Source organism: Colwellia sp. 6_MG-2023 (assembly GCF_030547765.1).
In the GTDB taxonomy this organism is placed as follows: domain Bacteria; phylum Pseudomonadota; class Gammaproteobacteria; order Enterobacterales; family Alteromonadaceae; genus Colwellia.
Map to the genome: position 1 here is coordinate 57,672 of NZ_JAUOPP010000015.1, position 54,706 is coordinate 112,377.

At 37.4% G+C, this 54,706-nt stretch carries 63 protein-coding genes (1 of these 63 running past the window's edge); 23 read left to right on the top strand and 40 right to left on the bottom strand.

Annotated features, from left to right (window positions below; translation table 11 throughout):
• From Q4503_RS10970 to Q4503_RS11125, 32 genes are all read right to left on the bottom strand, one after another.
• A protein-coding gene (locus Q4503_RS10970; RefSeq protein WP_303602277.1) for a phage tail protein crosses the window boundary here: on the bottom strand, positions 1 to 878 show its 5' portion. The gene continues 2,458 nt to the left of window position 1, outside the view; 878 of the gene's 3,336 nt are visible here — the first part of the coding sequence; the start codon lies at positions 876 to 878; its stop codon lies beyond the left edge, outside the window.
• Positions 878 to 1,486 carry a DUF2163 domain-containing protein gene (locus tag Q4503_RS10975; protein WP_303602278.1) on the bottom strand — a complete coding sequence of 203 codons (609 nt, stop codon included), beginning with the start codon at positions 1,484 to 1,486 and terminating at the stop codon, positions 878 to 880. The genes Q4503_RS10970 and Q4503_RS10975 overlap by 1 nt, the downstream gene beginning before the upstream one ends.
• On the bottom strand, positions 1,486 to 2,058 hold the full coding sequence (locus Q4503_RS10980) for a hypothetical protein (RefSeq protein ID WP_303602279.1): 573 nt from the start codon (positions 2,056 to 2,058) through the stop codon (positions 1,486 to 1,488). Before Q4503_RS10980 ends, Q4503_RS10975 begins: the two co-directional genes overlap by 1 nt.
• 18 nt (positions 2,059 to 2,076) lie before the next feature.
• Positions 2,077 to 4,791 carry a tape measure protein gene (locus Q4503_RS10985; RefSeq protein WP_303602280.1) on the bottom strand — a complete coding sequence of 905 codons (2,715 nt, stop codon included), beginning with the start codon at positions 4,789 to 4,791 and terminating at the stop codon, positions 2,077 to 2,079.
• 1 nt (position 4,792) lies between these two features.
• Positions 4,793 to 5,086 carry a DUF1799 domain-containing protein gene (locus Q4503_RS10990; RefSeq protein WP_303602281.1) on the bottom strand — a complete coding sequence of 98 codons (294 nt, stop codon included), beginning with the start codon at positions 5,084 to 5,086 and terminating at the stop codon, positions 4,793 to 4,795.
• A 35-nt stretch (positions 5,087 to 5,121) separates the two neighbouring features.
• A complete protein-coding gene (locus Q4503_RS10995; RefSeq protein ID WP_303602282.1) occupies positions 5,122 to 5,445 on the bottom strand; it encodes a hypothetical protein in 324 nt (107 codons plus the stop codon).
• Positions 5,446 to 5,551: 106 nt separating this feature from the next.
• Positions 5,552 to 6,475, bottom strand: a complete 924-nt coding sequence (locus Q4503_RS11000) for a hypothetical protein (protein WP_303602283.1) — start codon at positions 6,473 to 6,475, stop codon at positions 5,552 to 5,554.
• Between the two features lie 3 nt (positions 6,476 to 6,478).
• A complete protein-coding gene (locus tag Q4503_RS11005; RefSeq protein WP_303602284.1) occupies positions 6,479 to 6,661 on the bottom strand; it encodes a hypothetical protein in 183 nt (60 codons plus the stop codon).
• Positions 6,654 to 7,094, bottom strand: coding sequence for a hypothetical protein (locus tag Q4503_RS11010; protein WP_303602285.1), 441 nt, complete (start codon positions 7,092 to 7,094; stop codon positions 6,654 to 6,656). The genes Q4503_RS11005 and Q4503_RS11010 overlap by 8 nt, the downstream gene beginning before the upstream one ends.
• Before the next feature lie 11 nt (positions 7,095 to 7,105).
• Positions 7,106 to 7,525 (bottom strand): gp436 family protein, encoded by a 420-nt coding sequence (locus Q4503_RS11015; RefSeq protein ID WP_303602286.1) that lies wholly within the window; start codon positions 7,523 to 7,525, stop codon positions 7,106 to 7,108.
• A 2-nt stretch (positions 7,526 to 7,527) separates the two neighbouring features.
• Complete coding sequence (locus Q4503_RS11020) at positions 7,528 to 8,010, bottom strand: HI1506-related protein (protein ID WP_303602287.1); 483 nt, start codon at positions 8,008 to 8,010, stop codon at positions 7,528 to 7,530.
• Between the two features lie 120 nt (positions 8,011 to 8,130).
• Positions 8,131 to 9,042 carry a Mu-like prophage major head subunit gpT family protein gene (locus Q4503_RS11025; RefSeq protein ID WP_303602288.1) on the bottom strand — a complete coding sequence of 304 codons (912 nt, stop codon included), beginning with the start codon at positions 9,040 to 9,042 and terminating at the stop codon, positions 8,131 to 8,133.
• Positions 9,042 to 10,244 (bottom strand): phage protease, encoded by a 1,203-nt coding sequence (locus Q4503_RS11030; protein WP_303602289.1) that lies wholly within the window; start codon positions 10,242 to 10,244, stop codon positions 9,042 to 9,044. The genes Q4503_RS11025 and Q4503_RS11030 overlap by 1 nt, the downstream gene beginning before the upstream one ends.
• Before the next feature lie 231 nt (positions 10,245 to 10,475).
• Positions 10,476 to 10,907, bottom strand: a complete 432-nt coding sequence (locus Q4503_RS11035) for a phage virion morphogenesis protein (protein ID WP_303602290.1) — start codon at positions 10,905 to 10,907, stop codon at positions 10,476 to 10,478.
• Positions 10,907 to 11,140 (bottom strand): hypothetical protein, encoded by a 234-nt coding sequence (locus tag Q4503_RS11040; RefSeq protein ID WP_303602291.1) that lies wholly within the window; start codon positions 11,138 to 11,140, stop codon positions 10,907 to 10,909. The genes Q4503_RS11035 and Q4503_RS11040 overlap by 1 nt, the downstream gene beginning before the upstream one ends.
• Positions 11,140 to 12,540 carry a phage minor head protein gene (locus Q4503_RS11045; RefSeq protein WP_303602292.1) on the bottom strand — a complete coding sequence of 467 codons (1,401 nt, stop codon included), beginning with the start codon at positions 12,538 to 12,540 and terminating at the stop codon, positions 11,140 to 11,142. The genes Q4503_RS11040 and Q4503_RS11045 overlap by 1 nt, the downstream gene beginning before the upstream one ends.
• Entirely contained in the window at positions 12,540 to 14,171 is a 1,632-nt protein-coding gene (locus Q4503_RS11050; RefSeq protein ID WP_303602293.1) for a DUF935 domain-containing protein, read from the bottom strand. The genes Q4503_RS11045 and Q4503_RS11050 overlap by 1 nt, the downstream gene beginning before the upstream one ends.
• A gap of 2 nt (positions 14,172 to 14,173) precedes the next feature.
• Positions 14,174 to 15,775 (bottom strand): hypothetical protein, encoded by a 1,602-nt coding sequence (locus Q4503_RS11055; protein WP_303602294.1) that lies wholly within the window; start codon positions 15,773 to 15,775, stop codon positions 14,174 to 14,176.
• Positions 15,775 to 16,350 carry a DUF3486 family protein gene (locus Q4503_RS11060; protein ID WP_303602295.1) on the bottom strand — a complete coding sequence of 192 codons (576 nt, stop codon included), beginning with the start codon at positions 16,348 to 16,350 and terminating at the stop codon, positions 15,775 to 15,777. The genes Q4503_RS11055 and Q4503_RS11060 overlap by 1 nt, the downstream gene beginning before the upstream one ends.
• Before the next feature lie 8 nt (positions 16,351 to 16,358).
• On the bottom strand, positions 16,359 to 16,646 hold the full coding sequence (locus tag Q4503_RS11065) for an ArsR family transcriptional regulator (RefSeq protein WP_303602296.1): 288 nt from the start codon (positions 16,644 to 16,646) through the stop codon (positions 16,359 to 16,361).
• Positions 16,646 to 17,008 carry a DUF2730 family protein gene (locus Q4503_RS11070; protein ID WP_303602297.1) on the bottom strand — a complete coding sequence of 121 codons (363 nt, stop codon included), beginning with the start codon at positions 17,006 to 17,008 and terminating at the stop codon, positions 16,646 to 16,648. Before Q4503_RS11070 ends, Q4503_RS11065 begins: the two co-directional genes overlap by 1 nt.
• Before the next feature lie 4 nt (positions 17,009 to 17,012).
• Entirely contained in the window at positions 17,013 to 17,240 is a 228-nt protein-coding gene (locus Q4503_RS11075; RefSeq protein ID WP_303602298.1) for a hypothetical protein, read from the bottom strand.
• Between the two features lie 2 nt (positions 17,241 to 17,242).
• The gene (locus tag Q4503_RS11080) at positions 17,243 to 17,470 is read right to left on the bottom strand and encodes a hypothetical protein (RefSeq protein ID WP_303602299.1); all 228 of its coding nucleotides are present in this window, start codon (positions 17,468 to 17,470) and stop codon (positions 17,243 to 17,245) included.
• Positions 17,467 to 17,871, bottom strand: a complete 405-nt coding sequence (locus tag Q4503_RS11085) for a DUF1353 domain-containing protein (RefSeq protein WP_303602300.1) — start codon at positions 17,869 to 17,871, stop codon at positions 17,467 to 17,469. The genes Q4503_RS11080 and Q4503_RS11085 overlap by 4 nt, the downstream gene beginning before the upstream one ends.
• A complete protein-coding gene (locus Q4503_RS11090) occupies positions 17,868 to 18,113 on the bottom strand; it encodes a hypothetical protein (RefSeq protein WP_303602301.1) in 246 nt (81 codons plus the stop codon). The genes Q4503_RS11085 and Q4503_RS11090 overlap by 4 nt, the downstream gene beginning before the upstream one ends.
• Positions 18,113 to 18,730, bottom strand: a complete 618-nt coding sequence (locus tag Q4503_RS11095; RefSeq protein ID WP_303602302.1) for a glycoside hydrolase family 108 protein — start codon at positions 18,728 to 18,730, stop codon at positions 18,113 to 18,115. Before Q4503_RS11095 ends, Q4503_RS11090 begins: the two co-directional genes overlap by 1 nt.
• A 54-nt stretch (positions 18,731 to 18,784) precedes the next feature.
• Positions 18,785 to 19,975: a hypothetical protein gene (locus Q4503_RS11100; RefSeq protein ID WP_303602303.1), complete on the bottom strand. Its 1,191-nt coding sequence runs from the start codon at positions 19,973 to 19,975 to the stop codon at positions 18,785 to 18,787.
• A gap of 5 nt (positions 19,976 to 19,980) precedes the next feature.
• The gene (locus Q4503_RS11105; protein ID WP_303602304.1) at positions 19,981 to 21,027 is read right to left on the bottom strand and encodes a nucleoid-associated protein; all 1,047 of its coding nucleotides are present in this window, start codon (positions 21,025 to 21,027) and stop codon (positions 19,981 to 19,983) included.
• A 97-nt stretch (positions 21,028 to 21,124) separates the two neighbouring features.
• Complete coding sequence (locus Q4503_RS11110; RefSeq protein WP_303602305.1) at positions 21,125 to 21,766, bottom strand: hypothetical protein; 642 nt, start codon at positions 21,764 to 21,766, stop codon at positions 21,125 to 21,127.
• 48 nt (positions 21,767 to 21,814) lie between these two features.
• A complete protein-coding gene (locus Q4503_RS11115; RefSeq protein ID WP_303602306.1) occupies positions 21,815 to 22,579 on the bottom strand; it encodes a hypothetical protein in 765 nt (254 codons plus the stop codon).
• Entirely contained in the window at positions 22,580 to 22,771 is a 192-nt protein-coding gene (locus Q4503_RS11120; protein WP_303602307.1) for a hypothetical protein, read from the bottom strand.
• A gap of 24 nt (positions 22,772 to 22,795) precedes the next feature.
• Positions 22,796 to 23,200 (bottom strand): helix-turn-helix domain-containing protein, encoded by a 405-nt coding sequence (locus tag Q4503_RS11125; RefSeq protein WP_303602308.1) that lies wholly within the window; start codon positions 23,198 to 23,200, stop codon positions 22,796 to 22,798.
• Positions 23,201 to 23,324: 124 nt separating this feature from the next.
• Here Q4503_RS11125 and Q4503_RS11130 point away from each other — a divergent pair, with 124 nt between their 5' ends.
• From Q4503_RS11130 to Q4503_RS11190, 13 genes are all read left to right on the top strand, one after another.
• A complete protein-coding gene (locus Q4503_RS11130) occupies positions 23,325 to 23,588 on the top strand; it encodes a helix-turn-helix domain-containing protein (protein WP_303602309.1) in 264 nt (87 codons plus the stop codon).
• Positions 23,589 to 23,647: 59 nt separating this feature from the next.
• Positions 23,648 to 23,989, top strand: a complete 342-nt coding sequence (locus tag Q4503_RS11135; protein WP_303602310.1) for a PTS transporter subunit EIIB — start codon at positions 23,648 to 23,650, stop codon at positions 23,987 to 23,989.
• Positions 23,982 to 24,458, top strand: a complete 477-nt coding sequence (locus Q4503_RS11140) for a hypothetical protein (RefSeq protein WP_303602311.1) — start codon at positions 23,982 to 23,984, stop codon at positions 24,456 to 24,458. The genes Q4503_RS11135 and Q4503_RS11140 overlap by 8 nt, the downstream gene beginning before the upstream one ends.
• A gap of 156 nt (positions 24,459 to 24,614) precedes the next feature.
• Positions 24,615 to 24,935 carry a hypothetical protein gene (locus Q4503_RS11145; protein ID WP_303602312.1) on the top strand — a complete coding sequence of 107 codons (321 nt, stop codon included), beginning with the start codon at positions 24,615 to 24,617 and terminating at the stop codon, positions 24,933 to 24,935.
• An 8-nt stretch (positions 24,936 to 24,943) separates the two neighbouring features.
• Positions 24,944 to 25,879 carry a hypothetical protein gene (locus Q4503_RS11150; protein WP_303602313.1) on the top strand — a complete coding sequence of 312 codons (936 nt, stop codon included), beginning with the start codon at positions 24,944 to 24,946 and terminating at the stop codon, positions 25,877 to 25,879.
• A gap of 23 nt (positions 25,880 to 25,902) precedes the next feature.
• Complete coding sequence (locus Q4503_RS11155) at positions 25,903 to 27,681, top strand: hypothetical protein (protein ID WP_303602314.1); 1,779 nt, start codon at positions 25,903 to 25,905, stop codon at positions 27,679 to 27,681.
• A gap of 13 nt (positions 27,682 to 27,694) precedes the next feature.
• Positions 27,695 to 29,131, top strand: a complete 1,437-nt coding sequence (locus Q4503_RS11160; protein ID WP_303602315.1) for an ExeA family protein — start codon at positions 27,695 to 27,697, stop codon at positions 29,129 to 29,131.
• A 24-nt stretch (positions 29,132 to 29,155) separates the two neighbouring features.
• A complete protein-coding gene (locus Q4503_RS11165; protein ID WP_303602316.1) occupies positions 29,156 to 29,776 on the top strand; it encodes a DUF3164 family protein in 621 nt (206 codons plus the stop codon).
• A 219-nt stretch (positions 29,777 to 29,995) separates the two neighbouring features.
• Entirely contained in the window at positions 29,996 to 30,196 is a 201-nt protein-coding gene (locus Q4503_RS11170; RefSeq protein WP_303602317.1) for a hypothetical protein, read from the top strand.
• Positions 30,196 to 30,651: a gp16 family protein gene (locus tag Q4503_RS11175; protein ID WP_303602318.1), complete on the top strand. Its 456-nt coding sequence runs from the start codon at positions 30,196 to 30,198 to the stop codon at positions 30,649 to 30,651. The genes Q4503_RS11170 and Q4503_RS11175 overlap by 1 nt, the downstream gene beginning before the upstream one ends.
• Positions 30,648 to 31,127, top strand: coding sequence for a hypothetical protein (locus Q4503_RS11180; RefSeq protein ID WP_303602319.1), 480 nt, complete (start codon positions 30,648 to 30,650; stop codon positions 31,125 to 31,127). The genes Q4503_RS11175 and Q4503_RS11180 overlap by 4 nt, the downstream gene beginning before the upstream one ends.
• A 37-nt stretch (positions 31,128 to 31,164) precedes the next feature.
• Positions 31,165 to 31,473, top strand: coding sequence for a Mor transcription activator family protein (locus tag Q4503_RS11185; protein WP_303602320.1), 309 nt, complete (start codon positions 31,165 to 31,167; stop codon positions 31,471 to 31,473).
• Positions 31,474 to 31,639: 166 nt separating this feature from the next.
• Positions 31,640 to 32,332 carry a hypothetical protein gene (locus Q4503_RS11190; protein ID WP_303602321.1) on the top strand — a complete coding sequence of 231 codons (693 nt, stop codon included), beginning with the start codon at positions 31,640 to 31,642 and terminating at the stop codon, positions 32,330 to 32,332.
• An 811-nt stretch (positions 32,333 to 33,143) separates the two neighbouring features.
• Here Q4503_RS11190 and Q4503_RS11195 read toward each other — a convergent pair.
• Together Q4503_RS11195 and Q4503_RS11200 are read right to left on the bottom strand one after the other, a co-directional pair.
• Positions 33,144 to 34,106, bottom strand: coding sequence for a zinc transporter ZntB (locus Q4503_RS11195; RefSeq protein ID WP_215971944.1), 963 nt, complete (start codon positions 34,104 to 34,106; stop codon positions 33,144 to 33,146).
• Positions 34,107 to 34,158: 52 nt separating this feature from the next.
• Positions 34,159 to 35,505 (bottom strand): magnesium transporter, encoded by a 1,347-nt coding sequence (locus Q4503_RS11200; protein ID WP_215971945.1) that lies wholly within the window; start codon positions 35,503 to 35,505, stop codon positions 34,159 to 34,161.
• Between the two features lie 127 nt (positions 35,506 to 35,632).
• On the opposite strand from Q4503_RS11200, the gene Q4503_RS11205 reads away from it, so the two are divergent.
• Positions 35,633 to 36,127 carry a DUF1353 domain-containing protein gene (locus tag Q4503_RS11205; protein WP_215971946.1) on the top strand — a complete coding sequence of 165 codons (495 nt, stop codon included), beginning with the start codon at positions 35,633 to 35,635 and terminating at the stop codon, positions 36,125 to 36,127.
• Between the two features lie 128 nt (positions 36,128 to 36,255).
• Here Q4503_RS11205 and Q4503_RS11210 read toward each other — a convergent pair whose 3' ends face one another.
• The 3 genes from Q4503_RS11210 to Q4503_RS11220 form a co-directional block, all read right to left on the bottom strand.
• Complete coding sequence (locus Q4503_RS11210) at positions 36,256 to 36,555, bottom strand: hypothetical protein (RefSeq protein WP_215971947.1); 300 nt, start codon at positions 36,553 to 36,555, stop codon at positions 36,256 to 36,258.
• Between the two features lie 166 nt (positions 36,556 to 36,721).
• Positions 36,722 to 39,463: a TonB-dependent receptor gene (locus Q4503_RS11215; RefSeq protein WP_303602322.1), complete on the bottom strand. Its 2,742-nt coding sequence runs from the start codon at positions 39,461 to 39,463 to the stop codon at positions 36,722 to 36,724.
• A gap of 324 nt (positions 39,464 to 39,787) precedes the next feature.
• The gene (locus Q4503_RS11220; RefSeq protein WP_303602323.1) at positions 39,788 to 40,129 is read right to left on the bottom strand and encodes a hypothetical protein; all 342 of its coding nucleotides are present in this window, start codon (positions 40,127 to 40,129) and stop codon (positions 39,788 to 39,790) included.
• Between the two features lie 405 nt (positions 40,130 to 40,534).
• Between Q4503_RS11220 and Q4503_RS11225 the strand changes: the two genes are divergently transcribed.
• Genes Q4503_RS11225 through Q4503_RS11235 form a run of 3 tightly spaced genes read left to right on the top strand, consistent with a single transcriptional unit; the run spans position 40,535 to position 44,082 of the window.
• The gene (locus Q4503_RS11225) at positions 40,535 to 42,064 is read left to right on the top strand and encodes a cell wall metabolism sensor histidine kinase WalK (protein WP_303602324.1); all 1,530 of its coding nucleotides are present in this window, start codon (positions 40,535 to 40,537) and stop codon (positions 42,062 to 42,064) included.
• Positions 42,061 to 42,696, top strand: a complete 636-nt coding sequence (locus Q4503_RS11230; protein WP_215971951.1) for a hypothetical protein — start codon at positions 42,061 to 42,063, stop codon at positions 42,694 to 42,696. Before Q4503_RS11225 ends, Q4503_RS11230 begins: the two co-directional genes overlap by 4 nt.
• 3 nt (positions 42,697 to 42,699) lie before the next feature.
• Entirely contained in the window at positions 42,700 to 44,082 is a 1,383-nt protein-coding gene (locus tag Q4503_RS11235) for a sigma 54-interacting transcriptional regulator (protein WP_289847518.1), read from the top strand.
• Positions 44,083 to 44,094: 12 nt separating this feature from the next.
• Here the strand turns inward: Q4503_RS11235 and Q4503_RS11240 are convergent, their stop codons facing one another.
• Positions 44,095 to 44,745 carry a hypothetical protein gene (locus Q4503_RS11240; RefSeq protein WP_303602325.1) on the bottom strand — a complete coding sequence of 217 codons (651 nt, stop codon included), beginning with the start codon at positions 44,743 to 44,745 and terminating at the stop codon, positions 44,095 to 44,097.
• 305 nt (positions 44,746 to 45,050) lie between these two features.
• On the opposite strand from Q4503_RS11240, the gene Q4503_RS11245 reads away from it, so the two are divergent.
• Positions 45,051 to 45,740 (top strand): 2OG-Fe(II) oxygenase, encoded by a 690-nt coding sequence (locus tag Q4503_RS11245; RefSeq protein ID WP_215971953.1) that lies wholly within the window; start codon positions 45,051 to 45,053, stop codon positions 45,738 to 45,740.
• Positions 45,741 to 45,850: 110 nt separating this feature from the next.
• Here the strand turns inward: Q4503_RS11245 and Q4503_RS11250 are convergent, their stop codons facing one another.
• Complete coding sequence (locus Q4503_RS11250; RefSeq protein ID WP_215971954.1) at positions 45,851 to 46,390, bottom strand: isochorismatase family protein; 540 nt, start codon at positions 46,388 to 46,390, stop codon at positions 45,851 to 45,853.
• 125 nt (positions 46,391 to 46,515) lie between these two features.
• Here Q4503_RS11250 and Q4503_RS11255 point away from each other — a divergent pair, with 125 nt between their 5' ends.
• Positions 46,516 to 46,788: a YfcL family protein gene (locus tag Q4503_RS11255; RefSeq protein WP_303602326.1), complete on the top strand. Its 273-nt coding sequence runs from the start codon at positions 46,516 to 46,518 to the stop codon at positions 46,786 to 46,788.
• A 49-nt stretch (positions 46,789 to 46,837) separates the two neighbouring features.
• Here Q4503_RS11255 and mnmC read toward each other — a convergent pair whose 3' ends face one another.
• Entirely contained in the window at positions 46,838 to 48,883 is a 2,046-nt protein-coding gene (mnmC, locus tag Q4503_RS11260) for a bifunctional tRNA (5-methylaminomethyl-2-thiouridine)(34)-methyltransferase MnmD/FAD-dependent 5-carboxymethylaminomethyl-2-thiouridine(34) oxidoreductase MnmC (RefSeq protein WP_215971956.1), read from the bottom strand.
• 277 nt (positions 48,884 to 49,160) lie between these two features.
• Between mnmC and fabB the strand changes: the two genes are divergently transcribed.
• The 4 genes from fabB to Q4503_RS11280 all read left to right on the top strand — a co-directional run.
• A complete protein-coding gene (gene fabB / locus Q4503_RS11265) occupies positions 49,161 to 50,372 on the top strand; it encodes a beta-ketoacyl-ACP synthase I (RefSeq protein WP_215971957.1) in 1,212 nt (403 codons plus the stop codon).
• Positions 50,373 to 50,512: 140 nt separating this feature from the next.
• Positions 50,513 to 51,661, top strand: coding sequence for a 4-phosphoerythronate dehydrogenase (locus Q4503_RS11270; RefSeq protein ID WP_303602327.1), 1,149 nt, complete (start codon positions 50,513 to 50,515; stop codon positions 51,659 to 51,661).
• A gap of 44 nt (positions 51,662 to 51,705) precedes the next feature.
• Positions 51,706 to 52,725 (top strand): aspartate-semialdehyde dehydrogenase, encoded by a 1,020-nt coding sequence (locus Q4503_RS11275; protein WP_215971959.1) that lies wholly within the window; start codon positions 51,706 to 51,708, stop codon positions 52,723 to 52,725.
• A gap of 314 nt (positions 52,726 to 53,039) precedes the next feature.
• Positions 53,040 to 54,706: FimV/HubP family polar landmark protein (locus Q4503_RS11280; protein ID WP_303602328.1), on the top strand; the 1,667-nt coding region annotated here is incomplete at its 3' end.

A 54,706-nucleotide genomic window follows, 5' to 3' on the forward strand; every position in this document is an offset into this window, starting at 1 on the left:
TCTTCTGTGATTTTTTCAGAAGTAACAGCATCATCTTGCTCAATTATTAAGGTTGTAATGCCGTTGATTTCGGGTAAAAGTCCTCGGCAACCTTTTAATAATATATCAACATTGTCTTTAACGGTATTGGTTGTATCAATACGAATATTGCACGTAAATAAGTTTTGATATTCACCTGAGCCTATTTCTGTTTCTACTTGCGTTTCACAAATATCAGCTGCGATTTTGAATGAGTTAATATCAATATCATCTAACAACATGCCTTTGCCATAACGAATATTTGTTAGATAGTCTAAAAGACATAATACGGGATTATCAGACCAACCCCATTCATCAGTTCTTGGGTCCCAAACAGCTCGGCCTTTGACATGCGCTAAACAATTAGGCTTACCGTTAAATAGTTTTCCATTGTCCCATTCTGCACGAATATAAGTTACCGCTTTTTCGGTGAATTTATGACGCGTAATATTAAAGCCAGTTTTTTCAAGTAATGGTGAAGAAGATATACGTAAACCATTGACGTAGTTATAACACCACAGCCATTTGTTTGCTGAATTTTTACTGTCATTCCAAGCCGTAGATGTAGCAGTAATATCATCTACATATACATCAATAATTTCTGAAACAGACTCACCCCAGGTAATAATCATGTGTAGTAAATCATTTTCTACATCATCATTATCAGCATCATTTGTCGCTAAATGCTGAGTAGTACCAGCAACACGCCCCATTTCCCCATAAATAACCGCTTCCATTGTGTCGGTATCGGGTTTTGTAATACTTGCACCGCCACCATCTTGCTTTGGAATATCTGGTACCAACCATGAAGCAACGTGTGAGATTACAGCTATTGTTGCAGTATAAAGCCAAAAAGCCATTAATGTATCTCCGTATCAGCTTCAAAATCGTTACTGGTTTTTACAGCAGTAGTAGCGCCAGTAATACGGTTTTTGCCCCAAGGCTCATCATCTGAAATTAACGGGCCTAATTCATAACCGTAATCGTCAGGATAAAAGCGCTGCTGAGATTCAACATTGCATTTTGTGCCGGCTTCTTTTTCATGATCAGCCCAATTAGTTGAGCCTGAAATTGTTAGCGTTGATTGTTTATCATTGTGTGTTTGTTCCTGGTTATCCATTCGGCCCGTTTTAATATGCAGAGTGCCAATAATGTTGTAATTATCGTCAAGATAAGCGCGTTCAATCACTATTTTGCTATTCATCCATGGAGAGCCACCAATAATGGAAAGAAGCGTTTGATCAGACAAACCAAATTCAAGTTGTATTTTGTTAACCTGTGGCTTTGCAGACTGTTTTGCATCGCCCATACCAAGCCATGCTTTGGCTTGATATGTATCACCGTTATACACAACATCGGTGTCATTATCTGTGTACCGAACTACCGTATTTAAATACAAAGTTACGATGTGGCAAAATTGATGATTATTTTTAATTGCCGTCAGTAATTCAGGGCTTAAATTCAACATTAAATGTCCTCCACCAAATCTAGTTTAACTGAGCTGTACTTACCTTTTTTGGCATCAATTAATAAGTCATTCTCATCATTTTGTAGCGACACTTTAAACAGTACATCTTCACCATATTTGATAGGACTACCTGAGCCGACTGCAGCCTTTAATTTGGGATAAATACTCACATGCGTACTCGTCACATTTGTCACTAGGTAAGCTTTGTCGTGACTTGAGAATTGAATAAAGTCTCCGGGCATATAATTAGATGAAGACAATGTAAAACTGTCTGCACCAACCAAAATATTAGGCGCAACTTTAGCGCTAAGTCCGGTTGCTATTTGCGGGAAAAGGTTAGGAACAAAAAACGAGCCATATTGCCCACCTTGTGTACACACAAAAGCGTACAATTCCATCGCCTCGTCATATCGTAAAGGTGGTGTAACAAAATCAAATTCCCACCACTGTGGGTCGCCAATTTTTCTAACAAAACGTTTACCGCTATGCGCTCGGTCTATTAATGTTTTAGTAATGTTTTTTGGAATAGCGCTTTGTACAAAACAAAATTTTTCAGCTAATGTACCTGGCATAATTTTTCCTTTAGCAGTTTAAGCAGGTGATCTAACAGCATCACTAACATCAGAAATAATCATATTTCTATTTGCTCGATACCATTGGTTAAAGCCGCCTGTATCAGTGGCAGTTACATTGAATTGAACTGTAACGTCTGATTGCGATGTCGTTTGGGTATTACCAAGATAATTTTTTAAATCCGCATTCGTTCTAGAATCAACAACACGTTCGCCTTTATCTAAAAGCCATGTACCTTCTTTTGGAATGCTATCAATACCTTCATGTGCCATACCTATCATGCCCGATGAAAGCCCTCCTATTGTGGCAGCCATAGGCTCGGTTACTGCAAGTGCTGCGGCCATAGCTCCAGGTGCAGCAACAGGGCCAACTATGGGTATAGCAGCAGTACTAGAAAATGCATTTAGTCCAGACATTAATGCCATCGCCTGTGACTGAGCTATCATGACACCACCTGCAGATGCAGCCGTCGCTTTAGCGGTTACTTTATCAATAGCTGCTAGCGTTAATTTTTTTACGCCAATTTCCACTAAACCCGCAAGCACCGACTGAATAGCACCGCGAGTCATCGCTTTCATCGAGTCACTGAAGTTTTCACCTTCAATAATTGCTGAAGCGGTAGTTTCTCCAATCCCTTGTGCAAAACGATCAAATGTATTGCCCCACATAACATCAAACTGCTCACTAGTGCTGCCTATATGTTCTTGCATTTGTTCCCAAAACGGCAGTTGTTGCTCAGCATTGGCAACGGCTTGATCAGCAAGTTGTGCTTTTATTAATAATTGCTCTTTTAGCTGCTCATTAATACCCACTAAACTGCCATGCTCCAGTTCATAATTAAGCTGTTGAACATTAGTTGCTTCATCTGTTATTGAAATTTTTCGTTGTAATGTTTCGGCATAGCTACTCGCCGCATCACTTAATCTTTCTGCCTGTTGAACTGCTTGTTTGTCGGCATCGATGCTTGCTTTTTTCTTATCAATTTCTGTGGCTAAGTTGATAATTGTTGCTTTTTGTCCTGGTAATAAATCTTTGTATTTACCTTGCTGAGTTTCATACTCAGCTTTAGCCAATTCGGTTGTCTGGCCAAGTAAAGCAAGCTGCCTGTTTAACGCGTCTTCTTGACCCTTAAATACATCTAACACCTTACCGCTTTGGGTAACGGGTGCTTCTGGCTTTTTCTTTTCTGGCGATTTATCATTTACGATGGTCTGTAATGCTTCAATCGTTTTGGTTAAACGCTCAACTTCTTTATTTGCTTCAGTAACGTCACCGGCAGTAACATTTTTAAAGAAAGGATTTTTAAAACGAGTTTGTGTTTCATCTGCCATTTGTTGCGCTAATTCAAGCTGCCCTTTATAGCGTTGTAATGCACCCGTAGCGGTTTCAAATGTATAGTTAGCAAATGGATTTAATTTATTATTCTCTTCATTTAAGCGTTTAGCTTCATCAGCTGCATCACCAGTGCTAGTTGCAAATGAATACATTGCAAAACCAGCAATAGTTAACAGGCCAGGAAGTCCACCAACAATACCACTCATTAAACCTAGCGTTTTATTGGCTACACTTAATTTTGCAGTTGCCGCTGTTAATGTTGTTCTAGTGGCAATTAGGCGTTTATCTGCAATTTCATTTTGAACACTACCCACTGCTGAAGCCTTGTAAGCTAGCGCTAAATTGTATTCACTCTGCGCTTGCGTTTTAGCAGCAATAGCGCTTGCACGTGAAGCGATCAATTCTTTAGCCGTAGCGGCCGTTTTTGTTATGATTGCGTTAGTCGCATGACCCGCTGCAATCACAAGAGCGCCTTGTAATACAGCAATAACCGCTTCAGTGTGCTCTTTAAGGAACGATAAGCCTTGTGCTAAACCGTCAAGTGTTGGTAATAAAGCGCTTTCAATTGGTTGCTCTAATTCAACCGCTAATAACTGATACTCACGCTTAATATCACGATATTTTGCATTAATATTGTCAGCTGTTTCTGCTGAGGCTCCCGCATAACCTTGTAACGCTTCAACTAGGTGTTTGCCGAACACCTCTGAAGTATAGGTTCCTGTGCCGATAAGTGTTTTTAAACCTGAGCTAGTTTCATGGCCAGCAGCTTTTGCTATCTTTGCCATTAAATCAGGTAATGGCTCGGTCACTTGTTTAAAGTCTTCCATGTTAACAGTGCCAGCACCAAGGGCTTGACTTAAACCATAATAAACACGCTCTAAATCTGCATTACTTGCGCCATTTCGCGATGCCGCATCAGACAAACCTTCCAGCATGTCTCGTGCTTGGCCATCCGTAATTATTTTTTCTTGGGTGAGTGTTGATAATCGGCTATAGCCATCTGCTAAGCCGTTTAATTCTTTATGATGTTCTGCTGATAAATCGATTAACCAACGCTCTTTATTTGCATATTCGGCAGCATCCACAGAAAGCCCTTGCAATCGGGTTCTAATATCTTGAAATGCGGCTAATTCTGTAACTAAACCTTTGCCTAGTTGAATAGCACCAAAACCTGCAGCTAAACCAGCAATCGCATTTTTAACGCCAGAAGCAACTTTATTGGTTGTAAATAGTTTAGTGTTAGTCTCGTCAATAGCGGTATTGAATTGACGGGTTTTATTTGCAGCCTGCTGATTACTCGCACCGAGTTGCTCAATAACTTGAGCGCTGTTTTTTACTTCAGATTTAAACGTGCCGTTTTTAACGTCAAACACAATACCTAGTTTTAAATCAGTCATTTTAAACCTTATTTAATGCTCTGGCTGCTGCCTTACTCATAATGCGTAAACCGTTATAATGTGCTTGGGTAAAGCTTTTATTACTTAGCTTTGCGTCTGATTCAACTTGAAGTAAATCAAGACCTAAACAAGCACCGTCACTTCGATAACGCATTAAGTCACTAACATCGATAAACCAAGCAACAATTGGCCAATTTTGAGGGAGTACTTCAAAATTATTTTCTTGCGTCAATTCGTCAATAATTTCTTTGGGTGCGCCTGATTCTTCCATTTCTTTAATTGTGCTGGTTTTCACTAAGGGTGCCGCTGCCCAGTCTTTAGCAGCGGCTTTTAGTTTTTTACTACAACGCCAATGGCGGCATTAAGATAACCGACCATAAAAGAGCGATGTACAAAGCTTTTCTTCAATAACATAGCTAAATTTTCAGAGGTAAATTTCAGCGGTTTTTTATCAACATCATCAATGTGTTTCCAGTCTTTGATAACGCGCTTTAAAATAGCTTTTTCACCCATTACCGCTATTTCGTCGTATTCATCTTCGTTTAATATCTCTAACTGCAAGCTCACTTCGTGGTCTGACGTTTCACCACCATCAATTGGCACTTTAATAACTAACGGCCACCAAATGACTGGGTTTTTCATTACTGTAAACATGGATTAAAAGCCTTTTAAATTAAGGTTAAATAGATATTTAAATAGAGCGCCTAAATAAAATTCAGGCGCTCATTAATGAGTGCATCCTTGCTAATGGTTAATCAATTTAAGTGAAGGTAAACTTAATTTCGTCGTTGCCTGCATCCGTTGGGATCAGTATTAAATCCATATCAAGCGTTGCTGTTCCTTCAAAATCACCATACTTTGGCGCTTTCACTTGCACTTTAGGACAAGACAACGTGCAAATAAGACCTGCTGTTTGACCAAGCTGTATTGCTAATGGGCCAGTAACACTATTTTTTGCGTCATCAAAGTAATTATGCTCGTCAAGCTCAGGTGCTAAAATACTTACATTGCCACTCGCTTTTCTGTTCGTAATATCAACTTTTGCCGTTGTTAGCGTTTCAATAAATTTAACGTCTTGCCCAACATCTAGGGTTAGTTTTATTGGCTCTGCTGCAAAACCATTAAGTAAAAAGCCTGATGTTCTACCTTCACCTGTTGGCGTTGGTTTTTGCCATGTAGACCAATCAACTGTTGGTTTAGCTACTTTGGTTGGCTCTTCCCATAATCCAATAAAGTTAAATTCTAAATAGGGAATACCTTTTTCAACTAGCGGCTTAACATTGGCTAATGCGCCTATTAATTTGTGCAACGTGGTACCCATATAAAAATAGATACTGGCACTTTCATAATCACTATCGGCTAAATCATATTCAACACTGGTGGCAGGTGTAATGGTTTCAACAAAACCAGCCGAGCGAAGAACAGGGCCAAGCGCGGGAGCAGTACCCACAGTACCACTACCTTGCAATTCAACTTTATAGGTAATAAGTACGTGTTCACCCGTTAGTATTTCTTCATCAGCACCTAAAAAGGGTTTAACTAAACCACGCTCTAGTGCAGTTACTTCAAGCGGGGTTATTTCAACGTCTTTTGCTAAAACCGCATTTGCAAGACCGGTTGGTATAGCATCAGCTCTATAAGTGGTTTCATTTTTCAGTAGTAATAGCTTCTCATCAGATCTCATGACTTATTGCTCCGCTGTTAACTGTGGTTTTTTGCGCTCAGTTTTTTGAACTAAGCTACGTTCACCCGTTTCAGGGTCTTTAATATAACTACCGCCTTTTAGCTTATTTAATATTTGGCCTTTAGCTGCAGGTTTTGTCGTTTCTGACGGTTTATTTTTTACTGCTGTCTTTTCTGATTTAGACATTATTTGCTTCCTCTAAATGCGTTGTAGTAAATCGTTCTAACTGCCAAAGTGCATGCTCTGTTACGCCAACCGTATCTGCAGCGGCAAGCAATAAACTTGCATGGTCGTCTGTTGGTTTAAAACCAAATAGCGCTTTGCGAGTTTCGGCTAAAATAGGGGCTACCGCTAATTTGGCTTTAACGCCTTGTGGGTCGTTGAATTTACTAATACCAATAACCACACCAATGGTTGTGGTAACTTCTTGTAACGCTGGCCCCATATCACGATTGTTATTACCAGGGCGGCGACTAATTTCAATAACAAATGCGACAGGCGATGGCTTTAAACGACCTTTCATTGAGCTACTTAAGTCAATCGCTTCTTCAACTTTACTAAATAACGGCAAACCATCTAACTGAGCGTTTGTTAACTTGGTGATAACAGCATTAATCATTGGGCTATTCCTTAGATGAATCCTGTCGATTTATCACGAGCAAAGACACTACCGGCACTTTCAATACTGGCAAAGTCGTTACTAACCGCCTTACTGCCACTACCATCTACGCCTAAACTAATTTCACCTTTAGATACACTAAACAAAAACTTAATAGCCCCATCGTAACGTTTGGTTACTTGCTCACTGGCTTCTTCGTCATACAATTTATACCGAGCAATATTGCAACAAAGCGACTTTAAAACAGGAGGAATCGTTATTAGTGGTAGTTCATATCTGCCACCTAAATACCCATCCATTTCAGCACTAGCATCAGTAATAGCTTGCGTAAGTACGGTTTCGTTAATGACGTTTAGATTGTCTCTATCAGTTAACGCAACTAGCTCGTTTTCACCAAAGCGGTCAATTAAGTCTTGTTTAGCGCAGTACATAGTTATTCAGAATCCTTGATTTCTGTTATCACTACATTGTCTTGATACCAACGCCATGCATCATCACGTTGTGCAGCTGTTGGTGTTAAGTCTTCACCATCAACACCTATTGTTAAGTGATCACAATTTGGCTTTTTAGTTAATGGCGCTTCTTTATTTAAGTCATCAATAACCGCAATCCAGTGGTGCAATTCTACAGGGGCTGAAGACACATCCAATTCAGCACCATCAACAAAACTGACAGTTACATGGTTGTCCAACAAACCATCGTCCACGTTCCCTTGCGTATCATTGTTCGCACCTGGTTCAATCGACTCAACTGATTGCACCAAAAGGTTTTTATCTTGTTCAATTTGCACAAATTGCGTTTCATCAATTTCAACGGTGTTTTCACCTTTATCAAACGCAATACCTGCGCGGCGATAGCCCGTGTGCATCGCACACATAATACAAGCGCTAAGAATAGATGATTTAATTTTAGCCATTTCATTTTCACTCCGTTTTCGGTAGGTTAAATTGAATTTAATTTAGTTAAAAAAGGTTGGTGGCAAAACACTAAACACCACCAACCAAGGGAGAGCTATACGTAATCAATTACTAATAAGTTATAAGTAGTCTGCTACCAATATTTCTAATCGACCTTTTAACTCGTTAGAGCTGTTAGCATCTAACTCACGCTCTAGTAGGCGACGGGCTGTTTTTTCTAAACTAGGTGGCACAACTAATAAGGTGGGTTTAATTGCTAATTTACGACCACCATCAGCAGTAAATGCGCGCATTTTAGCGATGCTATCCCATAGATTATCCGCAGTTAATTCACGCTTATTAGCAAACGCCATTTGCCAAAAACCAAAGCCTGCTTTATCGCGACAATCAACGCCATAGCGAAATTGCTTGCTCATAAACACAGCTTCATCGTCAGTTTTGGTCATGCTGATCAATACTGGTTGTTTGCGCTCTTGGAATATAATCGGCTTAATGGCTTTACTGGTATCAAGCAAAAACCAGGGTTCGCCTGTGTAACCTGCACCATCGTCAACCATGTTGGCCACTGAAACATCAACACCAGTGCCATCAGCATCAGGGTTTACGGGGTGGTCAGTATCAAAAAAGTATTGACCGTCGTAGCACTCGGTAGAGAAACCAGCACTTAATAAAGGAAAACACATTTCATCAGGATGAATGGCTGCAGCATTACCCATTTCTTTAAAAATAGGCGCGTAAATACCTAAGTTATCATCTTCAATATCATTACGGTCAACACCAACAGTTGATTCATAATCTTCGTTAACCAATGTATAACCATGGGCTTTCATTGCTTTAATATTACGGTCACCGACCCATTTAGATAAGCTTGGGAATTTGCCTAACCAACCATAAGTATTGCTAGCGGTAGTTGATTTGATAACCGAGGCTATTTTACTAAATTGCGGTTGTGCTTCTGATTTACCTGCTTCAAAGTTTGCTTGATAGCCAGTAAAAAGAGCCGTAATTAACGCTGGGGTGATAATAGCCATTATTTGGCCTCCTGAGTTATTTGCTTGGCGTAATCGTCATGGCTAAGGCCAAGTTGATCCGCAGTGTATTTTTGCTCAGCTGTTAAAGCAGCTACGCCCGTTTTACCGTCTGGCTTTTCTTTGCCTTGGGTTTGCGTTTTTTTAAGTGCGGCAATAGCAGGACGTGAATCAACCATGGCTTTTAATGCTGCAAAACCTTGTTGCTTACCAAAATCGGTTAAGTAATCAATTTCAGACTCAAACACCTTGTCAGCATTATCTTTTAGTAATTGCTCAACCGAGTTGTTATCACCTTGTGCTTTTAAAGCGGCAACTTGCGTTATTGCTGCGTCATAAGTTGCTTTGGGTACAAATTGACTTAAATCGACATCACCGTTATATGCTGCTGTTTGCGCTTTTAATGCAGTTACGGAGGTTTGTGCAGTATTTAAATCTTTTTCAAGTTGACCAGCTTTATCTGCTTTGCTCTTAAGCGCCGCAATGGCCACCTTGGCTTTATCTTGAATTGCCGTTAACGCAGCAACATTCGACAGTTCATCGTCGGTATGTGCAACGCCGAGCAAATCAAGCATGAGTTTTAAGGCTTCAGGCATTGGGATTTCTCCAGTTGAGGTGGCATTTTTGCCAGTTAAATGATTCTGTGTTTTTAATGCGGTAATGGCTTTCATACCGTCAAGCGCAGGCTCGTTAGTTAAAGCAACATGCATTAATTCAATAGGACGACCTGTTTTTAAGTCGTAAGAAAATACGGCAGAGGTATAACGATATTCTTTATCGTTAATATGCTTAGTGGCCGTTTGGGTCCAGTCAACATCAACCGCAAACAAACCTTCACCAGGTACATAGTCTAATTTTTTAAACCAACCGGCAGCAGGTGCGGGTTTACCATTTTTTTCGGTGTAGAGTGTTTGATGTTCGTAATCAAACATGAAGTCGTTTTTACGTTGGGATAGGTTGGCCGTTAACGAAGCAAATGCTTGTTCGTCCATTAACCATTGGCCACCTTCAACGTCAACGTCACGGCCATCAGTCGGTACAAAATAGCCATCAGGTAATATTTGAACGCGCGACGTATCGTTAGTGGCAATAGCGCCACCACCAAATGTAAGCACAGCAAGATTTGATGGCGTGGCATGTTTTGCACACAAAACAGCAAGTCCGATGCTGTGAGTAAGTAATTTTTTGTTTTGGAATGTTTTCATGCAACCAGAATGGCGGCATTCGAGAATTTTAAATATTAACCTGAGTTAGTAATTTTTGATGGGTGTTTACGTAGATAACAATAAATTGTGCTTGTTGGGGATAAATTCGTATCGGTAGCGCTTTTATAAACATTTTATAAAATCCATAGACGAACTTTACAGCCAAAAGAATATCATTACGGGGCTTTATGAAGTTAACGGCTTAAAATGCGTTTTAGGCGCTCTTCTTAATTAATTAAGGTGGTCTCGTAATATCGCTAATATTTCTACTCTTTCAAATACAGCGATACCTAAAAAAGGTCTTGCTGGTATACCATCACTTTCACGACCAAATTGGTGAGTAGCGGCATATTCCATATTGGAGCCTAACGTTAATTGGTTGACTCCTAGCTGATAATGTAAAGTATCTACTAAGGTGCCTGTTTCTGTTAACACTCTATCTTGGCGTTTTTTCTTGGCTAATGTTTTAGGACTAAGTGGGTCCCATGGCTCACCGTTTGGCGCTTGCTGATCAATAAAACGTTGTTGTGTAGACTCTAGCAAGTATTCGCCTATATCTCTTAAGGCAGGCTCAAGATCACTACCTTGTTTTAATAAACGATTTAATGCTTGTCCAATTTGTTTTTGTCCTACGACATCTACACTGATGAACGAGCCTGCCATTACAACAAACCTGTCATTAAGTGAATGTCTTCTGGTGTTTCTGCTAAAGCATGCAGGCTTGAGTATATTTCAGCAAACAGCGCTTTTTCATCAGATGACGCTTTTGCTTCTAACGTTTCAACTTGAGCAACTTTGTCGCTAAAGCTCAGTTTAGGATCGTTAATAACTAATACTGCAGCATTGGCATTTTCACGACTCGTTTTTTTTGCTCGTAGTTTTTCTAGCATGTTCATTAAAGTACTGCCTCCATTAGTTTGTCAAAGTAAACGGCTATGCCTTCATCCCATTTTGCTAAGGCGTCTCGGTTAAGTAACCACATGGCAAAATGTTCGGCGTGCCATTCAAAGTCATTACTTAAACTGTATTGTGTTACCCCATGACCATAAGGTACAGGTACCTGTGGGTTACCTGCTTTAAAATGTACTTGGTGACCAATTTCATGTAACCAGGTAACTAACGAACCGCCATCATCACCACTGCTACTGGCAACTCTTACAATATGAGAAAGTGACCATTGTTTATTACCTTCACGCATTAACAATATAGCATTTTCTACTGCTTCTGCTAGATCGTCAAATTGTACTTTACTGAACTTGGTACCCGATTTTACTTTAACCACAACATGGTCTTGATTACGCCAAGTAAAACCATTGGTTCTGGTAGAGTTTCGGGTAGTGTAATAAGCATGCGTTGAACGACCTAAATTTAAGTATGGCTCTATTTGCGGCAATATTTTACGTGACGCCTTAGTACCTGAACCCATTTCAGCTTGTTTTAAAAATAGCGTTTTAATGTCGTGCTTGTTTAAAAACTTACCTAAGTTATCTAGGCGTGCTTTTGCAGGTGAAAATTCTGCTAATTTTTTATTTAAGCTATGAACGTTAGCATGAGCAACACTACTAAATGCGGTTGGCGCTATACGTTGTGGCGGTACAAATGGCTCAGCTTTCTTGATAGCCTGTTGTGTTATGTTATTTTTAATGGCTTGTTTACGAGGTGCATAATCAAAACCTGGGTCAATACCTTTGGGTATTTGATGCTCTTCACCTGTTACTTTATCAACCCATGGGTTAGTACCGTTTTTAGGTGTTTGGCTAATCGTTAAGTTTTTACGATCAACATACGCTTGGCTACGACCACGAACCTTACATTTGCAACCCCAACCATTTTGCGGAAAATGAGTTTCCCACCAAGCATCACTTTTTGGTAAAAGTAGTTTATGCCAGGATAAATGCATTGGCCTTGGATTAATGCTGTCACCATGTTGATATTCCCAATAGTCAAAGTGCTGCAGCTGCTGGTAACGACCAGCATTATAACTTTGGCGCATGTTGGTATCGTAAATAATACGGCTACGCCACGCGCTTGAGCCGGTATGTTCCCAACCATGCTTAGCGCGTATTTCTTTAAAATTCTTTTTAAGCCAACCTAATGATTTACCTTCAGCGATTGTGCTATCAACCATTTTGCGCATGTCGTTAAGTAAATCATCCTTCATGGCACCCGCAACGGCAAAGCCGGTATTGTGACCATCACGCCAAAGGTCTGCCCAACGTTCGGTTGGTACGTTTAGCTTGTTACGAAAAAAATCAATAGACTCTTGAAAAGGCAATGAACCATAGCGAGCTGGCATTACTCACCATCCTCAATATCTGCCATACCACCAAGTTCACTAGCAACTAAAGCTAGCTGCAGTACTTCACTTGCTTCATCTATTGATAAGTCCATAGCGTTTAACTCTTCTTGTAACGACTCAAGTGACGTTGCTTCACTAATTAACGCTTCAATTTCATTATTAAAATCTTGCAATATAGGACTAAAGCCGTCGGCTAATTGATGCGTAAATAAGTCAGCGGTATCTTCATTAAGCGCTTTGTCAGACTTAGCTTTTAACGCAACAATTCTTGCTAGCCCTTTTAATGCTGCATTCTTTTTAGGGGCTTCTGTTTTGGGCTTGGCGTCAGTATTATTTACTGATGCGGCAGCTCGCATTAATACAAGCTCATCTTTTTGCGGCTCTGGTATTTGTAATTTTTCATGCGCCCAACGTGCAGGTATTTTAAAGCCTATATCAACTAAACTTGGAAGCGAATCTGAAAACGATTTAAGATCTTCAGCTTCGGTTATATCAAACTCAAAACGTGGTGCACGGCTTGGGTGTTGATAACTTTTGCCATTTAAATAATAAAGAGGGAATACTAAATCTCGCGTTGTGGTATTCGCTATTTGCTTTAAGTCGCTGTCGCGTAACTCTTGGCGCACTTCGTTATGTACGTTACCTAGTGCATTGGTTGAACTTTTACCGTCGGCTTGGCTTGTTAATGTACCGCCCAAAATAGCTTTAGACATTGTTTTTTCCATTAAGCCAACCATATATTCAAATGGTTGCTGTGTGCCTTTTGCCGCTTCTTGAAAGTCTATTTCCATGCCTTTGGGGATAATACCACCCGCGTTATGACCAATGCTCATTACGGCATTAAGCAAAGTGTTTTTTTCATCTTGGCTTGAGCCTGTCGGGTATTTACCTAAACGCAGTGGTAAGCCATAAATTTCTAAGAATTCAGCTAAATCGCGTACACTGTAGTTTTTAAATAAGTAGGGCCACGCTAATACGCGTGCCAAACCAGAGCGAGCTAAATAGCCAGATTTAGTTTTATGACAATGAGAAATCCATCCAAAGGGCTGTAGTGCTTCACCTTCGAAACTGTTATTACGTAATCGCAGTTCGTTACGGTTTTGTCCTGGTTGTTGTGCAGGGTGAGTCATAAACCAGCTAGGGTCTTTAAATTCAATATTTGACGGTAACCAAATACCCGATTGTTGTTGCCAAGTTATTTCCTGATTTGAAAAACCTTTTAAAATACCGTCTGACATATCAAAAATAACATCATCTAAAAACGTCAGGTCTTCTAACAGCTCTTGCAGCATGTCAGCGTCTTTAACTTCGCTAGCACTGGCATTGCGTGGTGGTACTATTTTCCAGTCAACACCAAGCAAGGCTCTACGACGTTTTTGTAGTTCAGCAAAAACATGTCCGTCTTTCTCTTCCATGTCTTCGGCTAACTCGCATTGAGCAATAATATTGCCTTGCTCAGCACCAATAAGAATCTCAGCTAATTTTTGTGGTGATAATGCTCTGCTTGGGTGGTCGCTATAATGCGTACGCAAATGGCCTAGCTTAGCATCGTCAGTTTGCTTTTCTTTTAAATGTTTAATACGAAACTTGTTACCGTTACTGTCAGTTTGAATTGGATGCTTAGCCATGGCTAATAAGCTCCTTTATTGTGCTGCATTTGATTATCACCACTGTGGTCAGGGCGCATATAATCGTTTGATGTTTTTTCTTTTTCGTGAAAGGTACCGGCTTTAGCAGGCAAGTCCGTAAATTCAATAACACCACCGTCCATCCAACTAGCACGAATTGCCATAGCAAAGCCAACAGCAGCATCACCATGGCGTTGACGGCCATCTGTGCCTTTCGTGCTACCTTTGTCAATCTTTGGAATGCCATTGCTCATTTTAATTTGAGCCATATCATCTTGAATATCTTGATGGCGCGGTATTTGTAAATTGAAGTCTTCAAACTCGGCTTTAAGCTTTGGCATCCACTCCATATACCATTTATCGTTCAGCATGACTTGCTCAACCATGTCGGTACCATAACGCTCTGCAGCCGCTTCGGCTAAGTAACCGCCATTACCTGTTGCATCAAACGCCATGCCTTGCAACCGTGGCAACCGGTCACCAATATAAAACAACAGTTTTTTTTGCGCATCGTAAGTAAGGTTGCTCATTTCTAATAAAAACGGGACACGCTTAGTTAAATCTTTATTTATTTGTAACGGTACAAATACTGACAAATCGCCTTTACGGGCGAAATCTTCACCAAAAACATGATTTAAATCTGTATTAAGAGCTTTAATGTGAGGGGTTAACTCGGCAATCCATTCTTTATACTGAATCGCTTTATGCTGAGCAGACCAGGATAAAAAGTCTTTGTCTGCAGTAAAGCGGATTATCGGAATGCCTTTGGTCATGGCACTATCAACCAATATGCGCTTAATATAAACACCGCCACCTTGTTTAGGTACACAAGAATATTCTTCTAAGGCATCTTCTTCAGTGGCCGTATCGTTAAGTAAATTGGCTTTCCATTCGTCTTCTTTTGCTTGCGACCACGACTCTTTTTTAATTTGACAAATACGTTGGTATAAACCCTCGCTACACGCATCATCAAGCGTTATACGGTGAACACTGTAGCGTTTTTTACCTGCACGACTGTCTTGAATAATATTATTAAATAAATTGTCGGTACCGTTATGCGTACTGATAAGGCGAACTTTAGCGCCCCACATGGTTAATGCCAGTGCTGCCTTAAGTACTTCAGCTAAGCGCTCATGAAAGGCTGCTTCATCAATGGTTACGTTACCTTGCATACCCCGTAAGTTTGATGGATTTGAACTTAACGCCTGTATTTTAAAACCACTGGCAAAGTGAATGGCAAAGGTTAAAATTTCTTTACCGTCTTTACCTTCGTCGATAAAAATTTCTTCACGAATGTCACCTGCAGCTTTATCAAAAGCCTTTGCCCACATAGCACAAGCATCAATAAACTCACGGGCCATTTCTTTATTTGAGCCAACATAAAAATGGTTAGTACCAAAAGCGGCTTTTGATTTACTGGCATCTAAAACAGCATCGGCAGCTTCTGCCCAGGTTAAACCAGTACGTCGTGATTTCTCCGCAATTTTTAGCGGTGATTTATCAGCTAACCACCGTTTTTGATAACCGAGTAATAATTCATTTGGGTCAAATGGCACAAAATCGCCCACGGCGACAGCAAGCTTAGTTTTCTTAACATCGAGCATTAGACAATACCTAATATTTTTTGCTTAATGAGTTCAGCGCCATCGGTCGTTAATCCCAATTGAATAGCTGCTTCATCAATTTGGTCGGCAGCGGCATCAGCAAAGGCTTTCTTGATTTCTTTTTCACGCTCTAAATTTAAAATAGAGGCTTTTTCAATACGCTGAATGCCTAACGCCAATTCACCAATTGTTTTAGGATCAAGTACGTCGTCAGGGTTTTCGTTGGCTTTAACTAATAACCGGAACGACTGTGTACGCAGCATTTCCATCAATAATTTACTAACATCGCCTGTTGGCTCGGTACCTAACTTAGCCACCCATATTTCAGCCATTTGGCGTGCCTGGCGAATGTCATGACCGATGGTTTCCATTTGCGTTGAATAACGATTAACGCCTGATGCCGATAGTTTTAGCTCTTCGCTTAATCCAGCCTCATCAATAAGCGTATTAACCGCGTGAAGAATGTCTTTTTGTTGCAACTTGTTATTACGCAATAACTCGTCAAGTTTGCTTTTAATAGCGCTTGGCAACAAATCAATTTTAGAGGGCTTGCCTCGTTTCTTACGGTCTTTCATCATTGCTCCTAAGCCCGTGGGCGTTTTACGCCATCAACGAAGCTAATGCCTTGAGCTACGTCTTGGCCACGACTTGTTAAAGTAGCAATCATGTAGCTATCTTTACGCTTAATAGTGACTAAACCTTGTTCTGCTAACCAACCTAATTGAGTGCGTACTTGGTCATTACTCATGGTGTTGCCAAAAGAATCACAGGCATCTTTTATGATGCTGTCGTTACTTGAGTAATTAAGGGCATCAAGCGCAAGTAATATTGATAACCGTGCGTGTTGATTTTGAATGTCTTGTAAAGGCATTATTTTTGACTCCCTTTAATTTCATTTTCTACGAGCATGTCTACTTGGTTATTCATGCGTTTTTGTAATTGATTAATGCCTGTTAATAAGCCTTTAAGCTCTTTAACTTCAGATTCAACACGGTGAATAGTTGTTTTGTCGGGCAAGTCATTTACCTTTGTTTCAATTGTATTAACTCGCTGAGCAAGCTTTGAATGATGTTCATGCTTGCTGTAAGTCAGTTCAATTTCGCTCACTCTACTAGTTAAGTCACTGTGATCTTTCTTCTTAGAAAAAGTGGCGGCAAGTGCCCACACTACAATGATAAAAATAACGGTTAGTACTACTTGAATAATTGTAAAATTATTAACAAACCATTCCATTGCATTAACCTCTCAGGTGTTTTTGTGATGCTTCATGAAGCTCTTGGTCGGTAATGCAGCGCACAGCATCAACCGCATTCACCCGTTCAATAGGAATTACGTGACCGCAATTCAAACAACAGCGAATACCATCAATAATTAATGGTTTTTCCTTTTTACTTTGTTGCCGATTTAAGGCGAGTTCGCGTTGGCGTTCTTCAACACCACTTGCACGATCTAATAAATCTACCACGGTTATTCCTTTGGTTTTTTTACAATCATTTGGTCAACTAAGCCTGCAGTAGCACAGTAATCAAGACCTATTTCTACGCCTTTGCTTAACATTGTTGCTTTAATTTGTGCTCTAAATTCAGGGCTAGTAGAGCCACAATAAACACGTGATACATCACCAAGCTCGTAGCTTGAACACGCAGTTACCGAAACTAGTGCCGCAGCTAGCGCTATTGCTATTACTTTTTTCATATTCCCATCCTTCTTTTAGGGTGATTTTTCCAGCGAGGACCGCCAATTTTTAATGCCAAGTACATTGCTTTGGCTTTAACTTTACCTACGCCATCTGCACGTATTGCGTCGTAAAACATGCGATGTACTTGCTTGTGAGGTCTTGTTTGCGTAAGGCAATAAACGTCGTGTATTACACTGGCCCTGCGATAATGTCCGTTGAACGGGGAGCCAATTAAATACCAAAAAAAACGAGGGATGCTTGCGCCGTCAATAACGCATCCTGCCGGAGCTGTCCATTTAACGTTATTAACATCAACAAAAGAAAAATCTGCTGACAAGCGCATTCTCTTAGGTTCATTTTCAAGCCAATGTGTGTCTACTTGACCAATGAAATAAGGTTTTTTTATACTTTTGCTCATTTATTTACTCCAAGCGCTTGTGCCGTTTTAGGCAGTAGATTTGCTTGACCTGTTTTTACTTTCTTTATTGCTACGTCAATATCAATAGCTGTTACGCTATTCCAGCCACGTTTGTATTGATTCGCTTGCTCAGTGCGCTTGTAAACGCATGTGTATTTAAAAGGAACTTGCTGTAAGGCGTAGAACACCTCTGCACGTAAACGGGCCGTTCTGCCTTGTTGAAAGCGTTCTTGACTACCCATTATTCGTAACCACCAAAGCAGTCTATTGCTTGGGCTTCAAACAATACGGTAAAGGCGCGATCTAACCAGCCGCGAAGAAACTTAACTTGGTTATGTTGAGATGATTCTTTTACTTTTTTGGCGTAGCGCAAACAACGGCGTTTGGTGAGTTCATGCAGTACAAAGCTGTTAGATACACTCTCTAGCATGGCTAGGGTATTGGGGCCGATAATGCCGTCAGGGGTTGCGCCTATAATGCGTTGTAGGCTTTTACGGGCAAAGGCAGCGCTTTGGTTAACAGCAATATCAAATACAATAAGGGCGATGCATTGGGGAAGTTTGTCGCATTGATTGGCGAGCCAGTAGTCTTTATAAAAAATATCTACGGCTTGTTCACGGGTTAGGTTTTCAGGGTCTACGTCACCAATTCCGTCTAGGTCAATATCAATAAGGCCGTCTTCTTTACCGTCGCGTAAATCAGATATACCAAAGTTGGTTTTGCCACCAAGGTCGCTTGGGTCGTTTACATAACCACCTTCAGCACGAAGAATATGATTAATGGCATTTAAGGCGATAGGTGACATGCAAGCCGCAAGCGGCAAGTTGTTTGTTATGTTATGGGGATTTAATTTTTTCATGCTGTCAGAATGACAGCATGTGTGGTTAGCTAATATTAACCTGAGTTAGTAAAATCAAAGGGCTGCGTTATACATCAATATGAAAGATAAACTAACAAGAACTACTGCTGAGAATAAAGAAGTATACAGTTTGATATATACCCAAGTAGCTTTTTCATTTATATCTTCTAAAACAGTCATGATTTCTGACTTTTCTTGTGGGTACTCATCGTTCAACCGATTAAATAAGCCTTTATATTCTTTAGAAATAGTATCTAAAACACCAAATTGCCCCACTAAGTTTAGAACCAAGAAAGTAGCTAATATAAAAACTGAAATTAATACAGCAATGTTTTTTATAAATGCTAAATCCCCAATTTGATAACTTTGTATTTGTGTAATTGCAAACCAAACACCCGCTGGCATTGTTAATAGTTTGGCTACTGCGCCATCAAAAACGCCATTTACCCGTTCAACATACAATGTGGCTTTTTCTTGGTACTCTTTTCTAACTTTATCAAAAGTATAATTATCAACATAGTTTTGATAACTCAACGACAAATCCATTGAAAATGCATTGAAATGACTTATAAGATACCCAAATCGTAGGCTTTCACTCCTACTACTTAAAAAAGCAACTAACGCCTTACAAACCAGTGACACTTTAGCTTCATGGTGTAAATCTTTATCTAAAAAGCGTTCTAAGGCTTCTGTATCAAAACTATGTTCCAAATTAGATTTTTTTAATTTGTAGCTTAATTGTAGCGCTCGTTCATATACTACAAGGTTTGGAGTACCTGAACTGGCAACTGCTACAGATGCTAGTAACTGGTAAACTTTTGCAACGTTTTGATAGTTTTTAAAAGTAGTATTATTATCACTGGAAGTGATTAGTTGATAGTCATCAATAAGATATACAGCTTCAATAGGTTTTTTTACATATTCTTCGTAACTCAGTAACGTATCCCAATCTCTACAAATAAAAAATTTACTATGTATTTTTTTTGTGGGTAATTCAATTTTGGCCTTATAAGCTAAGTGTTCAACTTTAATTTCTGCAAAAGTGGCTTCATCGACAAGGTTATCATCATCATAAAAAGATATCGAACCAGAACATAAGCTATTCTCATGTAAAATCTTTAGCGATTCAATAAGTTCATTTGTTAAAGCAATATAGCCTGTAAGCATTGAAGACGCATGGTCAATCCTCTTTTCAGAAAGCTGCTCGATGATGTCTGCATATAAACTTAAAGTAATAAGGTTCATTTTTATTATTTAGTGTCCGCTTTAGCTCTTATTTCGTATTCTTCCAAAATTTCATCTTTAAGTGAATCAGGTATTTCATGAAATGAAAGTATACCATCTTTATAAATAACTGTTTTATCTAACTTGTCACGTTCAAATGTGATAGTCACACCGTTACCTTTACCTGAAATTTTTTCGTAATGCCTAAGCTCGGTAGGGTCTATCGCTAACTCTTCGCTAAGATCGTGTTCTAATTGTGCTGTAGCTAAAAAATCATCTGAAGCAGTAGGGAAAACGGCCTTTGCTATTTCAGTTAATAGTATATTATTTTTTTCTTTAGTTTGCTCTTTGATAAAACTAAGTGCCGTGGCAACTTTTTGTTGTGCTTGATCCGTGGTTAATTTTAACTCCTGAGTCGCATATTCAACAATCGCTTTTCGTAGGTTTTTTGTTTCTTTTACTGCAGCAAGTTTATCTCGTTGACAACCGATAAATTTTTCAAAATAATCTCTAATAACACTAGAACGGCCTGTTTTAAACTTAATGTAGCGATGACTTAAACCTTGTTTCCATTTGGTTAAGTTAACCGATGCACCTAAATGAAGTTTTTCTAATTCTAAAATTTGAGTGCTGATGACATCGAGTTTTTCTGTGTCTATATCAACACCTTCGCTACGTTGTAATACTGCAATAGCTAGCCAGTCTTCATTTCTATATTCATAATGGTAAAAAACAAGGTAGCCACCTTTTACTGATGATAAGCTATTACTAAGAAGTACAGTCTCATACCTATTAGTTAAATCTTGTGTCATTTGAACAAAGTCAGAACAAGTAAATGCTTGATCATAATATTTATCTAGTTTCTGTTCAAAAACTGGAATAGCTGTATTATCACCATCGACACCAAACTCTCCAATATTTAATGAGGTGCTTGAAAATAATGTAATCAGGTCCTCGGTTAATTTTTCGGTTAAGCCTGCGGTACTGTTTTCAGTATCTCTTAATTGCTTTTCTAATTTTTCACCATCTTTGTCACGTTTAACCACATGAATAATTACATGTTTAATCGACATATTAATTCCCTCTATTTTATTATTTTTTGTTTTATCTTAATTTATTGTCTACAGTTGTTTTATACATCTAGCAAGGAGGCCAAGGATGGCATTACTCCTATTGCATCGAAATATCGTTTAATACCCACTCACCACCAGTTTTACCAGTAACCGTACAAGCATAGTTGTTTCTTATTTTTGCATTAAAGCTATTTTTAGCATCCACATAGCCGGTAACGAGATATTTAATTTCATCTTTTCCACCGCGGCGGGTTTTCTTAAGTTGGGTAACGTTAGAATTGCTTAAAGAAGAGAAGTCAGCACTTGAGGGAACTTTTAATCGAGCTTCAACAAACTCCATGCAGTAAACAAAAGCATAGCTAGATGTTGGTTCTTTAGTTTTTGCTTTTTCTGCTAAATTATCAGAACAAGACCTAAATCCAAATAGCACCAGTAACACAACAATAAGCGCTATCGCACCTGTAATCATTTGAACTTTAATTGAATCTGCGGGGTTGCTTACATCACAATGAGGGCACTTTGCGATATTAGGCGTAACCACTTGAAAACATTTTTTACAGGTAACTATTTTATTTGTTTTATTCGGTTTAGTTGTGGCTGATAAAGAATAGTCTTCAATATAGGGCTTTTCGTCTGTTTCTTTAAAATTACCAGCTCGTCTTATCCAATATTTACCATGTTGGTCTTTATAGAACTTAGTTCCTCTAACTCTAATTCGTTCTAATTTTTCATCTTCCATAATGTATATCCTTATTTTAAATTAGTTAACCAATAGCAATTAAAAGCTTTAACTCTTATAACTTAAATCTGTCATTTCACCTGTTGAAGGGCAAAAATCACAATTCCAACCGCCTTCATCATTGTAATAATACTTACCACCTAATTCTGATGTATTTTTACCTAGCTCTCGGCTTATTTGTTGGAATACTGAACGAGTATTGTCACGTTCAATACTACCAAACATTGAAAGCTGTAATATTCTTTTACTACCTTCATCATTCTCTAATAAATCAATGCTAATACATGGATCAGATGTGAAGTCTATTTCTATTATTGTTTCTAGTGAAGGGTTTGATTCACCACTACTTTCAACTGATGCATAGGTGCTACTTGCGCTGACAAGTGATTCAACACATATAAGAGATTTACCGCCGTCAGGCTTTATTTGAGAAACGGGACCGGTGATATTTGACTGTATTGTCTTCTCAGTATTAGTAATAACCGCTTCCATTGAAGCAATTAACTTTTTTTGTAAAAACGATAAGGCACGATAGAACTGTTGCTGAGGAATAAAGCGGTAACGACTTCTTTTGTCTTTAGGAGGAGGTACTGGCGTATTGCAATAATCATTTAAATCAATCCAAAGCATTACTTCAGGGTTTTTTTGGGGATGAACTAGTAAAGTGTTACTGCAAATTTTATTCACTAGCTCCCTTAATTCTAACGCTTGCGAGTTAGAAATAACACTGTTACTCCCCGCTATATAATGGTGGTTATGAATATCACCACCTGCTTGCTGATTTGAGCTACCGCTAATACCTTGGCTATTCATTTATGCGTCACCAGCCACTTGTACGTTATTATTTCCTTCGATACTTTGTTCTAACTTTTGGCTATTACCGACTTGAGTATTGCCATTTCCTTTAATGCTTTGCGAACCCGTTGAAGCGATTGCCGAAGGCTCTACTTCTTTTAATGCTTTATTTAATCTTTCTTTTAGCTTTTTTTTAAAATCATCTGACATGTAAATACTCCTTATCTTTTATGTCTAGGCAACTAATTTTAATATGGGATAAATATCTTCTTTGGTAGGAATTGCATGCTTTAACATAGCTTGCATAAGCAATGTTTCTACTACTTCACCTTTTGCCTTTGGATTAAGGCTTAATTGCATTTCACTTAGCACTTCTTCAAGCGTTTTTACTATCGTTGATAGCTTTCCTTCAAAGTCAAAATGAGGCGTTTTAGGCTGATTTGATATTTCTATTAAATTATCCGAACGCACTCCTGTCACTATATATTGCACATCAAAACCCAATTCAGCTAGTAAACATAGTTTATCTGAAGGTATTGGTGCGCCAGACTCCCAACGGGTATAAGAAGCCCGACTAGATTGAATTTCCTCTACAACTTTAGATGCAGATAAACCCAATCTTTTTCTTTCTGATTGCAAAAAAGTGCTCATATATAAAAAACAAGTATTGACAGTGCTCATATTTGAGCACTATACTTTCCCTACTTAAACAAAACCATTAATCAAACCTAGCTACAACTAGGCAAACAAAAGTGAGTTTACTATGAATTATGAAACAATCAAAACTGAATTACGTAAAAAAGGCTATTCAATGTCTATGATTGCAGACGCATTGGGCTGCACACCCGTTAACGTTCACCAAGTTTGCCAGGGCAAGAACAATAGCTATCGCGTTGCCAAAGCGGTTGCTACCACGCTTGAGTTAACCGTGAATGATGTTTTCCCTACGAGTTACCAAGACGTTCAAAACTTCCCTACCAGCCGTGCAGAGCGTGTTGATGCCCTAAAGCAACGCTTAGCCAGTTAATTTCTTGCACTGGGTGCAAATAACGATTCACGAAATTTTTCAGGGGTTAAAAAGTAATAATGAACATAACCACGCAAACCAAAACCACGGCACAAGTCAACCAGCTTCATCATAGTGGGGTCTTTATGCTCAATGGACCATGCAATTGTGTCGTAGCGAATATGGTTGGGCAATTTAGCCAACAGTTCAAACAACATTCTGATGCTGCCCAGCTCTTCGTTGGTAATAACATTACTGATGTTACACCGTGTATTACTCGTATTCGTTTGGTGATGCATGACGCTTGTATCCTGTTTGTTCAATCAATGGTTAATAGCTTAGAGCCTCGATTAACGTTAGGTCTAGAGCAAAACGAACTGTATTTTTGGAAACGTGATCAAAGAGGTGTTTCTAATGGCTAGAACAAATTGGAAGTGCATTGTGCCGCACAATATGAATCATGCAATTCAGCTATGTAAACAACATGCATTAGATAATAAAAATATGAGTGTTGCGCGTATTGCTGACCACTTAGCAATTACTACTGACACGCTATATAAGTGGCTTGGTAATGGTCGAATACCTGCTAACCATGTATTTGCTTACGAGCAAGCGTGCGGTATTAGCTTTATTACTGAGTACTTAGCCCACAGCCAAGGGTATTTGTTAGTTAAAGCACCAACGGGGCGTAAAGCAGAACATAAAGACTTAAACAAGTTGCAACTATATATGGCGCAAGTAGCTGCAAAAATTATTGAAGCGAACGAAGGCGATTGCACCGCACAAGATGCAATAGATCACATAAAAATACTTATGCAAGATTTAGCTTATCAGCAAAAAAATGTAGCAGCCGTTCAGGTACCCCAGACCCAATTTGATTTAACGAGTTAACAAAATGATTGATAAAAAAAGAAGATCAGATGATTTGATTTTTAAAACTTCCCCCCGTTGGAAGCGTATTCGCTTAAACATTATTGAATTTATTGTGGTGCTAGCTGTTTTATTTCTGTTTTTTTATGCATGCCATTTAGTAGAGGTTTTAGCCCAATGAGTGAAATTAATAAAAGTTATTTGTCAGAGCAAGTACAACGTACTTTACGTGTAATCACGATTATGGCTGGTAATGAAGTAAATGGTATTAGCCCTGGTGAAATTGCGAAGATTGCTAAAACATCTGCCGCCAATATCACCCGTATTTTAGCAAACTTACAACAAGCGGGTTTTGCTGAGCCATTACCCGCTGATAAAACGCGTTTTCGTTTAGCACCACCGTTAGTGCAACTGGCCAACACCGTTGCCATGAACTTTAGACAACACCAACAACAAATACAGCAAGAAGCCCATAACTACGGCTTATTAGCAATATAGGAATACTTATGAATAACGATAACAATCAAGAATTAGCAAACGTTTCATCAGCGCAAGAGAGCGTTATATCTGATGCCAAAAATATACTAGCTTCAAAGCAAGATGTATTAATGGCAATTGGACAAGTTCAGGCATTTGATTTCATTCAAAAACTGACGACTGTCGGCAGTTTAAAGTCACTATCAGAAATAAAAGAATCCAAAGCATACAAGGGCTTGACCTACAAAAACGAAAAGGGAGAACTGACGACCGTCGGCACTTGGGAAGAGTGCTGTAAAAACTTTCTTGGTTCATCTAAAAGCGCTATCGATGAAAAATTAATAAATTTAAATGCTTTTGGTGAAGAGTTCTTTGAATCAGCCCAACGCATAGGCTTAGGTACTCGTGAACTTCGTAAACTTCGCCAATTACCCGAAGAATCTCAACAGCTTGTCATTAACAGTGAAGAAGTTGATTTAGGCGATAAGGAAGCAGTCAAAGAACTCATTGAAGACCTAAACTTCAAACAAGTCACTGAAATATCTGCATTAGAAGCCAAGGTGAAAGAAGCCGAGTCAACGGTTGAAGCCGTACGCGCTAACTCTGCCACTAAGCAAAAAGAGCTTGATGAAGTAAAAGAAATTGAAGCCAAACGTCGTTTCAGCCAAGAGCCTTGGAAGCATCAAACCCTTGATTTAGCAAAAGGCATGCTAGAAGCGCGTGTATTAATTGAACAAGGCGTTAATCAACTTACTGAAATATTCAAACAAATTACTGATGTTGATTCGCCACTTGATGAAAAAGCCACAAACTACTGTGCACGTAGCATATTCAGTGAGGCAACCAATGTTAACGATTTGGTTTATGCCCTTACCAGTGAGGTGTCGGGATTGCTTAGCACTACTTTTAAAGCTGATTTAGATGCAGTTGACGTATTAACTGAGCTTAGTGAAAACAACGAATAACGCGAATAGTTAGGGAACTGGTTATGATTTCAGAAAATTCAAAAAGTGATTTATTACAGTTTGGTAAGCAATTACAAAGTGCCAAGCATGGTGAAAAGTCCGTTATTGTAAATGAAGCGCTTAGCCATTTTGGTTGGTCTAGTCATCATACGCTTTATCGTGAGCTTAAAAAGCTAGGTTGGACTAGTGGCAAGCAAAAACGTAAAGATGCTGGAAAAACTAGCCAAGACGAACAGTCGTTATTAATGCTTGCTGCTATGAGTAAAACCAGTGCCAGAGCTAACGGTAAAACGTTAATGGAAACCCCTAACGCCATTAGTGTACTGAGCCAAAACGGCTATACCTTTAAAAGCTCTAGCACGGTTAACAAGTTATTAAGAGATCGTAACCTTACCGCCAAACAAAGCAAGCAAGATACTACGCATGGTCACTTTAGAACAGAACACCCAAACCATGTACATTTGGTTGATCCGTCATTGTGTGTACTTTATTACCCACCTGGTAGAAGTGGTATGCGCGTTCAAAAATTCACTACGTTTGAAGAGCAATATAAAAACAAACCTGAAGCGTTAGAAAAGATTAAACACTTAAGGGTTTGGCGTTATGTGATGGTTGATCACTTCAGTGGTTTAGTGACTGTTAAATATTATGAAAGTGCCGGTGAAAGCCAAGAGATTTTATATGATTTTTTAATTTGGGCATGGGGCAAAATATCTGGCTCACCATTTCATGGTTTACCGCGCACCATGTATTGGGATAAAGGCAGCGCTAACACCAGCAAAGCGGTTAAACATGCCTTAAGTTGTTTAAGTGTTGAAGACATTGCTCATACCACTCATTTAGCCCGTGCAAAAGGCGCAGTTGAGCAAGCGAATAACTTGGTTGAAAAACTACTTGAAGGCCGTTTGTTATTTGAGCCGGTGACCAGTGTTGATGAATTAAACGTAATAGCGGTGCAATGGCAAAACGCCTACAACGCCGATTTGCTACGTAACTATAACGCTAAGCATGGCCGTCATGGTATGGCGCGCACTCAAGCATGGCTTAAGATCATGCAACCTGAATTTATTCATCACCTACGTGAATTACCAGCACTAGATTATTGCCGTTATATATTCACTCATGAACCTGTGGTTCGTACTGTGTCGGGTGAATTAGAAATTACCTTTCGCCATCCAGTCGCTAAAAAGTCATTAACGTATAGCGTTGCCGAAATTGAAGGTGTATTCGTAAAACAAAAAATATTAGTGAACCCGATTGTACTGGGCGACGATGCTAAAGTATTAGTGACTATTCCCCAGCCGTTAGGTGACGACATTAAATGTGAACTAGCGCCAGTAGTGTTTAATGACATGGGCTTTAGAGTTGATTCACCTGTATTTGGTGAAGGCTTCGACACTAAAAAAGATTCCGTAATTGATAATAACCAAAAGGTATTAGATCGCATTGCTTTCCCTGGTCTATTGGACGAAGAAATTGATAAAGCCAAAGCGAAAAAAGTCACGCCGTTTAATGGCGAAATTGATGCGCTTAGCCATATTAAAAATATTGATTTACCTGCAGCAATAACCCCTAAAGGCAGCACACTTGATATGCCGTCTGAGTTTGTACCAACCCAAGCAAAACCACTTTCACCATTAGCATTAAAACTAGCTGTAAGTAATGCGTTAGGCCGTGACTTAGAACAATCAGATATTGATGTTATGTCTAAGTATGAAGAGGTTTATGTTGAAGATATTTCCTCTATTGTGGCTGAAATATTAAACCCTAAACCTACAACACTTAAATTAGTTAACAATTAATAAGGAGATCACCATGGCACATACACATAAAAGTTTAATGGTAAAAACACTTAAAAAGCACGGCATTAATCAGCTAGATATGGTGGCTGATATGAGAGCACACGGCTCACATATTTCAAGAACTGCATTGCTTGATTTAATTCGCTATGGGCTATGGCCTAAAAGAATAAATCCTGAATCTATTCGTGAATCCTTCACTCGTTTATTGGGTGAAGACAACCAAGAGGAAATAGAAAAAATGCTTAAAGCAGCACCAAAAGGTGTTAATTCGACAGCCGCTTACCAGGTGCTGCCGTTATTAGCTAAGTATGAATTGAAACAAGCCGATTTACGCAGAGCTATGGAAGAGACAGGCATTAAGCTTTCACCTTCTGCAATAAGTCAATTATTACTTCATGGCAAGTGGCCTATAACAATTAATGCCGAGTTAATTAAGGCTGCTGTTGAAAAGTTTATGAGTGAGCACGTAAGCACAAATGAACTAATGACCATGTGGGATGAAACCAAAACTAAAAAAGGGAACGCACCAACAACAATAAAAACAGTACAACCCACTTTAATTTTTGAGCAACCGGAGCGCGAAATGCTTTACCAAAAAACTATGAATCACTTTAAGTTAACCCGTCACCCATTTGAAAACGAGGTACACGGCATTGATGATTTATTTATGAGCCAGTCGCAACGTCGAGTACGTGAAAGCATGGTACAAGCCAGTTTAAATGGCAGTATTTTAGCGGTAACTGGAGAATGTGGCGCAGGTAAAACTGAGTTACGCAAAAGCTTTTATGATTATGCGAATCAACATCATCCTGAGTTATTAATTATTGAAGCGATGGTAATTGATAAAAAACGTTTAACGGCAGCGATGATTTTTGATGCATTAGCAGAAGAACTACAAATAACCAGTATGCCAAATGGTTTAGAAAACCGTGCACGTAAGGTGGAACGTACGTTAAAGCAAAGCGCTAAAGCAGGTAATAAACATGTTTTGGTTATTGAGGAAGCGCACGACTTAAGCAACGCAGCGATTAAACATTTAAAACGTATTTGTGAGTTAAGTGATGGGTTTAACCGCTTGGTTAGCGTTATTTTAGTTGGCCAACCCGAGCTTGAAGCAAAACTGAGCTTGTCTAATTTTGATATTCGTGAGTTTTCTTATCGCTGCAACATTATGACCATGCAGCCGCTTGGTGCTTCGGTTACTGATTACATTGCTCATAAGCTAAAGCGTTGCAATGTAGATATCACAAACGTTATTACCCCTGATGCAATTGAAGCCATTAAGACGCGCTTACAAGGTGTTGTGCAATACGGTATTACAAAGAGTAACGGCAGCAAAGATATGACTTACCCGTTAATGGTTAACACTTTACTGGTTAAGGCCATGAACGAAGCAGCAAGTGCTTTTGAGCCTAAAATTACTGCCGAATTAATTGGCATGATCAAATAACTAATTTTTACTGAGGATAGATGAATGAGTACAGCAACAGATAAACCAAAATTCTTATTAAATAGCAGAGGTTTTCAAACACCTATTGCAGAAATAAAGCCACAAGACTTATTAAAACACGACTTGGTTGTTGAGTTAACCCAACAGGCTAAAGAGCAAAGCAAGGCGCATGAAGACTTTAAACGTAAAGTTTTTAGTGAAGTTAACGATTTAATTGCGTTAGTGGCTGATGAATATGATGTGAGCATTGGTGGTGCTAAGGGCAATGTTTCGTTAACAAGCTTTGACCAAAAGAAACGTATTCAAGTAGGTATAGCGGATCAAATCTCTTTTGGCTCTGAAATTGATATTGCTAAGCAGTTAATCACTGAAGTTATTGAAGAGGAATTAGCTGACACAAGCAGCTTTATAGCCCAATTAATGCGTGATGCCTTTGAAGCTGATAGACAAGGCCAATACAACAAGAATCGTATTTTAGCTCTTCGTAAATATCGTGATTCGAATAAGTCTGATAAGTGGGGAATGGCGATGAAAGCTTTAGATGAAGCCATTATTGCCAGTAATTCTAAAACTTACATTACGTTTCAAGAACGCAATATACAAGGGGCTTGGGTTCAAATTCCGTTAGTTAGTAAGAGTTTGTAATGATTAAAATCCGTGGGCGTTCGGCATGCTGACTTATTAGCTATTGCCCATTATGCAATGTTGTTGCGTATCTCAGTGAATAAACGTCTAGCCGGGTGAAGGACCTCCAATTGGTAACTACGCCAAGGGTGACAAAGTAGGACCCCTTAAGCCCCTTAATTGGGGCTTTCGGGTGCAAAAACAACAATGGCGAAAGCCTATATATAAGCAGAGGAAGTTATGCATACATTAGAATTTACAACTGAACAAGTTAAAACCACATGTAAGTTTTTACATAATTTAGATGAAAGCACTTTAGTAACAACAGGTTTGAGTGAAGAAGAACAGGAGTGCTTTTTTGAAGTATTCGGTATGTTTACTCTTGAAAATGATGAGATAGCAGTTGATGAATATAACGCTACGATAGAGGAAGGCAAATAATGGCTGCTCAATACCGCCCTAAGTCTTGGTATATCAAGCTAATTCACATTGCAAAAAATCAACTACAGTTGGACGATGATTTATACCGTTCAAACTTAAAAGAACTTACAGGCAAAAGCAGCTGTGCTGACATGACGATCCCTGATTTGGTAAAAGTACTTGAGCACATGAAAAAATCAGGTTTTAAAGTAACTAGTAATAATAAGCCAAAATTAACAGGACCTCATGCAAAATTGTTCTCACTATGGCAAGAAATGGCTGACGCTGGCTATATTAAAAACCGCACTTACTCTGCTTTAGAGGCTTGGGCGACAGCTAATTGTAAAACAAAGAACGGTGGCGTGCCTGTAGCTAAGCTTGAATGGTTTACACCAATGATGTTTAGCCAAGCAATAGAGCAATTGAAAACTTGGAACCAACGAGAGCTTTGTAAAGCAAGGAATATTGAAGCATGAAGTTAGCCCGTTGCCCAAGCTGCCATGGCCATTTGCATTTAGATACATTAGTTCAAGACAGTAGCGCTAAATCTTTGTTGGCAATAGTGGCAAAGTTAAAGCCAGCATTAGCAACAAATGTTATAGGTTATGTAGCGCTTTGGCGTCCTGAAAAGTCAGACCTTAATAACGCTCGAGCAGTTAAATTGATTAATGAAGTACTTGAGCTATCAAAAAATGAGCAAGCATTAAGTGCAGCCCTGGAACAAACCGTTTTAACAATCCAAGCAAAGCGCCAAAGCGGTATGTTTCAAGCATTCAAAAACCATAGCTATTTAAGCCAGGTGTTGAAAACGATGGAAGAGAAGTTTAACCACCCAACAGCTAGCGCTACTAAAGTTAAAAACTCAAAAGCTGTTGTTAAAAACTTCTATGAAGAAAGCAAAGAAGTTAACGATGCTATGTTCCAAAAAATTCAAGATCAATATAGGAAGTAACACAATGAGTTTACCTGAACGTTCTGCAGGCTTTCTAATGTCTACAATCTTACACCTTGAAACTGAATTAAAAAGCTGTGGCATTGATAAAGATACGGCTGAAAAAATATCTCACAGCACCGTTGATAATTTAAGAAAGGATTATGGCGGCGAGCACATCTATTTCCCTAAAGGAAAAGAGCTTGATGCCATATTAAAGCATCATGAGATATATAAACGCTGGAATGGTCATAACCAAGTAGAACTATCAAAAGAGTTCAATATGACGGTACCGGCTATTTACCGCATATTAAAGAAAGCACATCAAAAAGAAGTAGACGAACGCCAGAACCAACTGGCGTTTTAACTGATAATCAAGATGTTCAACTACTGCAATACAAATGCAAGCAATCCGTCAAAAAAACAAAGTAGCTCATACTTGATCTGCCATTTTTAAATGCCAGAGTTTAACTAAAGATATATTTGGTATAATCTAGCAACTAGATTTTAAAAAATTTAAGGCTTCTCGAATAATGGATAATTCATACCCAATACACGGATTATTGAAATTTTTCTCATGTAAAGAGCATATGGATAGTTTTAAACGTGGGAAAGTTAAATTTGCAACTCCGCATTATTATCGCACTAACCCTAACCCTAATATAGCTGACCAACTTGAATCTTGTATTGAATTTTCTACTGATACCAACAACTTTGAAAAAATAATATCGAAATATGAAGGGGCTAATGGCATCGATATTTTGAAGAGTAAAAATAATTTGTTAATCTGCCCTAATCATGAACCTAAAGATGCCTTTATACAATGTTGGTTTGCACTTGGATCTCACAATAAATTTGAAGATAGCTTGTCAAAAATGCTTATGAATTTCGGTAGTTACTTCGTGTTTTTAGACGTTAAAAAGATAGAAACTTATAAACAACGATTACTTAAAAAATCTGGATTGAAAGTTAAAGGGAACATCGTCAATTATACCGATGATAATTTAAAACATTCATTGATAGTGAAAAAACAAGATTTGGAATATCAAAAAGAATTTCGTTTTTTTCTCGGTGAATGTGAGAAAAATAATGCTGAAGACCGTTTTTTCGAATTGGGAAGTTTGAAGCCAATTCTAACTGAAATGAGAAGTGGCAAAGTTATAAGTGCTGACGGAACTATAACATATTTCACTTCTGGTCATAGTGAAGTGGTTAAATCAAAATAAAAGTCTGCTACTGGCACAAAGTGATCGCTAATAATTATAAGACAAATGACCATAATGATGGTGTTTGCGGCAGTTAGAAAAGGTTAAGCCTATAAAACCAAAATATCAGTTCAAGTTTGAGCTAAGACAACTAAAAGTAAACCACCAACTGATTTTTACTATATTAAAATAACTTTCAAATACTCAATCATTTAATTCCGCACAATTTCACAAAATTTCACACTTTTCTCTGTTTTCTTGTATTCTTTTCTCTCTTTGTATCATATTTGGGCGTTGGTATGACTCCCCACGTCAAGTTAAATACACTGATCCTTATTCACTAATTTAAGAATCCTTTATATTCACTTCTATGATTAAGTGAGTTAACGCATAGAATGAAGCAAGTAATTTCGTCGGTTATCATGCTGATATTCGTGGATTATTAACCTGTTGGTTAACAGCGCCTACCTTACTCATTTCGTCGTGGAAGAAAAATTTGGGACACCCATCAATTAGCAATTTAAATAACAAGTTGTGTTATTGATACAAAAACTAATCTAAATCTGTTGTAACTCCGTTATTACTAATAACTACATTGTGGCAAAAGTTAGCGGCCTTAGATAGATACCCAACGACTGTTATGAGCTTGTAGAAGTCATTGGCCTCAATTCTACATTCGTATTTATAATGACTGGCAACAAAGTCACCACAGCGGTCACTCGAAACAACTGAATTTATAAATACATGTTAGGGTTTAAAGCGTGATAATAGCTAGATGTTTTTTTATTGGGGTATTCAAGAGGTTTGTGAATACAAACCCCTGGTAAATAAACTAAAACCATTTTTTCTTTTTGAAGATCCAAACTTGTAATACCACTACAGCAATAAGTATTAAGATAAAAATACTGAATGCACTGGTGTTATCCGAACCTGGGATACCGCCAACGTTAATCCCTAATAAGCCGGTTAAGAATCCTAAAGGAAGAAATATTGCGGCAACAACCGATAGCACAAACATTCTGTTATTCATTTGTTCGGCTAATTTATTGTTTAGCTCCTCTTGGCAGACAATTGCTCGGTCTTTAATAGAATCTAAATCTTCAATGTAGCGTGTTAAATGATCAGAGGTTTCTCGTAATTGTATTTTTTCTTCGTTAGAAAAAAGTGTGATTTTATCACTTACTAATTGAGTCATCGCTTCTCGCTGAGGTGATAAATAACGTCGAAGAGATATAATTTGTCTTCGTAAGTCAGAAAGCTCATTTCGTAGATCATAACTATTTGCTGCTAGGGTGTTCTCTTCTATTTCTGATACATTATCTTCTATTTCATAAAGCGTTTGACTCATTCTTACGATTAAATTTTCGGTCATTAAAGTGATAAATTCAGACGCACTTTTAGGGCCACAATTGTTATCAAAATTAGTCGCTATATCTTTGGTTGATAATAACGTACGAGCACGTGTACTGATAATATTATTTTTAGTGAACCATATACGGATAGATACCATATCTTGAGGATCACTATTAGGTGCTAAATTTACCCCCCTTAATGATAATAATACTCCGTCATTAAGCATGGTTGCTCTAGGGCGAGTTTCATCATTTAGTAACGCGCTAATAACAACAGGGTTTAAGTGTTCTTGCTGTTCTAGCCATTGTTTTGTTTCGTCTTTCGTATAATCAAAATGCAACCAGTAAGGGCGATTACTTTCTAACGTATCGAGTGATGAAATAGTGTCGTTTGGGCTACTTTGATCAAAATAATAACCATAAATGAACGCTGCTTGACTCATAATTACCTCTAAATTGTTATCTCTAACAAAAGTATAGTTTGTTATAAAATGTTTATAACAATAACAATGTACCGCAGCCTAAGAATGCGATAAAACCAAATATATCTGTGACGGTAGTTAAGATTACAGCTCCTGACAAAGCAGGATCGATTTTAAACTTAGTTAGTATCCAAGGGATCCAAACTCCAGATAATGAAGCAACTAGAATATTACCTAAGATCGCGAGACAAATAGTGACTGATAACATAGGATTTGAAAACCAATAAAAAGTAATTATACCGATGACTGTTGCCCAGAGTATGCCATTTATTGCTCCGACTTTTAGTTCTTTATTGATGATAGCTTGTCTATTCGAGTCACTTATTTGTCCTAATGCTAACCCTCTAATAATTAGCGTTAATGTTTGACTACCGGATATTCCTCCCATTGAAGCAACAACAGGCATTAGTACCGCCAAAGCGACTACTTGTTGTAATGTAGCTTCAAATAATCCGATAAACCAAGAAGCTAAAAAAGCGGTTACTAAATTAACACCTAACCAAATCGCACGGTTTTTACTACTTAGCCATACACTAGAGAATAAATCTTCTTCTTCACTTAAACCGGCTGATTGAATTAACTGATTATCTTTTTGTTGTTCTTTGTATTTGTATGCTGTATGTAAGTCTAAGCGCCCAGTTAAGCAACCATTTTCGTCGATGATGGGTAATGCCAATTTACCTGAAAGAATTACTGCTTCAGCGGCTTCATCTATATTTTTAGTACTGTCTAATGCTATAAACTCTTCATCGACTAACTCGCTTAATGGCTGTTCATCATTTAAAAGTAATAATTTATTAATCGCTATTTCACCGAGTAAAACAGATTTATTATCAATAATATAAATAACTTCACTACAAGCAGCTTGTTTTTTTGAGCAAATTTTCTTTGCTGACGATACTTTTAACTTAGCAAGGATTTTGTGCTCATCAAAACTTTGCCAATGGCCAACTTCGTCTTCTGAATAATCTTGTGCTTTTTTGAAATGTTCGCGCTGCTTTGCTGTCATTTGAGAAATCGCATACTCAATAAAGCGAACACTTAGATCTTCGGTAAGTTCAAGTAAGCTATTAGCATCTAATTTATCAAACAGCGGTAAACATGCATCATCATCCATAGCATTTAATAGCATTTGCCTAGATTCATTTTTCATCTCTAGGAAAATATTTTGCTGGTACTCACTACTGAATTCTTTCCAAAGCATTAAACGAGGTTTTATTGGAAACGCTTCGAGTAGAATGGCAGTATTTTCGGGTAACAATTCACGTTCAATTTCTACGGTAAGTGCATTGAGTGGTAATTCATGAGTAAAAAGCTCATCTACTTTTTCAATATATTCAGGTAATAACTCTAAAGACATTACTTTTCCTAATAGGCCGTTGTTCAATAAATTTTTTTAATCAAACTAAGTGAAATTTTACGTTTTAATCTATGATACATTTAACTATAGAATCACATTATTAACTATTAATAATGTGATAAATTTTATGGAAATGCCAAAATTACAGCCCTTTGCCATTAAGACACAACGTTTTTCGTTTTATTCTAAGCTATGGCGTTTACTTTTTAGAAAAAGGCAATGGCAACTTGTTGAAGATTGGCATTATGTATTACCAAATAAAAGGGTCATTATTATCCCTAAGGGATTTGTATTTGACGGTAGCTCCTATCCATCAATCGTATGGATCTTTTTTTCACCGACAGGGCTGCTATTAATTCCAGTGATATTGCATGACTTTTGTTTTAAATATAATTATTTATGGGCAAAGCAGGGGGAGCGAGTATATAAATTTAAGGCTGGTAATGGTTTCTTTAAATGGTCAGCATTAATACGTAATGTCGGTATTGAAAGGAATGAATTATTGTTGATTGACTATTTTATGTGGCTTGTTTGTATTAGTTTTGGTTGGATAAATTGGTTTACTTTTCAAAGAAAAAAATCAGTGGAGTTATTTCCTGTTAATGCGAATAAAAGCATGTAGTTGTATAGTTACTGTGAGGTAGTTTCTAGAATGACGATAATTATTCATTTATTAGTTATGACTGAAGATGAGTAATTTAAGTGAGTACTTTATCGATCACGCTCTATTTAGGTATTCTCTGATCGTTATTACCCTGTAGGTAATGAAAATAATGGGGAGCTATGTAATTTAGGGGCTTGTGTATCAAATGTTATGTCATCGATTGACATTTTGTCACAATATTGTTCAATAGCAGCGATGTCTTTAGTGCTTATTTGTAATAAATTTTTTTGCATCATGCCGTCAATGTATGCGTTATTACCATTTAAATTAATATTAGCGACTGCACTATAGGGCTCTCCATAGTTTTCAACACGTATAGCTTTCACCATTTTTACTTCGAAAATCCAATCATTTATTTTAATATGACGAGTTATTTTTTCATTCATCTTATATGCCTCTTGTTGATATATAACAATTATGATTTTTCTTAATTGTTCGATCCAAAAAGCTGACAGCATAAACTATCAGCTAAGTATATTAAACTAACAATAACTGGACTATATTTAAAAAATGCTATGACATCATTGCTATTTTATTAGTAAACATTATTTGTTAGAACGTATAGGTAGCACCTAAGTAGAAAGTACGGCCGTTTTCAGTTACATTGTATAGTCTGTCTGCTGAGTCACTGTACTGTTCCTCTTTCACATCAGTTAAGTTGGTACCTTCAATGGTTACTTTTAATTGTTCCGATATATTGTAAAAAGCTGAAAAATCAACATAGGTGGTTGCATGGTAACCACGTTCATCTTCATCACTATTTGATGAGACATCTGAAATATAATCACTACGGTAAGCTGCGGAGATACGTGTTCCCCAATTTTCTTGCTCAAAATAAATGGTAAAGTTGCCTGAATGCTCAGATAATCCAGGGAACGATTTAAACTCATCAACTCCAGTGTTACCCACATTGCGATACAAGGCTTCGCCATCGGCATAAGTATAATTAATAATTAGCCCCATATTATTTAGTGGCTCTGGTAAAAAGTCTAAATCTCGCTGAAATGCCATTTCATAACCGCTAATATTGCTTTTGTCGGTATTAATTGGCTGAATAACCGTATATATGGTATCTGATGTTTGTGGATTACCATTGCCATCAACGTCACCTAAAAATGATAATGAATAGCCAGTATTTCCATAGGCTAATGAGGTTGTATTGGTAACAATGAAATTGTCAATTGATTTAGTAAAGTAGGCGGCAGATACATAACCGACTTCATCGAAGTAATATTCTATTGCTGTTTCAAAATTAGTTGATTCAAATGGTTGTAGTCCTGGATTACCTGCAGAAATGCTCAGACCATTTGTTGAGTTAGGATCATTTTGTACTGTTCCTGTTGCATTTAATGCCGCTAATGAAGGGCGTGTAACATTTTTTCCAATACTTGCCCGTATCACTAGGTTATTGGTCGCCTCCCAAGCTAGATTTAATGTTGGCAATACACCAGAGTATTCTTGTGTTACTTCGGTAAGTTCATTATTGACTAAACCTACGGAACTAATATTTGTATTGTAATATCGAGCACCTATATTGCCACGTAAGAAGCCATTAGAAAAATCAGCACTAAATTCGTATTGTAAATAAGCGCCTAAGGTCTCCTCTTCTACTTGGTTTGAATAGCTAGCTTGAGGTAAGTTACTATCAATGCCATAGGCATTTAATACGCTAGGTACGTCAACAACTAACCACTGTTGTTCGTTATGTCCTGTATAGGTATAAGTTACATTAGGGTCAATAATATCGCTTATATCTCCTTGTTCCCATTCGGTACGTAAGATATTGTCAGTTTTGTTTTCCCATGCTTCATTTTTAAAGTTTTTTAAGGAAATACCTGCAGAGATAGTACCAGCATTATCTAACATATAGATTGTGTCTAGCTTGGCAAGGTCAAAGCTATTCGATATTTGATCTTCTTCTAGATCTATTTCGTGGTACCTATACTCATCAACGTCGGTTACATCATAGCCATAGGTGTTAATGCCATAAAATTGATTCTTAGTATAGTCAATTGTTTGATCACCAAAGGATTCCAAATAGACTTTAGTGCTTCCAGTATCAAAATCACTATTAGCGTGACCAACTAATGCTTTTAAAGTGAAGCTATCAGTGATGCTCCATTCACTATTTAACACCATTTGGGTTAATGTAGTATCAGCATTTTGTTGACGACTTTCTGAGTGAATCGCTGCGTTTTCAAAATGTGAATAGATTACTTCGTTACCCGCATTATATTGTATATCGACTAAACTTGAGCAAATAGGTGCGTTAGCTTCTGCTTGGATACTACTATAAGTTGGGCCTGTGCAGCCTAAAGCAGTAGAGCTTGAGCCTCTACTTTGCAGGTGAAATTCATTACGGTCGTTATCCAAAACACCGTATAAGCCATCAAACCCTATTTTAAAGTTACTACTAGGACGATACTGCAAAGCAACGGTTGCACCAATACGGGTTTGTTCATTCTCAAATGAAGAATAACGGCTACCGCGTGAAAACCTTAGGTCACCACTGTTAACAGCATCTTGGTTTTCCTGAGATAGAGCCGAAATATCCGACCCATCTGCATTTTTTAATCGCCAACGATAGGTATTAAAGCCTTGTTCATTGGTATTACGTTTGCTGTAGGCGATCGATGCTAAGGCACCAAAATTCCCCCATGTATTCGAAATTAATACAGCTACTCGAGGACTTGTACCATCGGCTAAAGTATTTTGTCCTATTTGACCACTAATCGCCCCTTTAAAGCCATCATAATCAAAAGGTTTTGCAGTTACTAAATTAACTGTTCCACCGATGCCACCTTCATCCATGTCGGCTGAGAAAGATTTGTTCACATCAACACGGTTAAATAACTCAGAAGCAAAAATGTTAAAATCAAAAGCGCGTGAGCGACTGATTGAGCCACGACTATCCATAGCCGAAGATGAAGTACCTAATGCTTCCATTCCATTAAGCTGAACTTGGGTAAAATCTGGGCCTAAGCCACGTAATGAAATTTGTCGGCCTTCACCACCTTCACGAGTAATGGCAACACCAGGAATACGCTGCAATGCATCGGCAAGGTTAAGATCTGGAAAGTCAGCGATATCTTCAGCTACAATTGAGTCTTGCGTACCCAATGCATTTCGTTTTAAGTCTTTTGCTTGAAGTAAACTACCGCGAAAGCCTTTAATTTCAATTGTTTCTATGTCACCTTCATTTGTATCCGTTTGTGCTAAGGTCGTTATTGATACAGAGCTGAGAGCGCCAATAATAGCTATAGTTAGTGTCTTTTTGGCGAAGTGCTTTTTCATGTGAATCTCCGTTTATAATTTACTAATGAGCTCGCAAGGGGCGAATGATGAATATAAAGTAAAGCTTTAAATGCTGAGTTATTGATTTAGAAAAGGATGGTACATAGCTTGTGTCATTGGTTAATTGAGGTACTATTCTCTTAGGGATAAATTTAATCAATGTTTTGCCTATTAACGTTACATTTGTGTAGTGGGAAGTAACTTTTTTGAATTGGTTCAATTATTTAGCTTTAGTTAGAGCGCACTAAATGATCAAAAAAGCCGACTGTAAAGGGGGACAGCCGGCTTAAGAGATCAAACTAGTGATTAACAGCCGAGTAAATACTAGTCTTCTGCATTGGCCATATCTGATACTTTCTTTTTCAACTGAGCAATAAAACTATTGAATTCAGTTTCTTCAATTTGGCTATCTTGGTTGGCATCGATATTATTGAATTCTTCTTGCAAGAAGGTAAGGTGAGAAACAGCAACTTCATCTTGACTTAACATGCCATTAGCATCGCCGTCTAATTCAGCAATTAATGCAGGAAAACTAAGTTGTTGTTCTATTTTAGGTTGAGCATTTTCTACCGTTGCACTTAGTTTATCTTCAGCATTTACAAAATTAGAAGCAAGAGCCGCAGTAATTACCATTACAGTAACTTTGAATAAATTAATGTTTTTCATTTTGATACCTTTTTATTTGTAGTCGAGCAACGCTCGATTTGTATTTACGATAAAATCCATAATGAGTTAAATAAATCAGTGTATATGCATTATTTATGCTCTGTTATGTGTTCGAAAACTGTGATTGCATACTCCATGCCTATTTTGTAATTTGTTGTTTTTATTGGTATATTTTTTATTTTTAGGTGTTTTTCCTAATAGGTGTGTCTCTTTTTGGAGACAGGTTTATTGGTGTGATAAAGTTTTATGAAATTAAAAGTCCTTGTTTTAAAATAAATCTTTATAAATCAATGGGTAATAGAGTCGTTTTTTATTCTGATATTTGTCTCCAATTTGAGACATCATTGTATTTACATTAAAAATGACATAAAAAGGCGTTGAATTAATGATAAGGAGTTGTTCAGGGTGCTTTGGCTGAAGAAATTGAAGATCGATCTTGGTAGTAAATTAAATCGAGTAAAATCGTTATCAATAAAGACATTAACTTTTTTGGGATTTACACTCGTTGCATTGCCTTTAGTTTTAGCGCTTTTATACAGTGCTAAGCAGGTGAATGAACTCTCTAAGCAAGGGGCTAGTTCTATTTTTACTGTGGCAGAATTAATTAATACCAACCAAAAAATAAATAATACATTAAAGAAAATGGAAAGGTACGCTAGCCAATACTTAGTACTGCAAGATATTGAATTAATAGATAACTACATTATTGAACAACAAATATTACAGGCAACCAATGAGAAGCTACATCAGTTTGATGATAGGGTAATTAAAGAGTTGAGTGAACAGTTCTCAACAGCAATACTTCAGGTGCACCAGAGTATAATGATTCCTAGCACGACGACATTAAATACTGATAGTGTAGTGGTGGTAACGTCTTTAGAAGAATTACAGAGTCAGTTTAAACGGTTGATTAATATTAATGAGGAAATAGATACGCGTAGCCGCGAGTTTATCAGTCAACAAGCGCAAGGCATCAAAGATGCTACAGAGCAAGTAAGCCATACCTTATTACAAAGCCTATTTATTATCCCAATTTCATTATTAATTGCAGGGATATTTATTGTATTAATCACTCAGCCTCTCAAACGGTTAATTCTAAAAATAGGTAGACTTCAACAAGGTAATTTTGAACAAGATACTAATTTACCTACGGACTATGTTGCTGGTTTTCTTGAAATTAAAGAGATTAATGATGCATTAAATCGTATGAGAGGCCGCTTACATGCGCTAGAGTTACAAAAATCGAGCTTTATTAGGCATATTTCTCATGAATTAAAAACGCCATTAGCCGCAATACGAGAAGGTACAGAGTTAATTTATGATAACAGTGTTGGTTCGCTTAATAGTGATCAACAGGAGATAACTAAAATTATTCGTAACAGTACAACTCGATTACAACGGTTAATTGAAGAGCTACTTGATTTTAATATTGTTTTAGATTCTACAAGTTTGCAAGATAAGGAAACGATTAATTTGTCAGAACTTATTGAACAAGTCTTAAATGATAGAATACTCGATATTAAACGCAAAAATATCATAATAGAAAAAGATTACCCGAATATCACTATTGAAAGTAATATGAAGCAACTCAATGTTATTATTGATAATTTATTATCTAACGCTATCAAATATTCACCTGAAAACGGAATGGTAAAAATATTCGCGGTTATTTGTAATAATCAGTTGGTATTTTCCGTTAGCGATCAAGGGAGCGGTATTGAAAAAGAGCAACAAGGTAAAGTTTTTGATGCTTTTTATCAAGGAACACCAGCCAAAGATTATAATATTAAAAGTAGTGGTCTTGGTTTAACTATTGTGAAAGAACTACTGATGAGATTAAATGGTGACATTACGCTTATTAGTCAAACAAAGCCGCCTAGTGGTACAACAATGAAAATCATACTTAATAGTGTTGGTATTGGAGATAAGCAATGAATTTAGTTATAAATGCACAGGATATAAAGCAAGGCTTTAAATTCTATAAAGCTCTTTTTATTGTGTTTATTAGTATTGGAATTACTGCATGTCAAAATACTGTACCGATTGAGAAATCTTTATCGCCTCAAAGCACAGAAGAAGATGCCAATAATACGATTGTCACTAATACCGTTAGCTTTGGTCAGTATTATCTCAAACTTAAGACACTATCAGACGCTGAGCTGCAAAAAGAGATAGAAGAGCAACAGGCTAAAAAGCGAGCCGGTAATATTGAAGCTGGAATTAATTTAATTTTATTATATAGCTTGCCTAATTCTTCTATTCATAATGTTTATTCGGCTAAATCTCAACTAAATGAACAATTAAAAACGTATCAGAATTATCCATTGAGTACAGCTGATCAAGCTTTTATCCGTTTACTTAAAGATCAATTAAATCAGCAGTTATTCTTATTCCAGAAGTTAATTAATCAGGAGCTTGCTTATGATAAGCAAGTGACTAAAAATCGAATTAATGAGAAAAAGCAAGTGAATAAAATTGCAGCACTCGAATTAACCGTTAAACAGTTAACAGAACAAATAACTCAGCTGAAAAAAATTGAGCAAAATATTAGTGAGCATGGACAATAAATTATGAAATTATCAGATCATCAACCCATGACGAATATTGAGCAAGATAAAATTTTAATTGTTGACGATGATCCTAGCTTATTACGTTTATTAGGTATACGTCTATCTGCAGCGGGTTATTTAGTTGAATCTGCAGCTAATGCAAAAGTGGCATTGGGTATGTTAAAAAGTTTTCACCCCCAATTAGTGATTAGCGATTTACGTATGGAAGGAATGGATGGCATGGCGTTATTTGAACAAATACGTCAACAATCACCTAATGTCCCCGTTATTATTATGACCGCACACGGCACAATACCAGATGCGATTAATGCAACCAAACAAGGTGTTTTTAGTTTTCTAACTAAACCTTTTGAAAGCCAACAGTTACTTGAAACGGTTGCTCAAGCTATTCGTTTACAACCTTCAAGCTCTACTAATAAAGATAAAGAAGCGACATGGCGTGAGAAAATCATTAGTCGTAGCGCTATTATGGAATCGTTATTGCAACAAACAAAGCAGGTTGCTACAAGTGATTTTAGTTTACTTATCCATAGTGAAAGTGGTACTGGTAAAGAGCTATTAGCACAAGCAATTCATCAGGCAAGCCATCGTTCTGATAAACCATTTACGGCGATTAACTGTGCCGCAATTCCAGAACAGTTATTAGAATCAGAGTTATTTGGTCACGTTAAAGGCGCATTTACGGGAGCGGATAAAAGTTACCAAGGACTTTTTCAAGCCAGTAACGGAGGCACATTATTCTTAGATGAAATTGGTGATATGCCAATGGGATTTCAGGTTAAGTTACTCAGAGCTTTACAGGAAAGAGAAGTGCGTCCTGTGGGCAGTACACAAGCCGTTAAAGTTGATGTTAGAATTATTTCAGCTACTCATAAAAATTTGCAGGAAGCGATAAAAGAAAAAACGTTTAGAGAAGATTTATATTATCGTTTAAATGTGGTTGAACTAGAATTGCCGCCCTTAATAGAACGTCGAGAAGATATTCCTTTACTTGCTCAACACTTTCTTAATCATAGCAGTAAACAAACCAGTCTTGATATTAATGGTTTTTCGCAAGAAGCAATGGAGGTACTTATTGCTGCTCCGTGGCCTGGGAATATTAGGCAATTACAAAATGTTGTTGAGCAGAGTGTCGCTTTATCTCGAGAAAGTATAATTGTCGCGAGTTTAGTTAAAAATGCTTTGCGTGACGAAAGTAGTTCATTACCTTCATTTCAGCAAGCTAAAGATGAGTTCGAACGAGATTATTTAGCTAAATTATTAAAGCTAACGGAAGGGAATGTATCTCAAGCAGCTAAAATAGCTCAGCGCAATCGTACTGAGTTTTACAAGTTATTGAATCGACATCATCTATCTGCTGAAGCGTTTAGGGTAACTGAATAATATAAAAAATATTTAATCTTTTTTGACTTGTACAAAGTGAAGGCTAATTTTTCCTTGAGACGTCCAAGAGCAACGAGTACCTTGAGGAATAAATAGTGCTTCGTCTGTATTAATTATGTGTATATTTTCTTGTTCATCAGTACAAATAAGAGTGCCACATTTAACTAAAATGAATTCATTATAAGGAAAGGCAATAAGCCCTGTTTTAAATTGTCCTCCTTGCCATACTCCTGCGGTAAATTTTTTGTTATAGCTTTGATATTCAACCTTTTTTTTGTAACCGTCAGACGTGTCTTGCCAAGGAGTTTCATTTTTTTCATCAATAAAAAAAATATCTTTAAGTTTTTCTGATATAGGTAAGGACTGTTCCGATGCTAGGTAAGTAAGGTGAAAAGTGATTAAATTAGCACTTTGTTGCCATTGATAAGTATAACCTCGTGGAATCACAAAGCTTTCTCCCTGATTTACCTTATCAACTTTACCCGTAATTGTGTTCTTTATTTCAGCAGAGCCCTCTACTATAGTGACGAACTTATCGCTGTCATGTGACGTTGCTCTTTTCATATGATTATTACTATCTTGAATGCCGACACTGAGCCCTAGTAATTTATTTTCATAATAACTCTGGCTAGATTTATTGTGTGCTGATAGTTTTAATAACATTGTATTGTGATCCGTTGATTCTACACTATGGTTGTTAGGAAACTTGAAACTTGAAACTTGTTATTTTTTAAGCTTTTAGTTTGTAAAATATGAGCTCGTAAGGCACCTATGTTTAAGGTCTTAACTTTTATGTCTATCTCAGGTAAAAATAAAAGATAGATAAAGGGTTTTTATTAGTATATAAAACAGACGTTGAGATGAATAGCTGATATTGTGCATCAAAAGTTACTCGTCGCATATGTTCACAATTAGATTTATCCTTTTAATGTGGCTATTACTTGCCCAATTACACCATAGAACAGACCATGAACTTACCTAAAGCTAGCCTTCTTGACGATGATTCATCATTGTTTGAATCGCTATTTGAATTCATCGCGAATGATATTATTGAAAAAGGTTACAGTATTCGACCTTATGCATTACCTGAAAATTTAACCAATTTATTATTACACCATATTACCGAATTACCTGAATCAAACTTTAAACGGGCAGGTATTGGCCGCGCTAAAGATCATATAATTAATGATTTTATCAGAACAGATGAAATCAGTTGGATAACAGGAAGTAGTGAAGCTGGCAGTGCTTGGATATCATGGGCTGCGGCATTACAGGCTTATTTGAACAGACGGTTATTTCTCGGTTTATTTTCTTTTGAGAGTCACTTTGCTCGTTATACCAAAGGCGATTTTTATAAAAAACATAAAGATGCTTTTAAAGGTGAGGGAAATCGCGTGTTATCTGTTGTGGTATACCTTAATCAACATTGGTCAGCAGATGATGCTGGCGAGTTAGTGATATACGATAAAAAGCTACCAGCTTCAGCTGCTATTGATAACAAAAAAGTAACGGTGATCCCAAGTTTTGGCACAATAGTGGTTTTTTTAAGTGAAGAGTTTGTTCATGAAGTTCTACCGGCAAAACGTGATCGTTATTCTATAGCGGGTTGGTTTCGCTTAAATAATAGTATTGCTAATAATATTGATCCACCAAGTTAATCTTATCGCTTTTAGTTTTCTTTTAAATTTTTCTTAACTATAACTGTCTGTTAGAGGTCTCTGCTTGTTTATTAAATAGTACTTAGATTATATTAATCAAGCAGCACAGGTTATTTAACTAAATTAAGAATTTCTTTAAATTCACTGGCCCTGCAATCTTTAACAAGTTCATATAAACACATTTCTAGCCCAGAAATATCAAGGCCTCTATTAATAAGTTTTTTTATTGCTAACTCTTTATTAACAAGAGTTCTGGCCGATATGCAGTCTGTCACCAACTGTACTTTTAAGCCTAGTAGATGTAAATGCAATGCTGTTTGATAAACACAAATATGTGCTTCAATGCCGCAAATAAGCCAAGTATCAACATCTATCGTGTTAATTTGTTCGATGAATGAAGGCTCTGCGCATCCATCAAAAGTAAATTTAGTAATTGGAGAGTTGGTTGCTAGTAACGTTTTTAGTTCATCAGTGGTAGCACCAAGTTTATCAGGATTTTGCTCCAGTAAGATAACTGGTAAATCAAGCGCTTTTGCTCCTTTGATGAGTTTTTCACAATTCGAAATTAACGTGTGACTATCATGAACTAAGCGTGCCAGCTTTCCTTGGATATCAACAACAATAAGACCTGTTTTTTCTCGTTTTAGCATAGTCACACCTTAACTTTAAATTTTACTTGTGTTCAATATATCAATAACAATATTTGGATCAAGCTTATTTAATTTAATAGAATCGGTATAATACGAACCATGACGACAATAAAGAATAGAAAACCATGATAGAAAAAATAAATACGTTAAATGATCTTTACCAATATTTAGATAATCTTTTTGATCAAGATGTTGATAGTGATACGCTCTTTGCCGGAGGCTATCTTCGCGGTTTAGTTTCGTTGGCCGCAACCGATAGTGGGGATGAACAACAAGCTATGTCTGCAGCCTTAGTGGAAAATGTTTCACAAAGATTAGCAAATGCAAAATCTGAACTTAGTCCACAAGATAATGCGATAGTCCAAAATTTCTGGTCTGTTGTGCAAGGTTTAATGTAATACGGATTAAGTTTATACTCTGTTAATGTATCTGAGATCCGAGGTATTGTTAAATTTTTCGTCTAATAATATCTCGAATGACAAAACGATTTGGACTTAAATTGAAAAGCATTTCGTTATCAACAGGGTAGGGAGTACCACACAAGTCAGCTGCTAGAATATCGGCAGCCAATGGTGCTGAACATAGGCCTCTAGCACCAAAGCCCATCATGACATATAAATTATCAATAACCGGTGCAATTTGATCATACTTCCAATTTTTATCTTTGGCTAAATGTGGATATATTTCAATGTGTTTTTCAATATCAGGCATAGCACCCACTATTGGCATATGATCAGGGGTCATACAGCGTAACCTTGATTTACTTCTAGCAATGTCACTTGTATCCCAACCTATTTTTTGAGTTAATTCAGGTAAGCAAGTTGATAACATATTTAGATTGAATTGATCTTCTTCAGATGTCGTTGTGGTTCTTGTACAGTCTTTATTAAATGTAGCGCCAATAGCATGCATATTGTTATGTTGAGGGGTTAAATAACCTTTATGACATATCACTGTTGAAAGGTCACTGATACTTTCATTGGTATTCATGTTGGTTACTTGGCCTTGAACTGAGCTAAAAGGTAATTGTTTTACCCAGTCAAAATCAATTATTTCTGCGCCTCCACAAAAAACAACAACACAGGCATCGAATTCACCTTTATTTGTGAGTAACGTCCAGTTTTTCTGATGACTATTGTTAGGTTTACCTGTTTCTATTTTTTTTATTTTATTTACTAATATATTATTTTCAACTTTTAATCGACCAGTGGCTTTTGCTGCATTGATTATTTGTTTAACCGCATCTTGCGGTGATATCCAGCCTGCATGTGGCATAAATAAACCACCATGAGTTAACTCTATATTAGCTAACTCACTTGCCTTGTTAGCATCAACCCTATGAATTAGTTTTGTTGGCCAAGTGGCTAACTCATTAAACTTCTGTTGACGTTTTTCAAGTGCCTCTTTATAGGCTATTTCTAATAAGCCACACCATTGGTGAGGAAAACTAAAACCATCTTCAATAATCGTATTATAAAGTGTTTTAGCTCGCCAAAATGCTTGTTGATAAAACAAACTAATATCATCGGCTTGTTGGTGTAATAAAGGATATAAAGCACCAATTGCGTTACTTGATGCGCCTTGAGCAAGCGAGTTATCTTTACAGTAGATAGTTACTTTAATACCTTGTTTAGTTAAAGCTAATGCGGCACAAGCTGAAGCAATACCACCGCCGATGATGCTGACATGTTGCGGTTTAGTGATAATAGAGCGAAGTTGATAGCCTTTTTTTGAATAAGGATTTTGTTGAAAAACGCCAGTTAACATTTCGTGCTTATTACCGATACAGGCTGTTTTTTGTGTTCTAAAGCCAACGTCTTGCATTTGTCGTTTTACAAAACCAGCGACAGTAAAGGTGGCTATGCTAGCTTCAGGTTTCGATAAACGAGCTATTTGTTCGAATAATGCCTTACTCCACATTTCTGGATTTTTAGCAGGAGAAAAACCATCGAGATACCATGCGTCAGCTAAATCATTTTTTAGTGGATTAAGGTTGGATAACCCTTTGGTGGCATCATTAATAATAACAGTGAGCGTGACTTTATTATTAAAAAAACTAAGCGAAAACTCTTCAACGTTGTCGTTGTCACAAGATAACTCAGGATATTGTGCTAATAGTAAGTTAGAAAAATTAGTTAATTGTGGTAGTGCTTGCAGTGATTTAACCAACTGTTGCTTAGTAAGTGGAAATTTTTCAACGCTAATAAAAGATAATTCAGGTAATTCCTTATCTGTGACTTCTTGTAATAATTTATGGTACGCCTGTAAGGTCAATAGAAAATTAAGTCCGGTACCAAACCCAGTTTCCATAATCACAAAACGGTCATCTTTGTGCTTTATTCTATCACTGATATTGTTTCCTAATAAAAAAACTTGTTCGCTTTGTTGATATCCAGATTCACTATCAAAGTAAATATCAGTAAATTGTTTAGAATATGGCGTACCATCTTGCTGAAAGCTTAACTCAGGGGATGATCTAACAGGTTTTTTCAAAAGAAACTCAACTATATACAGTGCATAATGTCTGAGATTTTACGTTAATTTTAGCGTTAGATCAGCGTAATTACATTTTTATTATTGTGATAACGTAGATATTCTATCAGTAACATTATATTATGGTGTACAGGTGTACGCTGGTTGGTCTGTTTTTAGTTTACTTGTTGTACCAGTTATTAGATTAAGCTCAGTATAATACTCAGTATTTTTTGTGTATCAAAGTCTGAACTTTCCAAATTCGTACTTAATTTTTTATTAAACAATGGTTATTTAAATGAAACGTGTAGTAATCACCGGTATCGGTATTGTATCTAGCATTGGTAATAATGCTGATGAGGTTTTAACCTCTTTAAAATCAGGAAAATCAGGCATTACATATTCAGAGAGTTTTGCTGAACAAGGGTTAAAAAGTAATGTTTGGGGTAAACCTAACATTGATATTAAAGATCATATCGATCGTAAAGCATTGCGCTTTATGGGTGATGCAGCAGGTTATGCCTACATAGCGATGGAGCAAGCCATTACTGATGCAAAACTAACAGAAGAGCAAGTTTCAGATTTTAGAACGGGTATTGTTGCTGGTAGCGGTGGTGCGTCGTCAGCAAATATTGTTGCTTCTTGTGATACTTTGCGTAACCGTGGTATTCGTCGTGTTGGTCCTTACGCAGTACCTAAAACTATGGGTAGTACAGTTTCTGCTTGTTTAGCTACACCATTTAAAATTAAAGGCGTTAACTACTCTATCAGCTCTGCTTGTGCAACGAGTGCTCACTGTATTGGTCATGCCATGGAGCTTATCCAGCTAGGTAAGCAAGATGTTGTTTTTGCTGGTGGTGGTGAAGAAGTTGATTGGTCTTTAGCTATGATGTTTGACGGCATGGGCGCATTATCTGCAGGTCGTAACGATACACCTGAGTTAGCATCACGTACTTATGATGCAGACAGAGATGGTTTTGTTATTTCTGGCGGTGGCGGCATGGTTGTTGTTGAAGAATTAGAGCATGCTTTGGCTCGTGGTGCACATATTTATGCTGAAATTGTTGGTTATGGCGCAACATCTGATGGCTATGACATGGTAGCACCAAGCGGTGAAGGCGCGGTACGTTGTATGCAACAAGCAATGGAAGGCGTAGAAGGTGAAATTGATTATTTAAATACTCATGGTACTTCTACACCTGTTGGTGATGTTAAAGAGCTAGGCGCTATTCAAGAGTTGTTTGGTGAAAATTCCCCTGCAATTAGCGCAACAAAAGCAATGACTGGTCATGCACTAGGAGCTGCTGGTGTTCATGAAGCCATCTATTCAATTTTAATGATGGAAAATAGTTTTGTTGCACCATCGATTAATATTGATAACTTAGATGAACAAGCAAAAGGTTTGAATATTGTGACTGAGAAGTTAGACAAAGAGCTTAACTTAATTATGTCTAATAGTTTTGGCTTTGGTGGAACTAATGCAACGTTAGTGATGAAAAAATATAAATAATAGCCTTTAGCGAGGGGACTTAAATAAAGCCATATTAGGTATTTACTTATTATGGCTTTTTTATTGCTTGCCTCTGCAAGTGCAGTTACTCTATAACTTAGTTTTTGAACACTCCCGCTAAATAAATAAATGAAAAATTAATGAAAATATTCTTCGATGAAAACATGCCTTACGCTAAAGAGTTTTTTAACGATTTTTGTAAGGAAGGGGACTTGATACCTTTCTCTGGGCGAAACTTAACAGCAGAGCAAATAATAGATGCTGATGTATTATTGGTTCGCTCAATTACTAAAGTTAATGAAGCGCTTTTAAAAAAGAATAAAAAGCTTAGTTTTGTTGGTACCGCAACTATTGGGTTAGATCATATTGATCAAACCTACCTAGCTCAACGCAATATAGATTTTCATTCTGCACCTGGCTGTAATGCTATTTCTGTTGCTGAATATGTTATCAGTAGTTTGGTGGTGTTAGCAGAACGCTATTTATTAAATTTAAGCCTATTAACGGTTGGGATTGTTGGTGGTGGTAATACTGGAACACGGTTAAGTGAAAAGCTAACAGCGTTAGGTATTCCATATAAAATTTGTGACCCTTTACTTGAGCATAATAAAGAAGATACAAGAGACTTTTCATCGTTAGAAGAGGTGTTAGCGTGTGATGTTATTTCATTACATGTGCCTAAAATTACTGATGGTGATTATCCAACCTATCATTTATTAAATGAAGAACGCTTAGTTAAATTAAAAGACAATCAAATATTAATTAATGCCTGTCGTGGTGAAGTCATTGATAACCATGCTCTATTAGCATTAAAGTTACAAGGCCATGGACTAAAAATTGTGCTGGATGTATGGGAAGGTGAGCCGGAAGTATTAACGCCACTTATTGAACATACAGAAATAGCGACAGCACATATCGCAGGTTATAGCTTAGAAGGAAAAGCAGGTGGAACAGAAATGCTTTATCAGGCATTATGTCGCCATATAGAAAAACGTCAGAATATTAGTCTTGAGCCAAAACGTAAATTAATTAACTTTTTACCTCCTGCAAATATTTCAGAAGTAAAATTAAATCAAGAATTTAATGAAGAATTGCTAAACCAACTGGTAAAAATGGTTTACGATGTAAGACGTGACGATGCTATTTTCCGTCAGCACTTATCAATTAAAGGTTTTGATAGCTTAAGAAAGAACTATCCGGTAAGACGGGAGTTTTCAGCGGTACAAGTTACCTTGTCATCTAGTACCTCAAGTGATGTGCCACATCGCTTAGGTTTTAATAAAACATAAACTAGCATTAGTTTAGCTAAATTTAACGAAAAAGAGAGAGGATCATGGCACAGAAATTTGATGTATGCATACTTGGCGCAACAGGGCTAGTTGGCAAAACCATTATGGAAATTTTAGAACAAAGAAACTTCCCAATTAATAAATTATACCCATTAGCAAGTGCTCGCTCTGCTGGAGAATTTATTGAATTTAATGGCGAAAGCATTGAAGTGCTTGATGCAGATAAGTTTGACTGGAGCTTAGCGCAAATTGGCTTTTTCTCTGCTGGTGGTGCAACGTCAGCAAAGTTTGCACCTTTGGCTGGTGATGCCGGTTGTATCGTTATTGATAACACCTCTGAATTTCGTTACGACGACGATATTCCATTAGTTGTGCCAGAAGTAAATCCAGAAGCATTAGCTGAATATAGAAACCGCAACATCATTGCTAATCCTAATTGTTCAACTATTCAAATGTTAGTGGCGTTAAAGCCAATTCAAGATGCTGTAGGCATTGATAGAATTAACGTGTGTACTTACCAATCAGTTTCTGGTGGTGGTAAAGAATCAATGGATGAGCTTGCAAAGCAAACGGCTGATTTATTACAAGGTAAGCCAGTTGAATCTAAAAATTTCTCTCGTCAAATCGCATTCAATGTAATTCCGCAAATCGATGTTTTCCTTGAAAATGGTTACACCAAAGAAGAAATGAAAATGGTTTGGGAAACCAAGAAAATATTTGGAGATGATAACGTTTTAGTTAACCCTACGGCCGTTCGTGTTCCGGTATTTTTTGGTCACGCTGAAGCGTTGCACATTGAAACACGTAGCCAAATCTCGGTTGATGAAGTTAAAGCATTGCTAAGTAATGCAACAGGTGTTGTATTATGTGAAAATGATGAAGATTTCCCAACACAAATTGGTGAAGCAAGTGGCCAAGATGATACTTATGTCGGTCGTGTACGTGAGGATATCACCCATCCAAATGGTATTAACTTATGGATTGTTGCAGACAACATTCGTAAAGGCGCTGCTACTAATAGTGTTCAAATAGCTGAGTTGTTAGTGAAAGATTATTTAAGCTAATAAAATACGATAGAAAAGTAGCAAGCTCAACTTATCCATTATAGTTTACTTGTTACTCTTAAGAAAATTTAAAACTCGCCGTTAACATTGTATAAAATATGTTAATTGCGGGTTTTTTGTTTTATATCACTAAAATATTGAGATATTTACGTTGAATTTGCTATTATTCCTAATGACAAACTAATCGTTGTATTAAAGCGACACCTTTAAATGGAATGATTTTTGCTTATATTTTAAAGATTAACTATTATCGAAATATTGTCAAATAACTGACCTATAGCTAATTTTGCAAAACAATAACTAGGAAAACTTCGATGCCAAAATTATTACACCTGTGCCTACGGCAGGTTGTTCTTAGCATATCAATAGCTAGTATATTAAGCGCTAGCCTTATCATTACTAGTGTATCCGTTATTGGTTTCCCTACTTTTGCTCAAGAAGCTTTACCAGAAAGAGCTGGCGTTCGTATGTTAGGCCCTAAGGGATCAGATGTTGTACGTTATGAACGTTATGGCCCTATAAATAAAAGTGATACGCTATGGAATATAGCGTTAACCGTTCGACCTGATAATCGCTTAAGTGTTTATCAAGTGATGCAAGCCCTATATCAAGCTAATCCTAATGCCTTTGTTGATGGTAATCTTAACCTTTTAGTTAATGGCGAATATTTAAAGATACCATCGTTTGAATATATGATGTTAGTTGACACTAGTGCAGCAAAGAAAAAATCTAGTGAAGACGAACAAGCATGGAAAAACAACTCATCTAAGAAATCGACCTCAGCATCAAAAACAGCTAGACGGAATGTTAATAAACAAGATTTAGATACCGTAAAAGTCGAGCTCAATGATCAATTAGAAAAAATAGATAGTGAACAACAGTTACGCTTAGAAAATATCCAACAGGATATTTTAGATTCTATCGGTGGTTTACAAGCGCTTTTAAAAGAAAATGAGGCATTACGCCAACGTTTGTCATCTTTTAATGATCAATTAGACACAATGCAAGCAGAAGTCGCTAAAAGCAAAGAAATTAAGCTACAAATGGATGATATGATTCAATTGCAGCAGGCGTTACTGGCAAAAGCACAAGCGAGAGAAGAAGAACTACTTTTAGAAAAAGAACAAGCCAAGTTAGATGATAATATTTTTAGTAGTCAATGGTTTGTTGTATTAATGGCAACATTACCGGCCATTTTAATCTTACTTTTGGCTGCATTTATCCTGAAGCGTAGGAAAAAAGAGCCTGCAACCCTAGAAGATTCTCCAAAAGAGCCATTAAAAGAAAAAACTAAAGCTGACAAAGTCACAGAAGAAGTTGAAGCGCCTGAAGAATTGTCGCTCGACGATGAATTATCATTAGATGAAGAACTATCTCTGGATGAAGAGTTATTACTAGATGATGAATTATCACTAGATGACGATTTATCTAGTGATCTTCTTGAGACTGATGATAGCGATGTTATACACCTTGATGGTGACGATGACACATTAAATGACTTAGACGATTTAGATGACTTGGATGATCTAGACGACATGATACTTGATAAGGAGGTTGATGAATCAGCCTTACTTGAAGGTGGAGAGTTAGATCAATCTGCACTTGATTCCTTACTGGCTGGCAAAGATGAAGATAAAGACGAGTCTCCAGAAGATGATGTTTTAGCAAATAATGAACTAGATCAAAATGATTTGGATGACTTGTTAAGTGGGCTTGATGATGAAGCAAATATTCAGGAAGAGGAGCCTTTAGTTTCAGAGGAAGTAGCTGAGTCTGAAGTAACCGACCCAGATGATATTGATGCCTTGCTAGAGTCTATTGGTGTTGATGCGGATGAAGCTATTGCAGAAGAGGCAGCTGAGTCTGAAGTAACCGACCCAGACGATATTGATGCCTTGCTAGATTCTATTGGTGTTGATGCGGATGAAGCTATTGCAGAAGAGGCAGCTGAGTCTGAAGTAACCGACCCAGATGATATTGA

Bases quoted from the DNA above. Each gene is read 5' to 3' on its own strand.
- Q4503_RS11115 (WP_303602306.1), bottom strand. From the start codon at position 22,579: ATGAATAGCCAAGGTATTAGCGGTAGCTCAAATCAGCAAGCAGGTGGT.
- Q4503_RS11090 (WP_303602301.1), bottom strand. From the start codon at position 18,113: ATGGGTAGTCAAGAACGCTTTCAACAAGGCAGAACGGCCCGTTTACGT.
- Q4503_RS11000 (WP_303602283.1), bottom strand. From the start codon at position 6,475: ATGAGATCTGATGAGAAGCTATTACTACTGAAAAATGAAACCACTTAT.
- Q4503_RS11175 (WP_303602318.1), top strand. From the start codon at position 30,196: ATGGCTGCTCAATACCGCCCTAAGTCTTGGTATATCAAGCTAATTCAC.
- Q4503_RS11100 (WP_303602303.1), bottom strand. From the start codon at position 19,975: ATGAACCTTATTACTTTAAGTTTATATGCAGACATCATCGAGCAGCTT.
- Q4503_RS11110 (WP_303602305.1), bottom strand. From the start codon at position 21,766: ATGGAAGATGAAAAATTAGAACGAATTAGAGTTAGAGGAACTAAGTTC.
- Q4503_RS11230 (WP_215971951.1), top strand. From the start codon at position 42,061: ATGAATTTAGTTATAAATGCACAGGATATAAAGCAAGGCTTTAAATTC.
- Q4503_RS10975 (WP_303602278.1), bottom strand. From the start codon at position 1,486: ATGTTGAATTTAAGCCCTGAATTACTGACGGCAATTAAAAATAATCAT.
- Q4503_RS11045 (WP_303602292.1), bottom strand. From the start codon at position 12,540: ATGCCAGCTCGCTATGGTTCATTGCCTTTTCAAGAGTCTATTGATTTT.
- Q4503_RS11255 (WP_303602326.1), top strand. From the start codon at position 46,516: ATGATAGAAAAAATAAATACGTTAAATGATCTTTACCAATATTTAGAT.
- Q4503_RS11070 (WP_303602297.1), bottom strand. From the start codon at position 17,008: ATGGAATGGTTTGTTAATAATTTTACAATTATTCAAGTAGTACTAACC.
- Q4503_RS11170 (WP_303602317.1), top strand. From the start codon at position 29,996: ATGCATACATTAGAATTTACAACTGAACAAGTTAAAACCACATGTAAG.
- Q4503_RS11155 (WP_303602314.1), top strand. From the start codon at position 25,903: ATGATTTCAGAAAATTCAAAAAGTGATTTATTACAGTTTGGTAAGCAA.
- Q4503_RS11250 (WP_215971954.1), bottom strand. From the start codon at position 46,390: ATGCTAAAACGAGAAAAAACAGGTCTTATTGTTGTTGATATCCAAGGA.
- Q4503_RS11165 (WP_303602316.1), top strand. From the start codon at position 29,156: ATGAGTACAGCAACAGATAAACCAAAATTCTTATTAAATAGCAGAGGT.
- Q4503_RS11015 (WP_303602286.1), bottom strand. From the start codon at position 7,525: ATGTACTGCGCTAAACAAGACTTAATTGACCGCTTTGGTGAAAACGAG.
- Q4503_RS11180 (WP_303602319.1), top strand. From the start codon at position 30,648: ATGAAGTTAGCCCGTTGCCCAAGCTGCCATGGCCATTTGCATTTAGAT.
- Q4503_RS11085 (WP_303602300.1), bottom strand. From the start codon at position 17,871: ATGAGCAAAAGTATAAAAAAACCTTATTTCATTGGTCAAGTAGACACA.
- Q4503_RS11120 (WP_303602307.1), bottom strand. From the start codon at position 22,771: ATGTCAGATGATTTTAAAAAAAAGCTAAAAGAAAGATTAAATAAAGCA.
- Q4503_RS11205 (WP_215971946.1), top strand. From the start codon at position 35,633: ATGGAAATGCCAAAATTACAGCCCTTTGCCATTAAGACACAACGTTTT.
- Q4503_RS11220 (WP_303602323.1), bottom strand. From the start codon at position 40,129: ATGAAAAACATTAATTTATTCAAAGTTACTGTAATGGTAATTACTGCG.
- Q4503_RS11130 (WP_303602309.1), top strand. From the start codon at position 23,325: ATGAATTATGAAACAATCAAAACTGAATTACGTAAAAAAGGCTATTCA.
- Q4503_RS11135 (WP_303602310.1), top strand. From the start codon at position 23,648: ATGAACATAACCACGCAAACCAAAACCACGGCACAAGTCAACCAGCTT.
- Q4503_RS10995 (WP_303602282.1), bottom strand. From the start codon at position 5,445: ATGTTTACAGTAATGAAAAACCCAGTCATTTGGTGGCCGTTAGTTATT.
- Q4503_RS11185 (WP_303602320.1), top strand. From the start codon at position 31,165: ATGTCTACAATCTTACACCTTGAAACTGAATTAAAAAGCTGTGGCATT.
- Q4503_RS11270 (WP_303602327.1), top strand. From the start codon at position 50,513: ATGAAAATATTCTTCGATGAAAACATGCCTTACGCTAAAGAGTTTTTT.
- Q4503_RS11240 (WP_303602325.1), bottom strand. From the start codon at position 44,745: ATGTTATTAAAACTATCAGCACACAATAAATCTAGCCAGAGTTATTAT.
- Q4503_RS11160 (WP_303602315.1), top strand. From the start codon at position 27,695: ATGGCACATACACATAAAAGTTTAATGGTAAAAACACTTAAAAAGCAC.
- Q4503_RS11060 (WP_303602295.1), bottom strand. From the start codon at position 16,350: ATGAAAGACCGTAAGAAACGAGGCAAGCCCTCTAAAATTGATTTGTTG.
- Q4503_RS11040 (WP_303602291.1), bottom strand. From the start codon at position 11,140: ATGAACATGCTAGAAAAACTACGAGCAAAAAAAACGAGTCGTGAAAAT.
- Q4503_RS11025 (WP_303602288.1), bottom strand. From the start codon at position 9,042: ATGGCTATTATCACCCCAGCGTTAATTACGGCTCTTTTTACTGGCTAT.
- Q4503_RS10980 (WP_303602279.1), bottom strand. From the start codon at position 2,058: ATGCCAGGTACATTAGCTGAAAAATTTTGTTTTGTACAAAGCGCTATT.
- Q4503_RS11020 (WP_303602287.1), bottom strand. From the start codon at position 8,010: ATGGCTAAAATTAAATCATCTATTCTTAGCGCTTGTATTATGTGTGCG.
- Q4503_RS11195 (WP_215971944.1), bottom strand. From the start codon at position 34,106: ATGAGTCAAGCAGCGTTCATTTATGGTTATTATTTTGATCAAAGTAGC.
- Q4503_RS11275 (WP_215971959.1), top strand. From the start codon at position 51,706: ATGGCACAGAAATTTGATGTATGCATACTTGGCGCAACAGGGCTAGTT.
- Q4503_RS11065 (WP_303602296.1), bottom strand. From the start codon at position 16,646: ATGCCTTTACAAGACATTCAAAATCAACACGCACGGTTATCAATATTA.
- Q4503_RS11190 (WP_303602321.1), top strand. From the start codon at position 31,640: ATGGATAATTCATACCCAATACACGGATTATTGAAATTTTTCTCATGT.
- Q4503_RS11050 (WP_303602293.1), bottom strand. From the start codon at position 14,171: ATGGCTAAGCATCCAATTCAAACTGACAGTAACGGTAACAAGTTTCGT.
- Q4503_RS10985 (WP_303602280.1), bottom strand. From the start codon at position 4,791: ATGACTGATTTAAAACTAGGTATTGTGTTTGACGTTAAAAACGGCACG.
- Q4503_RS11210 (WP_215971947.1), bottom strand. From the start codon at position 36,555: ATGAATGAAAAAATAACTCGTCATATTAAAATAAATGATTGGATTTTC.
- Q4503_RS11010 (WP_303602285.1), bottom strand. From the start codon at position 7,094: ATGATTAATGCTGTTATCACCAAGTTAACAAACGCTCAGTTAGATGGT.
- Q4503_RS11215 (WP_303602322.1), bottom strand. From the start codon at position 39,463: ATGAAAAAGCACTTCGCCAAAAAGACACTAACTATAGCTATTATTGGC.
- Q4503_RS11145 (WP_303602312.1), top strand. From the start codon at position 24,615: ATGAGTGAAATTAATAAAAGTTATTTGTCAGAGCAAGTACAACGTACT.
- Q4503_RS11235 (WP_289847518.1), top strand. From the start codon at position 42,700: ATGAAATTATCAGATCATCAACCCATGACGAATATTGAGCAAGATAAA.
- Q4503_RS11035 (WP_303602290.1), bottom strand. From the start codon at position 10,907: ATGGCAGGCTCGTTCATCAGTGTAGATGTCGTAGGACAAAAACAAATT.
- Q4503_RS11030 (WP_303602289.1), bottom strand. From the start codon at position 10,244: ATGAAAACATTCCAAAACAAAAAATTACTTACTCACAGCATCGGACTT.
- Q4503_RS11150 (WP_303602313.1), top strand. From the start codon at position 24,944: ATGAATAACGATAACAATCAAGAATTAGCAAACGTTTCATCAGCGCAA.
- Q4503_RS11140 (WP_303602311.1), top strand. From the start codon at position 23,982: ATGGCTAGAACAAATTGGAAGTGCATTGTGCCGCACAATATGAATCAT.
- fabB (WP_215971957.1), top strand. From the start codon at position 49,161: ATGAAACGTGTAGTAATCACCGGTATCGGTATTGTATCTAGCATTGGT.
- Q4503_RS11055 (WP_303602294.1), bottom strand. From the start codon at position 15,775: ATGCTCGATGTTAAGAAAACTAAGCTTGCTGTCGCCGTGGGCGATTTT.
- Q4503_RS11105 (WP_303602304.1), bottom strand. From the start codon at position 21,027: ATGTCGATTAAACATGTAATTATTCATGTGGTTAAACGTGACAAAGAT.
- Q4503_RS11200 (WP_215971945.1), bottom strand. From the start codon at position 35,505: ATGTCTTTAGAGTTATTACCTGAATATATTGAAAAAGTAGATGAGCTT.
- Q4503_RS11095 (WP_303602302.1), bottom strand. From the start codon at position 18,730: ATGAAAAAATTAAATCCCCATAACATAACAAACAACTTGCCGCTTGCG.
- Q4503_RS11005 (WP_303602284.1), bottom strand. From the start codon at position 6,661: ATGTCTAAATCAGAAAAGACAGCAGTAAAAAATAAACCGTCAGAAACG.
- Q4503_RS11245 (WP_215971953.1), top strand. From the start codon at position 45,051: ATGAACTTACCTAAAGCTAGCCTTCTTGACGATGATTCATCATTGTTT.
- Q4503_RS11080 (WP_303602299.1), bottom strand. From the start codon at position 17,470: ATGAAAAAAGTAATAGCAATAGCGCTAGCTGCGGCACTAGTTTCGGTA.